Origin of the sequence: Janthinobacterium sp. BJB446 (genome assembly GCF_002735655.1) — a bacterium.
Taxonomy (GTDB): domain Bacteria; phylum Pseudomonadota; class Gammaproteobacteria; order Burkholderiales; family Burkholderiaceae_D; genus Janthinobacterium; species Janthinobacterium lividum.
Map to the genome: position 1 here is coordinate 1 of NZ_PDZK01000003.1, position 55,787 is coordinate 55,787.

The window sequence follows — 55,787 nt, forward strand, 5'->3', positions numbered from 1 at the left end:
CGATATATTACTCACCCGTTCGCCACTCGCCACCAGAGCAAGCTCCGTGCTGCCGTTCGACTTGCATGTGTAAGGCATGCCGCCAGCGTTCAATCTGAGCCAGGATCAAACTCTTCAGTTTAATCTCTGTTTAATGTCATTTCTGACAGGTCGGACAGTATCACTACCATCCAAATCTTTTGCATTGCAAAAGATTTGCTCACTCAAAAAACTGACAGGCCACTACTTTCGTAGCGCCTATTTCATTATTTCTTGTGAACATTTGATATATTTTAAGTTTGACGCCAATCCGAAGATTGACGCTGCACTTACATCAAATGCCCACACTTATCGACTGTTAATTGTTAAAGAACTGTATTCGGTTACTGCTTTCGCGCTATCGACAAAGCGTTGTGTTTGTCAGCTGCGAAGAAGGAAGAGTATGAAGCATTTCGCTACGTCCGTCAACTCCTTCTTTTTTCTCACTTTACGCTGCATTTGCATGCGTCGTTCAGCGAGGGGGCGAATTATAGCCTTGCCCCGCACACCCCGCAAGCGCTATTTTTCCACCCTCACCGCCCAGCAAGCATAGTCTTCACTTCAAGCGCCTTTTTGTGCAGCCTGTCGCAATCGGCTGGCGTAGTTCGTGGTCTTTAGGCACAGTGGCAACATCAGACTCTGACGCTACTCAACAAGGGGTTAAACTTGCCCGCTGCGTCGATTAACTCTTGTACTTGAAAGTGCCCTCATGCTTCCGATTTCCAGCCTGCCCCAATTGTTGAAAACCATCCTCGCTTGGTTGCAACGGGCATTCGACGCGACGACGACCTGGGTTACCCAACTGTCCTGGTGGAAATTCTTCCTGTTCGCTGCACTGGCACTGATCGCCGGCTCCATTTTGCAAGATGAGCTGTTCTCGTCCAGCCCGGACGAAGAAGTGGTCATCAAGTCGCATAAACGCAGCAGCAAGGGCTCGGGTGAAACCAATATCCTGATCGACGATACGGGCATTCACTTCAATCCCCGCAACAGCAAGAACCGCCGTAGCAGCTCGGCCGATCCAGCCGATGCCGCCGAGGCAGACGCACAAGCCGGTGCCGTGCCGCCCGAACCGCCTGAACCACCGGCTGCCCCTGCCAAACCCAGCTATCCAGTAACGACGAATGCCTCGGGCGAAGAAGTCCATATTGAATTGCCGCCGCAAATCGGCGAAGAGTTGTCGAATGCTATCGAAGAAGCGGTCGATGATGCGGCAGAACAAAAAGTGTCGCGCTATCACCAGCAGGCATCAACCTGGTTCAAGAGCTTTGTGTCCTTGCTGGTATTGGCCCTGTTTGCCATGAAAGCCCTGGTTGGCGGCAAGAAACGTGCGGAAGCGGAAACCGTCACGGCAAACGAAGCGGCCGAGCGCGAATCCATGCAGCGCCAGCTCAGCGAAGCGAAGATGCAGATGATGCAGGCGCAAGTCGAGCCGCACTTCCTGTTCAACACACTGGCCTCCGTCGAACACCTGATCCAGGTCGATCCGCCGCGCGCGGCGAAGATGCAGCGCAGCCTGATCCAGTATCTGCGCGCCGTGCTGCCGCAAATGCGCGACAACGCCCTGATTACCAACCTGGGCCGCGAAGCGGATATGGTGCAAGCGTACTTGAACCTGCTGAAAATGCGCATGGAAGAACGCCTGACCGTCGATTTCCAGATTCCAGACGGCCTGCGCAGCGCCGCCTTCCCGCCCATGATGCTGCAATCGATGGTAGAGAATGCCATCAAACACGGCCTGGAAGTCAAACCGGAAGGCGGCACCCTGCGCATCGTGGCAGAAGTGGCGCACAGCAAGCTGCGCGTCACGGTGACCGATGATGGCCTGGGCTTTGGCGTGGTACCCAGCGATGGCACGGGACTCGGTTTGCCCACCATCCGCGAGCGCCTGAAGCTGCTGCATGGCGACCAGGGCAGCCTGACCATTACGCCAAATCAACCGTCCGGCGTATGCGCCGTGATTGAAGTGCCATATCAATTGTCCAAATAAGACAGAGTAGTTGATAAAAACGCTAAATCATTGAATAATCAATCTTCGCCCGTTCACACTTGAGACCTATGCCTACCGCTATTATTGCCGACGACGAAAGACTGATGCGCGACCAGCTGCGCCTGCGCCTGGGCCAAGCCTGGCCTGAACTGGAAATCATCGGCGAAGCCAAGAATGGCGACGAAGCGATCGAACTGGTGGAGCAACTCAAGCCGGACTTTGCCTTCCTCGATATCCGCATGCCGGGCAAGACAGGCATGGAAGCAGCGCAAGTGATTGGCGGCAAGACGCACATCGTCTTCGTCACGGCCTATGATACCCACGCCGTCGAAGCCTTCGAGCGGGGCGCCGTCGACTACGTGCTCAAGCCGCCCGAGCATGAGCGCTTGCTGGTCACGGTGGAGCGCCTGAAAACCCACTTGAACAAGCCGGCCCTGGACGTCAACAGCAGCGTCACGGCCATGCTGTCGCAACTGGCGGAGAAAATCACGGCCAAGCCCACGTATCTGCAATGGATACAGGCCAGCATCGGCCAGGACTTGCGCATGATCCCCGTGGAAGAAATTCTGTTCTTCCGTTCTGACGAGAAATACACCTGTGTGCAGACAGCCAAGTATGAGGCGCTGATCCGCAAGCCCGTGCGCGACCTGGCCGAAGAGCTCGATCCTTCGCTGTTCTGGCAAATCCACCGCGCCACACTGGTCAACGTGAATGCCATCGAAGGCGTGACGCGCGACATCCGCGGCCGCCACCTGGTGCTCATCAAAGGCAAGTCCGACAAGCTCGAAGTGAGCCGAAGCTTCCTGCACCTGTTCAAGCAAATGTAAGTCTCTCGCCGCCGCCCGGCCCAGGCCGGCGCGGCGCATCACTCTCTTCTTTCCCCTTCCTGCGCCACATCAAGCCGCGCCGTGCCAACAAGCATAGGCTAAAGTCCTGTCTGCCATTCCTGTCTTGCCTTCGTTCACGTTCGCAAGGAGAACCCCATGCCTGACCGAGGCAGTTCCACACTGCTGCGCATCCTGCCGCTGGGCATGGCGGCAGCGCTTTTGCTGTGCTTGTTTCCTCCCCTGAAAGCCCTCCGGCAACGGCAGGCGCGTGGCCAGGCCATCATCGATAGCGCCAGCGACGCCATCATCAGCATCGACAGCGGGCAAATCATCCTGCATGCGAACGCGGCGGCAGCCAGGTTGTTCGATGACACGCCGGACGGCATGCGCGGCATGCGCCTGGGCCACTACATCCTGCGCGACTTGCGTACCCTTGACGGCCTGGGCAAGCACGATGGCGATCCGCCGTTTGGCGACATCAGCCAGGAGCTGCGCCTGACGGGCCGGCGCGCCACCGATTACACCTTGACGGGCCGGCGCAGCGATGGCGCCATGTTTCCCCTCGAAGGTTCGCTCTCGGCCATGCAGGAAGACGGCCATAGCGTGTTTACCATCATCGTGCGCGATATCAGTGCGCGCCAGCAAATGCATGAACAGCTGGCCCGCTCCTTTTCGCAACTGCGCGAATTGTCGAGCGCGCTGCAATCCATCCGCGAAGAGGAGCGCAAGCATATCGCACGCGAACTGCATGATGACCTGGGGCAGTTGCTGGCCACCTTGCGCGTCGACCTGACCCTGGTGCGCCAGCACACGGATACCACCGCATCTTTGCAAGCACTGCTGCACAGCATGGACGGCTTGCTGGTGACGGCCATCACCTCGCTGCGGCGCATCGCCAGCAACCTGCGTCCGCGCGCGCTCGATGAAGGGGGCTTATATTTTGCGCTACAAAAACTGCGGCACGACTTCCTGCTGCGCCGCGCCATCCATTTCGACTTGCTGGCCGACGAAGCCGACCTCGTGCTCGACGATGCGCGCAGCACGGCCATCTATCGCATCGTGCAGGAAGCGCTGACGAATATCGCACGCCATGCCGAGGCCAGCCATATCACCATCGCCCTGCACCGCATCGATTCCTCGCTCGCCATCACCATCCAGGATGACGGCCGCGGCATTGCCGAGCACGACCTGGAAAAAGCCACGGCCCTGGGCTTGCTGGGCATGCGCGAACGGGTGTGGGGCTTGAACGGCAGCATCCATATCGGCGCCGATAGCGAATTGGGCGGCACGCGCATCGACATCTCGCTGCCCATGCATGCGGAGGCGGCAGCAGCAGCGGCGATGCAATAAAAAAGGCGCCCGCAGGCGCCTTTCACTTCCTCACATCGAATGATGCTTAGAATTTGTGTGCCAGGCCGATCTGGTACGAAGTCAGCGATTTGACGCGCTCGCGGCCAGCGTAAGCGTACACGTCGGTGCGCTTCGACAGGTGGTAGTCGTAGCCGACGCCGAATTCCTTGATGGTGTCCTGATCCTTGAACTTGTTGTTGCTTTGCTCTTGCTTGCCGTACGACACTTTGGCATCGCCGCCGCCAACCGTGTAGTTCAGGCCGATCAGGTAGGACTTGAATTCGCCGGTCGTGGCAACTTTGGTGTCGCCTTTCGAGTAGGCGGCCGTGATCTTGGCTGGGCCGAATTTATAGCCGCCACCGATGGACCACAGGTCAGGCTTGGCGGCCGTTGCCGTTGCTTGCACGGCTTTTTCGTAGCCGGCGTGCAAGCTGATCGGGCCATTGTCGTAGGTTGCCAGGCCGATCACGCCTGCGTCAGCGCTGTTGACTTCGCTCAGCACGTATTGCAGGCTGCCCACGAAACCTTCAAAGCTTGGGCTGTTATAGGTCACGGCGTTGTTGACGCGCGATGTGCCGACGCCCGAACGCAGCAGGGTTTCATTGTTCTTGCCGACCACGCCGTAGGTGTTGAATGGATCGACGCGGGCGATGGTGCCATCGACCAGGTTCTTGGTGCGGCCCAGGATGGCGGTACCAAACGCGCCTTTCAAGCCCACGTAAGCTTGACGGTCGAACAACACGCCTTTTTGTGCGCCGGTATCGGCCAGAAATTCACTTTCCAGGTTGAAAATTGCGGACAGACCGCCACCCAGATCTTCCGTACCCTTGAAACCGAGGCGCGACGCATTGTTTTCGCGTTGTACCGTCGGCTGGCCAGTGGTCTTGGCAATACCGAGGTCAACCAGGCCGTACACGGTGACGTTCGATTGTGCTTGTGCCGTAGCTGCTGCGAAGGTGCCGATGATCAATGCTGCCAGAGTAATTTTTTTCACTTGAGATTCTCTACATTAGGTTGGACAAGAATGTTGCTGCTTAGCTGCTGAACCGAATCATGCCCACCAAATACTTCAACAATATGACATCGACAAGATGTTGTTTTTTAGCACAATGTCTTGTCAGATAAAAACAACAGGCGAAAAAAAACCGCCCGAGGGCGGCTTGTGGCGGCAGTCCGGCCTTACTTCAGGCGGCAGCTCAGCAGCCAGTAGTATTCCAGGCGCTTCATGCGGATTTCGCGGGCCGAGTGGGCAAACTTCTTGCGCAGGTGGCTATCCGACGGGAAATTCTTCAGCACTTCATAGCGCTCGCCCCCATCCGTCGTGCGGAACTGGTGGGTATTGCCTTCCAGGTCGGTGCGCGCGATAACGGTGCTGCTGCCATCGACATAGGAATTGTCGATCAGTACCAGCAGGATGTCCTTGCCCAGCTTGCTGCGCAATTGCTTCAGGTATTTGTCCTGGTCTTCACGCTTGACGTGCGACCACCAGAAACCGGCAAACACGGCCGTGAACTTGCCCAGCAAGTCGTCCGGCAAGTTGAACGCGTCGAGCTTGGCGAAGGTGACGTTGTCGGGCAAACCGCGCGCCTGGGCCAGCGCCAGCATTTCATCGTTGATATCGGTGGCCAGGACGGACTCGGCCGACTCGGCGACCACCTCCGTCCAGTAGCCGGTACCGCAAGCCAGTTCCAGCACGGTGTGGCCTTCCAGCACGTCGGCGACCTTGTCGCGCAACACTTCCAGGTCTTCCTGGCGTTCGGGCTTGTCATAGACGCGCTCGTACTGCTGCGCGATGGTGGCGTAATATTTGGCAAGCTGATCGGTAATCATTGTTTCTTCTCTTCTTAAATAATCTTGGCCAGGCACCTCGCCCGGCCGACTTCGTGCATTGTTATAGTTCGTAGTGCTCTTTATCACCGCTCATCGCCTGCTCGATGAGCTTGCGGTTCAGGGTCGGCGTCAGCAACTCGATAAAGGTATAAATATAGCTGCGCAAATACGCGCCTTGCTTGACAGCCACGCGCGACACATTCATGCCGAACAGGTGGCCGACAGGGATGGCGCGCAAGCCTTTGTCGCGCTCGGCATCGAAGGCCATACCCGCTATGATACCAATCCCCATGCCCAACTCGACATAAGTCTTGATCACATCCGCATCGATGGCTTCGAGCAAGATGTCAGGCTTCAGGCCGCGCAGCACGAAAGCGTGGTCGATCTTGTTACGTCCGGCAAACGCGCTGTCATAGGTAATCAGGGGGAAAGCGGCGATTTCTTCCAGGGTCACGGACTTCGACTTGAGCAGCGGATGGTCGACCGGCACCACCACCACGTGCTCCCACTGATAGCATGGCAAGGTGATCAAGCCATCGATGGCGGCGATCGATTCCGTGGCGATGGCCAGGTCGGCCTGGTCGCGCTGCACCATTTCGGCGATCTGGCGCGGGTTACCTTGCAGCAAAGACAATCTTACCTTCGGAAACTTCAACATGAAGGCTTGCACCACCTTCGGCAAGGTGTAGCGCGCCTGCGTATGCGTGGTGGCAATGGTAAAGCTGCCGCTGTCCTGCGCCGCGAATTCCTTGCCGATGCGCTTCATACTGTCGATTTCCTGCATGATCAGCTCGACGGACTCCAGCACCAGGCGGCCCGGCTCCGTCAAGCCGCGGATGCGCTTGCCGTGGCGCGTAAAAATATCCACGCCCAGCTCTTCCTCCAGCTCGATGATGGCTTTCGATACGCCCGGTTGCGACGTAAACAAGGCCTTGGCGGCGTCCGTCAGGTTGTAATTCTGCCGGACCGCTTCGCGCACGAAGCGCAATTGATGGAGATTCATTGCTGGTTTGCCCTAGATTGCCGTGATTTGCCGAGTTTCCGCCCCACCCATGATTTTACGTTCATGCATATACGCATATCGCATATAAGCAAATGCGTACTTAGTAGTTTGGAATAAACACTAAGTTTATTACTATTGCGGGTACTTTGGGGGTGCAAGCATGACTTTGTCTTATATAGTCTCAGGATTTGCCGTAGGATTACTCGTAGGAATGACCGGCGTGGGCGGCGGTTCGCTGATGACGCCGCTGTTAACCTTGCTGTTTGGCGTGCCGCCTTCCGTGGCGGTGGGCACCGACCTGGCGTTCGCCTCGATCACCAAGAGCGCCGGCACCCTGACGCACCGCCTGCGCGGCACCATCCGCTGGGATATCGTCAAGCGCCTGTGCATCGGCGCCCTGCCCGCCGCCGTCATCGCGACCCTGGCGCTGAAATCGTTCGGCACCCTGTCGCCGGAAATCGGCCAGATCATCCGTTACTCGATCGCCGGCTCCGTGCTGCTGACCGTCGTGGCGCTGATTTTCAAGGGCCGCATGCTGGCCTGGATCAATGCACACCCCGAGAAACAATTGCAAGGTAACAAGCTTGCCGCTGCGACCATTATTTCCGGCGCCGTGCTGGGCGTGCTGGTCACGGTGTCCTCGATCGGCGCCGGCGCCATCGGCGCGACCCTGCTGGTGATGCTGTATCCACGCATGAGCTCAGCCGAAGTGGCGGGCACCGATATCGCCTACGCCGTGCCCCTGACGGCCATCGCCGCCCTGGGCCACTGGTGGCTCGGCTCCATCCACTGGGAATTGCTGGCCTCCTTGCTGGTCGGCTCCCTGCCCGGCATCACGCTCGGTTCCTGGGTCGCCCGCTCCGTGCCGGAAAAGTTTTTACGAGTGCTGCTGGCGATGACCTTGACCGGCGTGGCAGTGAAGCTAATCTATTAATTACCGAACAAGTGACAAGAGCAGTATCAAGAACATAATCCCAGGCAATCTTCCAGCACCCCGGCTTTTTTAGGAATTGATATGTACCACTACGATCAGTACGACCACCTCATCATCAAAGAACGCATCGCCCAGTACCGAGACCAGGTTGCGCGCCGTATCGCCAATGAGCTGACGGAAGAGGAGTTCATTCCGCTGCGCCTGCAAAACGGCCTGTACATGCAACGCCACGCCTACATGCTGCGCATCGCCGTGCCGTACGGCTTGCTGTCGTCGAAGCAGATGCGCATGTTCGCGCACATCGCGCGCAAGTACGACCGCGGCTATGGCCACTTCACGACGCGCCAGAATATCCAGTTCAACTGGATCGAGCTGGAGCAAACCCCCGATATCCTGACGGACCTGGCATCGGTGGAAATGCACGCGATCCAGACTTCCGGAAACTGTATCCGCAATACAACATCGGACCCGTTCGCCGGCGTCGCCGCCGATGAAATCATCGATCCGCGCCCGTACGCGGAAGTGTTGCGCCAATGGAGCACCTTCCACCCCGAGTTCATCGCCCTGCCGCGTAAATTCAAGGTCGCCATCAATGGCGCCGAAGAAGACCGTGCCGCCATCGCCGTGCACGATATCGGCTTGACGGCCGTGCGCAACGAAGCTGGCGAAGTGGGCTTCAAGGTGATGGCCGGCGGCGGCATGGGCCGCACGCCGATCCTGGGCAGCGTCGTGCGCGAATTCTTGCCGTGGCAGCACTTGCTGACGTATATCCAGGCCATCATGCGCGTGTACAACCTGCACGGCCGCCGCGACAACAAATACAAGGCGCGCATCAAGATCCTGTTGAAAGCCATCGGCGTGGAGGAATTCACGCGCCAGGTGGAAGCAGAGTGGGTCGACTTGAAAGATGGTCCGGAAACCTTGACGGCCGAGGAAATGCAGCGCGTGGCGGACTTCTTCAATCCACCCGCCTACCTTGTCCTGCCGGAACTCGACTACAAGGCGGAGCACGCGGACAACAAGGCGTATGTGAACTGGCTGGCGCGCAACGTCAAGCCGCACCAGCGTCCCGGCTACGTGGCCGTGGTACTGTCGCTGAAGAAAACGGGTGTGCCGCCAGGCGATGCGACGGCCGAGCAGATCGACTTCGTGGCGGATCTCTCCGACCGCTACAGCTTTGGCGAACTGCGCGTGACCCACGAACAAAACCTGGTGCTGGCCGACGTGGAGCAGTCGAAACTGTTCAAACTGTGGCAGGAAGCCAAGGCGCATGGCCTGGCCACGCCGAACATCGGCTTGCTGACGGACATGATCTGCTGCCCCGGTGGCGATTTCTGCTCGCTGGCCAACGCCAAGTCGCTGCCGATCGCGGCCGCCATTGCCGAACGCTTCGACAGCATCGACTTCCAGCACGACATCGGCGAGATCGAACTGAATATTTCCGGCTGCATCAATGCCTGCGGCCATCATCACGTGGGCAGCATCGGCATCCTCGGCGTCGACAAGGATGGCAGCGAATGGTATCAAGTGTCGATTGGCGGCGCACAAGGCAACAACGCGGCCATCGGCAAGATCATCGGACCATCGTTCTCTTCCCTGCAGATGCCTGAAGTCATCGGCCGCCTGCTGCACGTCTATGTGCGCGACCGCCACGAAGGCGAGCGCTTCGTCGATACGGCCCAGCGCCTGGGCGTGGCGCCGTTCAAGGAACACGTATATGCAACGCCGATCACGGTCGGCAACCTGGTGGGAGAGGACGAATATGTTTGAAGTACGCGAAGAAATCATCAAGAATGCCGCCGTGGTGCCAAATACCTGGGGCTTGCTGCGCCTCGATGAAAACGACATGCCGGAAACGGTCGTCGTGCCTGCCGGCAAGGTCATCGTGCCCCTGCTCGTATGGCAAGCCCAGCGCGAGACCCTGGCCGCCCGCCTGCCCGATATCGGCGTATGGCTGGCCAGCGACGAGCGCCCGGAAGAACTGGCGGCCGACGTGGCGCAACTGCCCGTGATCGGCGTGGACTTCCCGAAATTCACGGATGGCCGAGGCTATTCGATCGCCTTCAACCTGCGCGCCCGTCTGGGTTTCCAGGGTGAGTTGCGCGCCATCGGCGACGTGCTGCGCGATCAGCTGTTTTCCATGCACAGGGTAGGCTTTGACGCTTATGCCACCCGGCCCGACCGCAGCATCCACGACGCCCTGAAAGGTTTGTCGGTCTTTTCGGAAACCTACCAGGCTTCGTGGGATCAAAAATCACCGCTGTTCCGTCGCCACCAGCGCGAAGGCCAGAATCCTGACCTCGACAACGCGGCCGGCATCTGAGGGCCCATCATGAGCAATTTGACTTCTTTGATTGACGCCACCGAGCAAACGCTGACACGCATCGCCGCGGATTTTTCGCCGGCCGTGTTCGCGTCCAGCCTGGCAGCCGAAGACATGGTGCTGACCGACATGATTCTCAAGGCGAAGCTGCCAATTGGCATCTTTTCCCTGGAAACGGGCCGGCTGCACCAGGAAACCCTGGCCGTGCTCGACAAGGTCAAGACCCGTTACGACCACGACATCACCTTGTACCGCCCGCAGCCGGAAGCGGTGGCTGCCTACGTGGAACAGAACGGCCTGAACGCCTTTTATAACAGCGTCGAGATGCGCCGCGAATGCTGCCGCATCCGCAAGGTCGAACCGCTGGGGCGCGCGCTGGCCGGCAACAAGGCCTGGGTGACGGGACAACGCCGTGCGCAGTCCACCACGCGCGCCGAATTGCACGTGCAGGAAGACGACGCGGCGCACGCGATGACGAAATTCAATCCGCTGGCCGACTGGTCGGAAGAAGACGTGTGGGCATACATCCGCGCCAACGACGTGCCCTACAATGCGCTGCACGACCAGGGCTACCCGTCGATCGGCTGCGAACCCTGTACGCGGGCCGTCCAGCCGGGCGAAGATGTGCGCGCCGGACGCTGGTGGTGGGAAAACCCGGACTCCAAGGAATGCGGCCTGCACATGGTGGACGGCAAATTGATACGCATCAAATCCGTGGCAGCCTGAACAGACACAACAGACTCAGCAGAATAAGAAAGCACCCATATGAGCAATATTTTGAACCAGCGTCACCTCGACAGCCTTGAATCGGAAGCCATCCACATCATGCGCGAAGTGGCGGCCGAATCGGCCAATCCTGCGCTGCTGTTTTCCGGTGGCAAGGATTCCGTCGTCCTCTTGCGTTTGGCCGAGAAAGCCTTCCGCCCGGGCAAGTTCCCATTTCCCCTCGTGCATATCGACACGGGCCACAACTTCCCGGAAGTCATTACTTTCCGTGATAAAAAGGTGGCGGAACTGGGCGAACGCCTGATCGTCGGCTCCGTGGAAGACTCGATCAAGCGCGGCACCGTGCGTCTGCGCAACCCGGCCACGGATTCGCGCAATGCGGCGCAAGCCGTCACCTTGCTGGAAACCATCGCCGAACACGGCTTTGACGCCTGCATCGGCGGCGCCCGCCGCGATGAAGAAAAGGCCCGCGCCAAGGAACGCATCTTCTCGTTCCGCGACGAATTCGGCGCCTGGGACCCGAAAGCCCAGCGTCCGGAACTGTGGGACCTGTATAACACCCGCGTGCATCCCGGTGAAAACATGCGCGTGTTTCCCATCTCGAACTGGACGGAGCTGGACGTGTGGCAATACATCGCCCGCGAGCAACTGGAATTGCCACCGATCTACTTCGCGCACGAGCGCCAGGTGATCCCGCGCAACGGCTTGCTGGTGCCGCTGACGGACCTGACGCCGCCACGCGAAGGCGAAACGGTGGAAACGCAAGTCGTGCGCTTCCGCACGGTGGGCGATATCTCGTGCACCTGCCCTGTCTCCTCGGATGCGGCGACGGTCGACGCCATCATCGCCGAAACGGCAATCACGCAAATCACGGAACGGGGGGCCACCCGTATGGATGACCAGACTTCCGAAGCCTCGATGGAAAAACGCAAGAAAGCAGGGTACTTCTAATGAACGCAGCAATCCAGAACACCAACCTCACCGACAGCCTGGAGCGCGGCATGTTGCGCTTCATCACGGCCGGTTCCGTCGATGACGGCAAGAGCACCCTGATCGGCCGTTTGCTGTTCGACAGCAAGGGCATCTTCGCCGACCAGCTCGACGCCATGTCGCGCTCCAAGCACAAGCGCACGGTGGGCGACACGGTCGACCTGTCCCTGCTGACGGACGGCCTGGAAGCGGAACGCGAGCAAGGCATCACCATCGACGTGGCCTACCGTTACTTTGCCACGCCGAAACGCAAATTCATCATCGCCGACACCCCGGGCCACGAACAATACACGCGCAACATGGTCACGGGCGCTTCCACCGCCGATGCCGTCATCATCCTGATCGACGTGTCGAAGGTAAAACTGGGCGACGATGGCAGCGTGGAATTGTTGATCCAGACCAAGCGCCATTCGACCATCGCGCACTTGCTGCAGATCGAGCACGTGGTCGTGGCCGTCAACAAGATGGACCTCGTCGACTACGATGAAACGGTGTACAAGCGCATCGTGGCCGCCTACCGCGAATTTGCCCAGTCGCTGGGTTTGAAGGACATCACGCCGATTCCCCTGTCGGCACTCACTGGCGACAACGTCGTCGAACGCGGCGACAAGCTGGGCTGGTACACGGGCCCGACCCTGATCGAGCTGCTCGAATCGCTGTCCGTCTACGATGAATCGCACGACACGCCATTCCGCTTCCCGGTGCAGTTGGTGGCGCGCCACAATGGCCACGAAGCGAACGACTTCCGCGGCTACATGGGCCGCATCGAAGCGGGCAAGGTCAGCGTCGGCGACACCCTGGTGGTGCAGCCATCGGGCCAGACGGCAACAGTCAAGGATATCGTCACCCTGGACGGTTCGCTGTCGACGGCCGTGGTGGGCCAGTCCGTGACCCTGCTGCTCAATGAATACCTCGATATCTCGCGCGGCGACTTGCTGGCAAGCAGCGAGCGTCCTGCCACCCTGCTGAAACAGGTGGTGGCCGACGTGTGCTGGCTGTCGGAGGACGCGCTGGACCTGCGCCGCAAGTACTGGATCAAGCACGGCACGAAACAGACGGCGGCAAAAGTGACGGCGATCGAATCGATCCTCGACATCAATACGCAGCAGCGCCATCCGGCCGAAGGCTTGAAGCTCAACGATATCGCCCGCATCAGCCTGAATGTGCAGCAGGCGCTGGCGGCCGACGCGTATGCCGATATCCGCGCCACCGGTGCCTTCATCCTGATCGATGAAGTCACCCACCAGACGGTCGCGGCCGGCATGGTTCGACTCTAACTCTGCATCGTCCAGGAAAGGCAGCCACATGAACAGCTCCCCATCTCTCCCCGGCAAGGTTTACCTGGTCGGCGCCGGCCCCGGCGCGCAAGATCTGATGACCTTGCGCGGCGCGCGCCTGCTGGCGCAAGCGGACGTCGTGCTGCACGACGCGCTGGTCACCGAAGAGATGCTGGAGTTGTGCCCGCAGGCGAAGAAAATCCTCGTAGGCAAGCGCTGCGGCCAGTTGTCGACGGCGCAGGCCTTCATCAACAAGCAACTGGTCGACCATGCACGCAAGCACGCCGTCGTCGTGCGCCTGAAAGGGGGCGACCCCATGCTGTTCGGGCGCGCCGACGAGGAATTGCGCGCGCTGGAAGAGGCGGGCATCGCGGTGGAAGTGGTGCCCGGCATTACCACGGCACTGGCGGCAGCGGCCGCCACACAGCAGCCGCTGACCAAGCGGGGCGTGTCGCGCAGCGTGGCCTTTTTCACGTCCAGCACGGCGCCGGGCGAACCGGACCAGACGCGCATTCCCGACTGCGACACCCTGGTGCAATACATGGGCGGCCGTGAAGCCATCGCCACGGCACAGCGCCTGCTGGCGCAGGGCCGCCGTGCCGACACCCCGGTGGTAGTGATTGAAAACTGCAGCCGCCCGGACCAGCGCATCGTACGCCTGCCGCTGAGCGCCCTGGCGCATGGCCTGGGCGACACCCACGGTCCCGTGCTGGTGATGCTGGGCGACGCCATGGCCGCGCGCGCGCACCAGAGCACCGAAGAAGCAGCCGCCATGCTGGCCCGCCATGCTTGAATAAACACACCGTATTTTACCGACTTTAAAGTCAGTAATCGACGTCTTCAGAGGAAACATGATACGATGCGGACGCATCTTTTCTCGAGAAGTTGTTGCGTGATAGCAATAAATTCACGCTTCGCCCCGCCATAGCGCTTGCCATGCGGTCTCCCGGCTGACGGAACCACTGGCAACCTCCCCGAAAAAAGCTGCGCCCGCAGGCTGCAATACCGCGCCGCGCAACTTTAGCCTTACGACCACACATGAATTTCACCTCCATGCGCGAAGCCCTGACTTCGCTCAGCCGCAGCAATGTCGGCGTCGCCAGTGCTGTGCTGTTAAGCATGCTCGCCTCTATCGCCCTGTGGACGGTGTTCCCGAATATCGACGACGAAAACCATTTGCTGGAATGGCTGCAAGCGCTGTTCCTGGCCCTGGCTTGCACCGTGCACGGCGTGCGCGCCTGGCAAGAGACTGACCGCCAGTCGCTGCGCTTTCTCATGCATGCAGGCTTGTGCGCCCTGCTGTTCGGCTTCCTGCTGCGCGAACTCGATATCGACCAGTTCGGCACGGCGCCCGTCTGGGCCCAGCTGGAAAAAGCCCTGCGCGTGCTGGAATTGCTGATCCTGATACGCATCCTGATCTTTTTCGCGCCGCGTGCCCGCAAGGTGTTTGCCCATGCCGGCCTGATTTTCAGCATGCGCATCACCATCCTGACGGCCATCGGCGGCTTGCTGATGGTCGCCGGCTGGCCCTTCGACAAGAAGGTCTTCCATGGCATGCCGGACGCCTACGCGCTGCTGGGCGAGGAAGTCTTCGAACTGGGCGCCTATCTGCTGCTGTTCCTCGCTTCGCTGTCCGACAGTTCGGCCGCCGCCCGCATCAGCCTGGCGCCAAAGAAGAAATCGGCTTAACCGCCCTCAAATGAAGATGGCAGCGGCAGCAGCCGCTGCAAGGTCGCGGCCACGCGCAGCAGGCGCGGGTCGTCATCCTCGGCCTCGTCGCAGGTATCGTTGATACAGAAAAACGGCAAGCTGCCAAAACGCGCCGCCAGCTCCTCAAGCTGCTGCGGCGCCGCCACATCGCCGCTGGCGATATGCAGCGGGTCGAGCATGCGCGACCGCGCAATCCCCTGATGCACCATCCAGCGCGGCACCAGGTCGGGCAGCAACGCCGGCACCTGCCACGAGCGAAACACCGTCGCGCGCACGCCGGCAAACATGGCCGGCGCCAGCCCTTCCAGTGCATGCAGCGCGCTTTTCAGCATGGGCCGCGGCGCGTGCGCATACAGGCGCGGTTCATGCTGGTAAGCTGCATACTGCGCCGACAGCCATTGCCGCGACAAGGTGGCGCAATTGACAGGCGCCGCCACGTCGGCGCGCAAGCCCTGCATGTCTTCGTGCAGCGCACTCTCCGTGAAAACACTCAAACGCCCGTCCCCTTCCTCCCCAAACCAGAATGCGGGCTCGAACGGCGCGCCAAAAAATACGTCGTCGTTCAGATACAGGAAGCGCTCGGACAGGCCCGGGATATGGTGCAGATACGATTCGATATGGCCGGAATCGAACACGGGCAAGGCGGCAGCGGGCATCAGGCTCGCATGGTCGATCACCGTCAGGCGCGGTGAGGCGCGCAGCCACTCCGGCACTTGCCGGTCCGTCAGCAGGTAGACATGGCCGTGGCCGGGGAAGAAGCGCTCGAGCGCGCGCAGGTTGTAGCGCAGCTCGCCGTTGTCACGGTAGCGCCCCGCCACGTTGCCGTGCAGGGCCAGCTGGCCGGGATGCGCCTGCGCCCAGGCGGCATACGCGTGCTGCCAGCGCGCGCGCCAGGCGGGATCGGTGCCGTCAACCCACAGGTAGACGATGTCGATGCCGCTCAAGGGAGAGTGCTGGAGCCTGGCGCCGCCACGCAGTAATCGGCGATGGCGGCGAGCACGCTGGCGTTCTCGCCGACCGCCTCGACCACCTTCAGGCGCAGTGCAGGATGCCGCTGGCGCAATTCTTCCAGCAATAGCGGCAAGTCGCGCAGCACATGCCCGCCCTGCCCCAGGAACACGGGCACCACGGTGACGTCCAGGGTGGCGCCGGCGGGCAGCTTGGCCAGCAGGGTCGCTACCAACTCGGGCAGGCGTGGCGTCATCAGTTCAAGGAAAGCCAGGTGCACGCCGGTGCCGGGCATGCGCGCCTGGGTCAGGTCGCGCAGGCGCTCGAAGGGCGCGGCCCACGATGCGGCGCGCGCGCCATGGGCAAACAGGATCAGCGCCTGTTCCGCGTTCGTCTCCATCAGTGCCGCTCCACCCACCACAGGGCGCCCAGCGCCAGCAGCAGATACAGCGCGCTCGGCGCCACCGCCGTCAGGAAGGCCGGCCAGGTGCTGAGCAGCCCCAGATGCGAGAACAGGGTGTTGACCAGCATGAAGCTCACGCCGATCATGATGCCGATGAAGATCTTCAGGCTGATGCCGCCGCTGCGCGTATGCATGTAGGCGAACGGCAGCGCCAGCGCCATCAACACGAAAATGGCCAGCGGATCGATCAGCTTTTTCCAGAAGGCGATGCGGAAACGCTCGGTTTCCTGCTTGTTCTCGGCCAGGTGGCGCGTGTACACGGCCAGTTCGCTGGCCGACATGCGCTCGGGATCGGAAGCCGACACCGTCAGGATCTTCGGCGTCACTTCCGACGTCATGTCCTTGCTGGCGCTTTGCACCGTGTGCACCAGGCTCGTTTCCTGCCCATAGTAGTTCGACAGCTTCGGCTCGAAGCCGGGCGACGTGGCCGCGCTGTTCGAGAACGAGGTTTCCGTCACATCGGTCAGGCGCCAGATATTGTTGCCCCGATACGTCGCGCCCTTGGCCACGGTCAGGGTGCGCAAACGCATATCGGTGTCGAATTCATACAGCTTGACGTTTTTCAGCTGGCCGTCCGGACGCGCTTCGCCGACATTGAAAAAGCGCGAACCGGTGACGGTGCCCGTCAGGCCATCGCTCTTGACCATGTCCTTGGTCCACAGGCCCGAGCGAAATTCGCTCGACACGGCCGCGCCGCGCGAGGTCAGCTTGAGGCGTTCGGCCAGCGGTTCCGTGCGCGGCGTGATCAACTCGCCGAAGATGAAGGTGATGACGACGAAGACGATACCGATGCGGAACAGGAAACCGGCCGCCATCGCCGTCGACATGCTCGATGCGCGCATGATGGTAAATTCGGAACTGGCGGCAAACTGCGCCATCGTATAGATCGTGCCGATCAGCGCCGCGATCGGCATCACCTCGTACACGTGCCCCGGCACCAGCACCAGCACGTACAGGAAGGCATACTGGATGGTGTAGCCGTTGCGGCCCACCTTGGGCAACTCGCCCGTCAGGTCGATGAAGGCTTGCAGTGCCAGGAAGGCCAGCAGCACGAACAGCACCGCCTGGAATATCGAGACCGCAAAATAGCGCTGTAAAATCTTCATTTCGATGCCGCTTTACTTGTATTGCCGGCGCGGCGCGCGCGCTTGAAAGCCGCCAGCAGGACCAGCGGATGATAGCGGTGGTTCACATTCAGGCGCCACGCAAACAGCGCCACCACGGCCAGCGCCGCCAGCAGGTGCAGCGGCCACCAGGCCAGGCCAAAGGTCAGGCGGCCCTGTTTCACGCTCGCTTCGATGACCTTGATCAGGTTGCTGTACGTAAAGAAAATCAGCAGGGCGATGATCAGGTTGGTCGAACTGCCTGCACGCGGATTGACAAAGCCCAGCGGAATGGCCAGCAGGATCAGCATCAGGCCGATCAGGGGCGCGCTGACACGCCACAGCAATTCGGCCATGGTATACGGATTCGGATCGGCGATGAGCGCCATGGTGCTCATGGCGCGCACGCCCAGTTCCGCGCCCAGTTCCTGCTGCTTGCTCTCGATGCGCATGATGTACTGTTCGAACTCCATGGTCTGGAAGTCCGCCTGCGTCGGCACGCCCTGATAGCGGCGGCCGCTCTTGAGCACCAGGAAGCGTTCACCCTTGGCGTCGGTATTGATCACGCCTTCCTTGGCGACGACGACGACGGCGCTGCCTTTTTCATCGACGGTATTGACGAAGACGTTTTGCACCACCGTCTTCTCGCCGCTGACGCCCTCGACGAAGAAGATGCGGTTGCTGCCGGCCGATTCGCGGAACTGGCCCGGCGTGACTTTCTGCAGGTCTTCGCGCTTTTCAAAGCGCGCCACATATTCATCGCTTTTCTTTTGCGCCCACGGCGTGGCGTACAGGCTCAGGATGCCGGTGGCCAGCACCAGCGGCAGGCCGAAGCTGAGCACGGGCCAGATCCAGCGCGACAGGCTCAGGCCGGAGGCGAACCACACCACCATCTCCGACTCCTTGTAGCTGCGGGTGACGACCATCAGCACCGAAATGAATCCGGTGAGGATGATGATGGTGGGCAGCTGCATCAGGGCGGAAAAAACCATCAGCGACATGACGTCGGACGACGCAATCTTGCCGCCCGCCGCCTTGCCGAGAATACCGATCAGCATCCAGGTGAGCAGGATGCTGAACAAAACTGTGAAGGTGGCCCCGGCGGCACTAGCCAATTCACGTCGAAGGGCGCGTTGAAAGATCATTCGGAGTTTATAATTCGGATCAGTTAGTTGAGTAACACGTTACTAGTAAATGAAAACGGAGAACCAAATGGACTTTAGCATAAAAGCATTCGATACCAAGAGCACCCTCGGCACGGCCAAAAGCGGATGCATCGCGGTTGCGGTATTCGAAAACAAAAAACTGTCGCCAGCGGCAAAATCGCTGGACAGCAAGGGTGCGATTTCGGCTGCGCTGAAGTCCGGCGACATCAGCGGCAAGCCTGGCAGCACCTTGCTGCTGCGCGCAGTCGATGGCGTCGCCGCCGAACGTGTTCTGCTGGTAGGCATGGGCAGCGATGACACTGTCAGCGAAAAAAGCTTCACGACCGGCGTACAAGCCGCACTGAAGGCCTTCGGCTCGCTGGGCGCTGCGGACGCCATTATCGCATTACCGCTGGCTGAAGTGAAAGAGCGCGACTTAAATTGGGCAATCCGTTGCGTGGTGCAAGCCGCACATGACAGCCAATACCGCTGCGACTCGCAAAAAAGCAAAAAAGATCCGGCGCCAGCAGGCGTGCGCAAGATCGTCCTGGCTGCTCCTGCAACGGCCGCCACGCGCGGCGCGCTGGCGCAAGCCATCGCCATCGCCAACGGTTCCGACCTGACGCGCAACCTGGGCGACCTGCCGGCAAACATCGCCAATCCGACCTACCTGGCCAACACGGCCAAGCAGCTGGCCAAGGATTACAAGTTCGAAGTCGAAGTGCTGGACCGCAAACAGCTCGAAGCGCTGAAAATGGGCAGCTTCCTGTCCGTCACCAACGGCAGCGAGCAGCCGCCGAAGTTCATCGTCCTGAAACACATGGGCGGCAAGGCCAAGGATGCGCCAGTCGTCCTGGTTGGCAAGGGTATCACCTTCGACACGGGCGGCATTTCGATCAAGGCCGGTCCTGGCATGGATGAAATGAAGTACGACATGTGCGGCGCCGCCTCCGTCCTGGGCACCTTCCGCGCCATCGGCGAAATGAACCTGAAGCTGAACGTCATCGGCATCATCGCCGCGTGCGAAAACATGCCGTCGGGCCGTGCCACCAAGCCGGGCGACATCGTCACTTCCATGAACGGCCTGACCATCGAAGTGCTGAACACGGACGCCGAAGGCCGTCTGGTGCTGTGCGACGCGCTGACCTACGCCGAACGCTTCAAGCCGGCAGCCGTGGTCGATATCGCCACCCTGACGGGCGCTTGCGTCGTGGCCCTGGGCCACCACAACAGCGGCCTGTTTACGCGCAGCGATGCGGCGCATGACCAGCTGGCCAATGAATTGCTGGCAGCGGGCAAACAGTCGAGCGACACGGCATGGCGCATGCCGATCGAAGAGGCGTACAACGAGCAGCTGAAGTCGAACTTCGCCGACCTGGCCAACATCGGCACGCCAGGCGGCGGTTCGGTGACGGCAGCGGCCTTCCTGGAAAACTTCACCAAGAAGTACACCTGGGCGCATCTGGACATCGCCGGCACGGCATGGAAATCGGGCGGCGCAAAAGGCGCGACCGGCCGTCCGGTGCCTTTGCTCACCACGTTCCTGATCAACCGCGTGTAAGAGAACGCCAGACCAAACCTACTGCGCGGGGCCATTGGCGGCCGGCGATGCTCGCTGTACATAAAGTACAGCTGCGCTTCTCGGCCACCACTAGCTCCCGCTCGCTACGGTTTTGTCAGGCGTCGTTACGCAAGAATACAGCCGCCACGGTCACTGACCCTGGCGGCTTTTTTTATGTGCAGTTGAATCAGTAGACGACGGGATTGGGCAAGGGCGACGGCGCCACCTTCGGCTGCACCACCGTTTCCGGCACGGCGGCCGGCTGCGGCTTCGCGGCGACGGGCGCGGGCGGCGGCGCCAGGCGCGCGGGGTCCTGCATGACGATGGTCAAAATGGATGGGTAGTCAAAGCCGGCGCCCGTGTTGCGGTCGACGAAATAGCCGACGCCCAGGGTCAGGATGACATTGCCCCAGACGCTGCCATTGAGCTTGGGGTCGATATGGTCGTCCGTCGCGATGGCGGGCGAACCGTGCTTGCGGCAGTCGACCTTCAACGGTTCCTGGCTCTTGCGGATGGTGATGCGCCCGGGCGTGGTGACGAACCACTTGCCCACGTCGTTGCTGAGGATGCAGCCGGCGCCAGTCAGTTCGCGGTTATCCTGGATGGTTTGCACCAGCACCATCTGCTCGGTGTTGCCAGTCAGGGTGGCGCAGCCGCCCAGGCCAAACAGCAGCAGCGTCCTGGCGGCAAGGGCGGCAGACGATGGCACGCGCATGGGAAGCTCGCTTAACGGACGGGAATCGGCTGGTCGCCGGGCACGGCGACGGCGGTGACGCTGTTTTTCGGACTGCCGTCGATCAGGCGGTCGGAATACACGAGGTAGACCAGCGCATTGCGCTTGCTGTCGACCATGCGCACGACGCGCACATGCTTGAAGAAGATCGAGGCACGCTCGGTAAACACTTCTTCCTGGCGTGGCAGCTTGCCCTTGAATTGCAGCGGCCCCACCTGGCGGCACGCCACGGCCGCATCGGCCTTGTCTTCGGCCAGGCCGACGGCGCCCTTGATGCCGCCCGTCTTGGCGCGCGACAGATAGCAGCTGACGCCGGCGACGTGCGGGTCGTCATACGCTTCGACGACGATCTTGTGGTCAGGGCCGATCAGTTTGAACACCGTGTCGACCGAGCCGATGGTTTCGGCGTGCGCCGCGGCGCAGGCAAAGCACAGCACCAGAGCGGCAGGCAGCAATTTACGCATGAAGAGTATCCCGGGCACGCACGCAGGCGGCCATCAGTTGATGGGAGCGAAACGCTGGACCATGACGCCTTCGACTTCGATCAGTTGAAAGAATACGTCCTTCGGCCGGGTCCAGATGGAACCGTCGGCGGCGCGATAGACGATCATCGGCGTCAGATCCGCTTCCAGCGTGGCTTCGCACACCAGTTCGTAAATGCCGCCCTTGTAGTGCCGATAACGCATCGCCGTCCCCTCAAGCCGTTGAATCTTCGCTCTTGTCGTCGGCCAGCGCCTTCTGCTTCTGCTTCAGGCCCTGGATCACTTTCAGTATGCCTTCCATGCCGGCCGCGCCATCGGCGCCGCTGAAGGCGTCGAGCACTTCATTGAGCACCTTGTTGCGCACGGTCGCTTCATCGGAAGACATTTCCAGCGCGCGCTGGGCTTTCGCCGCCTTTTCGGCAGCGCTCACGCGCGGCTTGGCAGCCGTCTTGCCATGCGTCAGAGCAGCCTGCCAGATAACCCAGCGGCGCTGGGTCTCGAAAATCAGGTACTCATCCGGTTTGTCTTCTCTTCGCCGCACAATGTGGCCGTCACGCTGCGCCCACGCTTCAAATGCAGTTCGCATTTTCTTCCTTTGCAAATGCTACGCGCAAGTCTCACTATTAAAACTGCAACATTTCAAAATAGTACCATCTATTGATGTCGCAAAACAGTCTCATAGATATAGTACTGCAATTTATATAACAAGTCTGGCGGCGCCAGGGACGGAATTGACACTCCGTCCCCGGCACAGTGGTCATGTAATCGGAATAGCAATTACAACTAATTACAACTGCTTCCTGTCTGGTTGCCAACTTGGCCGTAACAAAGCTGTGTGACACAGTTGTTACACGGTGCCATTTTAGTAGTTTTTATCGCGTTTTAGCGAGAAACTTTACACCTTTGTCGCGTTAATCAGCGAGACGCATCCTGCCACGCCAGCCACTTATGCCAAATCAAACATAGGGGTTGATCAATGATACACAAAAACATAATATTCATGCGCCACGATTGGTTAAGTATAAATACTTTATTTGTACTCTTTTTCCCTGCCAGCAAATAAAGCTCCTACCCGGCAAGCGGCGCAAGACGTCATCGACACGCATGCGGTAAGATTCGCGCCTAACGATACCCATTCAAGCAAGGATTTTTCCCATGAAACTCGCCACCTGGAACGTCAACTCGCTCAAAGTGCGCCTGCCGCAAGTGCTGCAGTGGCTGACAGACAACCCGGTCGACATACTCTGCCTGCAAGAGACCAAACTGACGGACGACAAGTTCCCCGTCGCCGAGATCGAGGCGGCCGGCTACCAGGTGGTCTTCAGCGGCCAGAAAACGTATAACGGCGTGGCCATCCTGTCGAAGCTGCCGATCACCGACGTGGTGAAGAACAACCCGCGCTATGAAGATGCGCAGCAGCGCATCCTGGCCGCCACCATCGGTGGCGTGCGCGTCGTCTGCGCCTACGTGCCGAACGGCCAGAGCGTCGACTCGGACAAGTACGAATACAAGCTGGGCTGGCTGGCCGCCCTGCACGACTGGCTGGCCGAAGAAGCGCAGCAGCACCCGCAACTGGCCGTCGTCGGCGACTACAATATCGCGCCCGACGACCGCGACGTGCACGACCCTGTCGCCTGGGAAGGCCAGGTACTGGTGTCGGACAAGGAACGCGCCGCCCTGCAGCGCCTGTTCGACATCGGCCTGACGGATGCCTTCCGCCTGTTCGAGCAGGCGGACAAATCGTTCAGCTGGTGGGATTACCGCCAGTTGGGCTTCCGCCTGAACAAGGGCCTGCGCATCGACCACATCCTGCTCTCGCCCGCCCTCGCCGCCCGCTGCACGGCGTGCGTCATCGACCGCGTGCCCCGCAAGTGGGAACAGCCGTCCGACCATGCACCCGTCGTGGCCACCATCGACTAGACAGGGCGCGCATCATCGACAGTGGAGCACTCGCCCCGCAAGTGGGAACAGCCGTCCGACCATGCGCCAGTCGTGGCGACGATTGACTAGCTAACGGCTATCCGCTCCAGCAAGGCCTGCGCGTTCACGGCAGGCACTGGCGCGGAAAACAGATAGCCCTGCGCATAGCGGCAGCCGTTCGCCTGCAGCAGGGCGAACTGCTCTTCCGTCTCCACGCCCTCGGCCACGGCCGACAATTGCAGGCTGTCGGCCAGCGCGATGATGGCCGCCACGATGGCGCGGTCTTCCCCGCTGTGCTCCAGATCCTTGATGAAGGCGCGATCGATCTTGACCTTCTTCACGGGGAAGCGCTTCAGGTAGGCCAGGCTGGAATAGCCGGTGCCGAAATCGTCGATCGACAGGCGCAAGCCCATGCCATTGATCTGGCGCAAAATCTCCAGCGTATGCTCGCCGTGCTGCATCAGCGCCGTCTCGGTGATCTCGAATTCCAGCAGCGCCGGGTCGATGCCCGTTTCCCGCACCACGGCGCCAATCGCCGCCACCAGGCCCTTGTGCATGAACTGGCGCGGCGACAGATTCACCGCCAAGGGCACGGGCTGCAAGCCCTGGCGCTGCCAGGCCATGCTTTGCTCGCAGGCCTGGCGCATCACCCATTCGCCCACCGGCACGATCAGGCCGTTTTCCTCCATGATGGGAATGAAGCGGTCCGGCAGCACCAGGCCGTGGCCCGGGCGGCGCCAGCGCAGCAGCACTTCCATGCCGTGCAGCCGGCGCGTGGCGATATCGATGACGGGCTGGTAAAACAGTTCGAACTGCTGCAGCGCCAACGCCGTGCGCAAGCTGCTTTCCAGGTCGAAGTGCAAGGCCGCCGCCTGGTTCATCGTCTGCGTGAAGAACTGGTAGTTATTGCGGCCATTGCCCTTGGCGTGGTACATGGCCGCATCCGCATGGCGCATCAGGGCGTCGACGTCGCCGCCATCGTCCGGATACAGGCAGATGCCAATCGACGGCGTCACGTGCAGCACATGGCCGTCGAGCGGAAAGGCGGGTGTCAGCGCTTCGATGATCTTCTCGGCCACGCGCGCCGCTTCGTCGCTGCCGCGGATGCCCGGCACCAGCACGACGAATTCGTCGCCGCCCAGGCGCGCCACCGTGTCGCTGGCGCGCACGGCGCCGCACAGCCGGGCGGCCACTTCCTTGAGCAGCAGGTCGCCCGTCATGTGGCCCAGCGAATCGTTGATGGTCTTGAAGCGGTCCAGGTCGATGAACATCACGGCCAGCTTGCGCCCGGAACGCTGCGAGGCCAGCATGGCCCGTTCCAGCCTGTCCGACAGCAACGCGCGGTTCGGCAAGCCTGTCAGGTTGTCGTGATAGGCCATGTGGTGCACCCGCGCCTCGGCCTGGCGCCGCTCGACGATCTCGCCCTGTAACAGCAGGTTGGCGCCGGCCAGTTCGGCCGTGCGTTCCTGCACGCGCAATTCCAGCTCGTCGCGCGCGCGGCGCACCGCCTCGGCCGCCTCGCGGCGCGCCGTCACGTCGTCGACCAGCCACACGGAACGGCCATGCGCATGCGCCAGGTCGAACGGCCGGCCGGACAGGCGCGCCCAGAAGCGGCTGCCATCCTTGCGCACCAGCTGGTATTCCGACATGTGCACGCGTCCCGCATCGAAATCGCGCGCCGTCTCGCCGCGCGCCACCTTCCACGCGGCCATGTCCGGATACAGGGCCTGCACCGACAGGCCGTTTATTTCACCCGGTCCATAGCCGAACAGCTCTTCCATCTTGCTGTTGGCACGCAAATTGTAGCCGCCCTCTATCACCGAGATGCCCAGCACGGCGCTGTCCAGGATGGCCTGATTTTCCAGCAGCGCGTTGCGCAGGGATTCTTCGGCGCGCTTGGCTTCCGTGCGGTCCTCGATGATCCAGATGGTGCCGGCGGCGGGATCGTCCGGATTGACGACATAGGCGATCAGCTGCGCCCACAAGGTGCTGCCGTCGCGGCGCATCATTTCCACTTCCGTCTGGAAGGGCTTGGCCACCGACAGGAAGGGGAAGGCCGCCGCGCCCAGCAGCTCGTACGATTGCTGCGACACGTACAGCGCGCGCCCGGGCAAGCCCAGCGCCTCGTCGCCGCTATAGCCGAACATCGCGGCAAAGCCCAGGTTATAGCGCGTGATCAGGCGGTTCTTGGTATACAGGATGCTCACCGAGGCATTCGTCATGATGGCCGCCACTTCCATCTGCGTCTGGCGGCTGGCCGTGATGTCTTCCAGTATCCAGATGGCGCCCTGCTCGCTGTGCGTCTGGTCGACGGCCTTGGCGCGGATGCGGCACCAGAACAGGCTGCCGTCGCGGCGGCGGAACAGCGATTCATCCTGCTCGTAAGGCAAGCCCTGTCCCAGCAGCGGCGTGGCCTGCACGCCAAACTCCTCGTAGGCGGCGGGCGACGGAAACAGTTCAGCGGCGGGCAGGCCCGTCATCTCCTCCTGCGCGTAGCCGAACATTTCGGCGAAACGGGGATTGCAGCGCAGGATCAGGCGCGAACGGGAAAACAGGATGCCGACGGAGGCATTGTCGAGGATAGCCTGCTGCTCGAGCATCAGCTGGCGCGTCGCCTCCTCGGCCGCCTTCTGCGCGCTGCGGTCGTCGAACAGCCAGATCGTGTCGCGCAGCGCGCGGTCGGACTGGCTCTCGGGATTCAGCACATAGCCATACGCCAGCGCCCAGAACGTGGAGCCGTCGCGGCGGCGCATCTCCATCTCGCCCTGGAACGGCAAGCCGCGCCGCAGCAGCGGTGCGGCCTGGCGCACGACATTGTCATACGCCGCGCGCGACGGATACAGGTCGGCGACGGCCAGGCCCACGCCGCTGTCGCCGTCAAAACCGAAGCATTCGGCGAAGCGCCGGTTATAGCGCAGCACGCCCTTGTCGCGCTGAAAACCGATGGCCAAGGGCGCGTTATCCATCACCGCCTGCATTTCCAGCATGGCGCGCCGCAGCTGGTCTTCATCGCGCCGGTGGTCGCTGATGTCTTCGATGATCCAGACCGTGCCGTCATGCGTATTGAGGGGATCGACGGCGCGCCCGTGCAGGCGACTCCAGAACAGGGTGCCATCCTGACGCCGCAATTCCAGTTCCGTGCGGTACGGCTTGCCCTTCGACAGCAGCGGCGCCGCTTCCAGCCCCAGGGCGCGGCAATGCTCGGCGGAGCGGTACAGCACTGCGCCCGGCATGCCCGTCAGCTGGTGACGCGCGTAGCCGAGCATCTCGGCGGCGCGGATATTGCACTCCTCGATGAAGCCGCCCTTGGAAAAGACGATGCCGACGGCCGCGCTTTCCAGGATCGCCTGCTGCTCAAGCAAGGTCTTGCGCAAGGCTTGCTGGTCGCGCTGCTGCACGCTGATGTCGGCAAACACGAGAGTCGCACCGGGCAAGCCATCGTCCACCAGCAAGGGCCGCGACCAGACCTGCACGGCGATGGCGCCCGCCTCCCCTTCCAGGCTGCTGTCCCAGTGCCGCTCGCGCCCGGCCGCGCCAAGCGTACCGCGCAGCATGCTGGTGCTCGACGCGCGGTAAGCGTCCGTAAAGCAGTCGGCCAGCAACCGGCCCGCCATATCCCGCCCCAGCAGGGCCTGCAAGGCGCCATTCGCGGCCACCACCATGCCGCAGGCATCGCAGGCGCAGGCCGGCAAGGCGATCAGTTGCAAGGCATCGGCGATGAAATCGGGACTGGTCGGTACGCGGTTCATGGACACCATGGGATGGTTAAGGACAAGATAAACATGCGCCTGGGCAAATATTCTTCCAAGCATCATGGTGCTGCTAGATCATAAACCAGTTTCCCGGGGTTTTTTCATATTCCTTATTGGCAATATCTGAAACACCACAGACCACTTGCAACACGCCCGTTGCAACGCCGTTGCATGGCTGAAAAATGAAACAAATCGTTTAGAATAAAGCATGCGCCGCCCTCCCCAACCTCCGCTCGACCACCGCGACAAACCCGTCATCTGGACCGTCTCCGTCTCGCGCCTGTTCGACCTGTTCCGCGACATCACGCTCGAATACGACGACCTGGCGACGATCGAACCGATCAACCTGGGCTTCGACGACGCCGTGCGCCACATCCGCGAACGCATGGCCACGGAGCGCTGCGACGCCGTCATCGCGGCCGGTTCGAACGGCGCCTACCTGAAAGGCAGGCTGTCGGTACCCGTCATCATCGCCAAGGCCAGCGGCTACGACGTGATGCAGGCGCTGGCGCGCGCGCGGCGCATCTCGCCGCACATCGGCGTCGTCACCTACCAGGACCCGATGCCGGAACTGGCGGAATTTGCCGCCACCTTCGGCTTCCAGATCTTTCAGCGTACCTATGCCACCGAGGAAGACGCGCGCGCGCAGATCAATGAACTGAAGGCGGCCGGCGTCAAAGCCGTCGTCGGCGCGGGCCTCGTCACCGACCTGGCCGAAGAGGCGGGACTGGCCGCCGTCTTCGTGTATTCGGCCACGGCCATCCGGCGCGCCTTCGACGATGCGCTGGAACTGGCGCGCCTGACCCAGATCGAATCGAACCGGGGACGCCGCACGGTAGTGGCCGACACCCTGCGCGCGCGGCACGGCCTGCACGATCTGCGCGGCGAGTCGGAAGCGATGGAAGCGCTGCGCCAGTCGGTGGTGCTGTATGCGCGCTCGCCGGCAACGGTGCTGATCCAGGGAGAAACGGGCAGCGGCAAGGAACTGGTGGCGCAGGCGATCCATCGCGAAAGCCCGCGCAGCCTGGGCGCGAACCGCCCCTTCATCGCCATCAACTGCGGCGCCATCGCCGAATCCCTGCTGGAATCGGAACTGTTCGGCCACGAGGATGGGGCCTTCACGGGTGCACGCAGGGGCGGCCATGCGGGCTTGTTCGAGGCGGCCAACCACGGCACCCTGTTCCTCGACGAAATCGGCGAAATGCCGCTGGCCCTGCAAACGCGATTGCTGCGCGTACTGGAAGAGCGCGAAGTGGTGCGCGTGGGCGGCACGCGGCCCATCGCCATCAATGTACGCATCATCAGCGCCACGCATTGCGACCTGGAACAGCGCATCCGCGAAGGACGCTTCCGCGCCGACCTGTTCTACCGCCTGGCCGTGCTGCGCCTGCATTTGCCCGCATTGCGCGAACGCGCCAGCGACATTCCCGGCCTGGCCGAGTGGTCGCTGAAAAACGCGCTGGCCGCGCTGGGCGCCCGTCCGCACCCCAACCTGCATGCGGAAATCCAGGCTTGCGCGCCGCTGCTGCGCCGCTACGACTGGCCCGGCAACGTGCGCGAACTGCGCAACCTGGCCGAGCGCCTGGCCCTGTTCCTGGCCGCCGAACCGCTGCAGGCGCTGACGCCCGCCTTCGTGCTGGGCGTGGCGCCGGAACTGGCCAATGCTGCCGGCACGCCGGTGCCGCTGCCGGCGCCGGCCGCCGCCATCGCGCCGCGCCCGGAAGACGAAAGCGCCAGCGCCGTGCTGGCGCGCTTTGGCGGACGCCGCGACGCCGCCGCCCACTACCTCGGCATCAGCCGCACCACCCTGTGGCGCCGCCTGCGCACCGGCTGATTTCTTCAACCAGACAAAAGACACCATGGACGACTGGCCTCACTTGCACGAATTATGGCAACGCTGCACGGGACACGGCGGCGCGGCCGGCAGCCAGGGACTGGCGCGCGACCACCGGGACATCAAGGCGCTGTATGCGCGCGGCATTTTTATGGAAGACGCCATGCAGTTCCTGTTCCAGCAACGCCCTACGCTGGAAGCCTTCCAGGCGTGGCTGGCCGGCCGCACGCGCGTCCGCCCGGCGCACGCCGCCAGCGCGCATCAGGACGTGCTGTCGGCCGCCGAACTGCGCCATTTCGATGAGCACGGCTACCTGGTGCTGCGCGGCGCCGTGCCGCGCGCGCAGTGCGTCGCCGCACAAACGGCGATATGGGAATACCTGGGCGCCAGCCCCGATGATATGGCATCGTGGTACCGGCCGCACCCGGGCAAGCGGGGCCTGATGCTGCAGTTTTCCGACCATCCGGCCCTCGAGGAAAACCGCCACTGCGCGCACATACGCCACGCCTGTCAGCAGCTATATGACACCGGCATCGGCGCCGGCACCGGCATCTACGCCAGCATCGACAAGGTGAGCTTCAATCCGCCGGAAACGCCGCAGCACCGTTTCCTTGGCAGCGCCCTGCACTGGGACGTCAGCCTGCAACAGCCGGTTCCCTTCAAGCTGCAAGGCATGCTGTACCTGAGCGACTGTCCGGCGCAGCACGGCGCCTTTCACTGCGTGCCCGGCTTCCAGCACCACATGGCCGGCTGGCTGCGGCAAGTACCGCCGGGCCGCCAGCCGCGCGAATGGGCCGTCGAGGACTTGCGGCCCGTGCCCGTCGAAGGCATGGCCGGCGATTTCATCATCTGGCACCAGGCCCTGCCCCATTGCGCCACGCCCAACCGCGGCCCGGCGCCGCGCATGGTGCAGTACCTGACCTACCTCCCGGAGCACTGCCAGGACCAGGATGCGTGGATCTGAACCACTCATCCCGCCCTGGCGCCGCTCATCCCGCAGCGCTGGCAGCCGCGCCCCTGCGCCGCTAGCATGGTCGTCAAGGAGGAACACCCCATGAAACGAACACTGCAAACATTGATCTTACTCAGTACCGCGCTGCTGGCAGGCGCCAGCCAGGCCGCCGCGCCCGCGGCATTCAAGGTCGAGGTCACAGGACAAGGCCGTCCCCTGGTCCTGATTCCCGGCCTGGCGTCTTCCGGCGAAGTCTGGCAAGGCACGGTGGCGCGCCTGTGCGGCCCGCAAGCCGCACGCCAATGCCACGTGCTGACACTGGCCGGCTTTGCCGGCGTGGCGCCCATCGAGGGCGACCTGCTGGCGCAGGCCGAGCAACAACTGGCCGACTACATCGGCACCCAAAAACTGGGCCAGCCGGCCATCATCGGGCATAGCCTGGGCGGCTTCCTGGCGTTGAAAATGGCCATCGACCATCCTGACCAAACGGGCAAGCTGGTGATCGTCGACTCGCTGCCGGCGCTGGGCGCGACGCAGCTGCCCTCCATCACGCCGCCGCAGCTGCAAGCCATGGCTGCGCAGATGCAATCGGCCATGCGCGCGCAGGATGGCGCCACCTACGCCGCCAGCCAGCGCCGCACGGTAAGCAGCATGGCCAGCGCGCCGGCCGACGTGGAGCGCATCATCGGCTGGGGCCAGCGCTCGGACCGCGAGACGGTGATCAAGGCCATGGGCACCCTGGTGGCCAGCGACCTGCGCCAGGACGTGGCGAAAATAAAATCGCCAACCCTGGTGCTGGGTACCTGGATCGCCTACAAGGACTATGCGCCGCGCGCCGCCATCGAAGCGACCTTCCAGCAGCAGTATGCCCAGCTGCCCGGCGTAAAAGTCGCGCTGGCCGACACGGCACGCCACTTCATCATGTACGACCAGCCGGACTGGATGCAGGCGCGCATCGAACAGTTCCTGGACTAGGCGATGAACGCACCCTTGCATCGGCCGCCGCCGCTGGCCAGGATCAACTGGTACTGGACCTTCCAGCTGGTCGGCTGGGGCGCGCTCACCCTGTTCAACAGCGTGTATGGCGGCTCCACGCAGCTGCGCATCGTCGTGACCATTGCCAGCTGGGGCTCGCTGGGCGGGCTGCTGCTGTCGCACCTGTGGCATGGCGTCCTGCGCCGGCGCGGCTGGGCGGTGAACGGCTTGCGCTGGCGACGCATCGTACCGTCGCTGATCGTGCTGGCCGCCATCCAGACGGCCAGCGTGACGGCCGCCTTCCACGTCATGTATCCACCGGATACCATCCGCGGCATCGCCTGGCTGCCCGGCGCGCTGCTGTTCTGGTTCGGGGTATTCCTGACCTGGACGGTGTTCTACTTCACCGCGCTGTCGCTGCGCCGCGCCAGCCGTTTCGAGGCCGAGGCGCTGCGCCTGGAAGTGCTGGCCAAGGATGCCCAGTTGCGTGCCCTGCAGGCGCAAGTCAATCCGCATTTTTTCTTCAACAGCCTCAATAGCGTGCGCGCGCTGATCTTCGAAGACCGCGAAGCGGCCGCGCACATGATCGACCAGCTGGCCAACCTGATGCGCCATGCGCTGCAGTCCAGCCAGCACGCCACCGTGCCGCTGGCGGCAGAACTGGAGGCCGTGCGCGCCTACCTGGCCATCGAACAGAGTCGCTTCGAGGAACGCCTGCGCGTCAGCTTCGACATCGCCCCCGGCTTGGAGCTCGTGCGCGTGCCGCCCATGGCCCTGCAAACGCTGGTGGAAAATGCCGTCAAATATGGCGTCGAAGCGAGTGCCGATGGCGGCGACATCCGCATCGCGGCGCGGCGCGGCGCTGGCATGGATACGCTGCAGATCGAGGTGGCCAACACGGGCAGGCTGCGCAGCGCGTCCGGCTCCACCGGCATCGGCCTGCGCAATGCGCGCCAGCGCCTGCAGCTGGCCTGCGGCGAGCGCGCCAGCCTGGAACTGTGCGAACAGGCGGGCTGGGTACACGCCACCATCCACTTGTCGGAACTGGCATGAACGGCCAGCCGCTCAAGATACTGCTGATCGATGACGAGCGCCTGGCGCGCGCCGAGCTGCGGCGCCTGCTGGCGCCGCATGTGCAGCAAGGTGCCGTGGAAATCGTGGGCGAGGCGGCCAGCGCGGCCGACGCCATCACGCAGATCGGTAAGCTGCGCCCCGACCTGCTGCTGCTCGACGTGCAGATGCCGGGCGGCTCCGGCTTCGACCTGCTGGCCGCGCTGGACGATGCGCCCGACGTCATCTTTTGCACGGCCTTCGACCAGTACGCGCTGCAGGCATTCGAGGTCAGCGCCCTCGACTACCTGCAAAAACCCGTGCAGGCGGCGCGCCTGGCCACGGCGCTGGCGCGTGCCGGAGCGCGGGCGCAAGCCGTGCCGCCGCCTGCGCCGCGCAAGGTCTTCATCAAGGATGGGGAACGCTGCTGGTTTGTGGCGTTTGACGATATCCGCCTGCTGGAATCGGAAGGCAACTACACGCGCGTGCATTTCGGCGTGCAGCGTCCGCTGATGCTGCGCACCCTGAACCAGCTGGAAGAAAAACTCGATCCCGCCCTGTTCCTGCGCGCCAACCGGCGCCAGATCGTCAACCTGGCGCAGGTGGCGCAGCTGTCACCGAACGGCGCCGATGGCCTCGACCTGCACCTGCTGGATGGCAGCGTGGTCGAGGTCTCGCGCCGCCGCGCGCAACAGTTCAAGGCCGCCTGCGGCCTGTAGCGGGGCTATTTCAGCGCGGGGATCGGCTGCGCCTGGAATGCGGGGCGCGGCTGCTCCTTGAGCTTTTTCGCCAGCATGTCGAGCGCCACTTCCAGCTGGCGGTCGGCGCCATTGAAGGTGGCGTGCGGCGGGTTTTCCACCTCCACGTCCGGCACCACGCCCACGCCTTCGATCAGCCACTGGCCATCGATGCCGAACTGGCCGTTTTCCGCCACGCGCGCCATGCCGTTATCCGCCAGGCGCGTATTGTCGCTGAGCCAGACGCCGGCGCCGGCCGTGCGCTTGCCCACCAGTGGCGCCAGGCCCAGGGCCTTGACGCCGGCGGCAAAGGTCTCGCCATCGGAATACGTGAGTTCATCGACCAGCACCACCAGGTGGCCGCGGAAGGTGTTCTGCATGTTCGACGATGGCTGCACGCCCGGCGGCGCCCAGTAGGCCCAGGCCTTGCGCAGCAGTTTTTCAATGATCCAGCTGTCGATATTGCCGCCGTTGTTGCGCCGCACGTCGATGATCAGACCTTCGCGGTTGATATTGGCGTAAAAATCGCGCGCGAACGAGGCGATGTCATTCGGGCCCATGGCGCGCAGGTGCAGGTAGCCGATGCGCCCCTGCGAAGCGGCCGCCACCTGCTCGGCGCGGCTCAATTCCCAGTCGCCATAGCGCAGCGCCGTCTGTTTCGCCATGTTGACGGGCGTGACGATGACGGCGCGCGGCGCGCCCTTGCCATTCCCCCGTTTGACCTGCAACAAGACCTGCTTGTCGGCCTGGTTCAGCAGCAGGTCGCTGATATCGCGCGCGGCCAGCACGTCCTTGCCGTTGACGGCCGTGATCACGTCGCCCGCCTTCACATCCACGTCGGGGCGCGACAGCGGCGCGCGCGCCGAGGGCAATTCCGCTTCGCTGCGGTAGACATGCTCGACCCGATAACCGTCGTTTGTCCGCGCCAGCACGGCGCCCAGGCCCGCAGGCGTGCCTTCCTGCTCCGTGCGGCGCAATTCGCCGGGACGGATCTGCGAATGCAGCGCGCCCACTTCGGCCACCATCATGCCGAGTAGATCATTGAGTTCGGCGCGGTCCGTGACCCGCTCGACCAGCGGCGCATATTTGTCGCGCGCCGCCTTCCAGTTCACGCCGCGCATCTTCGCGTCGTACAGGAAGTCGCGGTGCAAGCGCCAGGCATCGTTGAACATCTGCTTCCATTCCAGGCGCGGATTCGACACAAACGTCCAGTCGTCAACCTTGACCTTGGCTTTCGACAGGTCGGACGGCAGCTTGGCGCCCGCCTCGATCACCAGCATCTCGCCCGGTCCCGTAGCTGCCGCCGTGCGGTAGTACAAATGCTTTTTATCCTGCGCCAGGTCGAATTCACGCACGTTGGCCACCAGCAGTTCCGGCTTGGAACCGGTATTGCCAATCGCCAAAGTCTTCAGGCTGGACTTGTTCTCGCCGCTGTCCCGTTCGAGGAAATACAGGCGCTTGTCATCGGCGGCCAGCGCGCTGTAATTGCCCGCCGCCAGCGGCACTTCATACAGGCGCTCGGCCAGGCCCTGGCTGACGATGGCCGGCAAGGCGGCCGGCGCCTTTTTCACGGCCCCCTTGCCGCCAGCCTTTTCCAACGCCTTTTCCGCCGCCAGTTCGGCCGCCTTCTCATCGTCCGTCTCGGCCGGCTTGACGCCAGGGCGACTCAGTTCATCGTCGGGCTGGAACGGGAAACGGTTGCCCGGCTGCAGCGCCAGCGCATATACGCCGATACGCTTGTCGAACACGGGGCCCATGTTGCGGTCGCCCCACGGCGAACCATTGGCCAGCTGGAAATTGCGCGCCGACATGAAGTACAACCATCGCCCGTCGGGCGAGAACACGGGGGAACCGGAGGTATAGCGGTCGCTGGTGACGAACTGCAGCTGTTTCGACGCGAGGTTGTACAGGCCGATCTGCTCGCGCTGCTCATTGCTGGCCACGCGCACGATGGCCAGGTTGCGGCTGTCGGGCGACCATTGCACTTCGTCGTGCTTGTCCACGCCCGCCTTGCCCGCGTCGTCGATCAGCTGGTTGCCCCTGGTCGCCAGGTCCAGCAGCCAGAAACGACCCTTCTTGTCCGTGTGGGCCAGCCAGCGCCCGTCCGGCGACGGGTACAGTTTCCAGCGGTGGTTATCTCCCTGCGTCGTCAGCTGCTCGCCCTTGCCCGAGCCATCGGCGGCGTACTTCCAGATTTCATTCTCTCCGCTCGTGTCGACGATGGCGAAGACGGATTTTTCGTCGCTGGAAAAGACGGCGTCGCGCGCCCGCGCCCCTTCGGGAATGGCGATATCGACGCGGCGCATGCTGCCCGTACCGGCGATGCTGACGCGTCCGCGAGCCGTCAGGATGATGCGCTCATCCTTGCCGGACAGCTGCACATTGCTCAAGGTGTCCAGCGGCGAGCGGATCTGGCGCGCGCGCTGCTGGTCGAAGTCGGATACGAGGCTGATCGGCAATGGCGATGAGTCCGTCCCTGCCGCCAGGTCCAGCACCTGCAGGTCCGCGCCCAATTGATACACAATCTTGCCATCGCCCAAGGAAGCATTACGCACGTCCCATTGCTTGTGCGTCGTCAATGCGCGGCGGTCGGAACCGTCCGGCAGCATGCTCCACAGATTGTCGCTGCCGCCCGCGTCGCTAATATAGTAAACGCGGCCTTGCCACCACATGGGACGCTTGTTGTTGCCAGCCAATACAGCAGGTTCCGCATGCATGCGCACGGCCTCGCCCTTGCCGCCCAGCTCATAGCGCCACAGGGTGGCATGCGCGCCACCCCGGTAATTGCGCACATTGTCGTTGGTCATGGCCAGGCCGAAACGCGTGAAGAACAGCGTCTTGCCTGCATCGTCGAGCACGGCGTCGTTGGCATCGGCCACGGGAAACACGCGGCGCGTCTGTTTCACGGGGTCGATGGCGGCGACGATGCGGCGCGAAGCGGGACCATCCGTGTTTTGCGTGCTGACCAGCACCTCGCCCTGCGCCGTCCAGCCCAGGACCAGCACGCCGCCGTTGTCATACGAAATACGCCGCGGCAAGCCGCCTGCCAGCGGCATCACATACGCTTCCTGCGCCCCTTCATAGGCGGCGGAAAAGGCAATCCATTGGCCATCGTGCGAAATCGCCGCGTTCGTTTCATAGCCGGGATGCGTGGTCAGGCGCTGCGCGGCGCCACCGCGCACGCTGCTTTTCCACAAGTCGCCTTCGGCGGTAAACACCACGGTATCGCCGCGCACGGCAGGAAAGCGGAAATAGCTGCTGGCAGGAGAAGAGGCAGCGGTGGCGTTGCCCAGCAGGCCGGCGGACAACAGGAGCAAGCTAAGATTGCGGGAAATTTTCATATGAGCATCCAGATAGCGGTCAGGTGGCATGGACATCATGTCGATACCGGACAGCAATTCTGGCATAACTATGACCAAAGAAAACCTTCTTAAAACCTTCTTTATTGCCCACAAAAACGTAAAAAAACCCGCGCCACTTGCGTGGGCGGGTTTTTATTGACAGCAGGAAGCTTATTCCACTTCCACCGTTTCCGGTGCTGCCGTCGGCGCCGCGTCTGGCGGTTCCGGGAATTCCAGCAAGACCTGGTCCTTGTCGTCGAGGTCGACGGTGACCCGTCCGCCCGTCACCAGGCGGCCGAACAGCAGTTCGTCGGCCAGGGCCTTGCGGATCATGTCCTGGATCAAACGCGCCATCGGACGCGCGCCCATGAGCGGATCGAAACCTTTCTTGCCGAGGAAGGCACGCAGCTTCTCGGTAAACACGGCTTCGACCTTTTTCTCGTGCAACTGCTCTTCCAGCTGCATCAGGAACTTGTCGACCACGCGCAGGATGATTTCCTGATCCAGCGCGCGGAAGCTGATGGTCGCGTCGATACGGTTGCGGAACTCCGGCGTGAACATGCGCTTGATGTCGGCCATCTCGTCGCCAGCCTGCTTCGAATTCGTGAAGCCGATCGACGTCTTTTGCAAGCTTTCCGCGCCCGCATTCGTCGTCATGATGATGATCACGTTGCGGAAATCGGCTTTGCGGCCATTGTTGTCCGTCAAAGTACCGTGATCCATCACTTGCAGCAGGATATTGAAAATGTCCGGATGGGCTTTTTCAATTTCATCGAGCAGCAAGACCGCATGCGGCTTCTTGGTGATCGCTTCCGTCAGCAAGCCGCCCTGGTCGAAACCAACATAGCCCGGTGGCGCGCCGATCAAACGGCTGACGGCGTGGCGTTCCATGTATTCCGACATGTCGAAACGGATCAGCTCGATACCGAGGATGAAGGCCAGCTGTTTCGCCACCTCGGTCTTGCCCACGCCCGTCGGACCGGAGAACAGGAAGGAACCGATCGGCTTGTCTGTCTTGCCCAGGCCGGCACGAGCCATCTTGATGGCCGACGCCAGCGCGTCGATGGCGGGATCTTGCCCGAACACGACATTGCGCAGGTCGCGGTCGATCGTCTGCAGCTTGCTGCGGTCGTCCTGGTTGACCGTTTGCGGCGGAATGCGCGCGATCTTGGCGATGATGTCCTCGATCTCGGCCTTGCCGATGGTTTTCTTCTGTTTCGACTTCGGCAGGATGCGCTGTGCCGCGCCCGCTTCATCAATGACGTCGATCGCCTTGTCGGGCAGATGGCGGTCGTTGATGAAGCGCGCCGCCAGTTCGGCCGCCGTCGACAGGGCCGAGGCCGAGTATTTCACGCCATGGTGCTCTTCGAAGCGCGATTTCAAACCGCGCAGGATCTGCACGGTTTGCTCGACGGTCGGCTCGTTGACGTCCACTTTCTGGAAACGGCGGGAGAGCGCATGGTCTTTCTCGAACACGCCGCGGAATTCCGTGTACGTGGTCGCGCCGATGCACTTCAATTGACCGTTGGCCAGTGCCGGTTTCAGCAGGTTGGACGCGTCCAGCGTGCCGCCCGACGCCGAACCCGCACCGATGATGGTGTGGATTTCGTCGATGAACAGGATGCCGTTCGGATTGTCCTTCAATTGCTTGAGCACGGCTTTCAGGCGCTGTTCGAAGTCACCGCGGTATTTGGTACCAGCCAGCAAGGCGCCCATGTCCAGCGAATACACGACGGCATTCTGCAGGATTTCCGGCACATCGCTTTGCGTGATGCGGTAAGCGAGGCCTTCGGCGATGGCCGTCTTGCCCACGCCCGCCTCGCCGACCAGCAGCGGATTGTTCTTGCGGCGGCGGCACAGGATCTGGATCACGCGGTCGACCTCTTCCTCGCGCCCGATCAGCGGGTCGATCTTGCCTTCGGCAGCGGCCTTGTTCAGGTTTTGCGTGAACTGGTCGAGCGGGCTTTCCTTCGGCTGGCCATCGACAGGCGCTTCTTCCACCCCTTCGGAGGCTTTCGCGCTTTCCGTCGACTGGTCCTTGCGCACGCCGTGCGAAATGAAATTGACCACGTCCAGGCGCGTCACGCCCTGCTGGTGCAGGTAGTAGACCGCATGCGAATCCTTTTCGCCGAAGATGGCCACCAGCACATTGGCGCCCGTGACTTCCTTCTTGCCATTCGAGGCGGACTGGACATGCATGATGGCGCGCTGGATCACGCGCTGGAAACCAAGCGTCGGCTGTGTGTCGACTTCGCCCGTGCCAGGCACGGTCGGCGTGTTATCGCCGATGAAATTGGTGAGGGTCTTGCGCAGGTCTTCTATATTGACCGCGCAGGCACGCAACACCTCGGCAGCGGAGGGATTGTCCAGCAGTGCCAGCAGTAAATGCTCAACCGTGATGAATTCGTGCCGTGCCTGCCGAGCTTCGACAAACGCCATGTGCAAACTTACTTCTAATTCCTGCGCAATCATACTTCCTCCATCACGCACTGCAGGGGATGCCCCGCCTTGCGCGCATGCGTTAAAACGAACTCCACTTTGGTACACGCTATATCTTTAGAGAACACGCCGCACACTCCTTTGCCGTAGCGATGAACACTGAGCATGATTTGCGTCGCCGTTTCACGGTCCTTGTTGAAATACTCCTGAATGATGGCCACCACAAATTCCATCGGGGTGTAGTCGTCATTGAGCAAGGCTACCTGGTAGAGCGGTGGCGGCTTCAGCACTTGCCGCTCCAGCAGGGTTTCTGTGTCGTGCTTGGTTGCCATACGCTTATTCTAATGCTTTCACAGTGGTTGTCATGCGCAATATCTACGCCTTTCCAATTGTTTTCAATCTTACGCGTTTTCTTAATACTGCGCAGATGGCGACCTTGCCGTCAAAATCAAGAGTTGCTTTTTTGGTTGTCGTGAAGAATTTGGCAATATCGATGGAAAAGCGCTTGACTTCATTATTTATTCCGCCAACAATGCTGTATCGACTGTTGCAGTAATGTACAGCTTGATAAGAAGTGAGACGTCGAGGAGGGGGCAAGAAGCTTCTTGCTTTTATGGCTCGTGTGATTTGTTTTAATTTTGAAAGTTCTTTTTATGGCAACAGGTACAGTTAAGTGGTTCAATGATTCCAAAGGTTTTGGCTTCATCACTCCAGATGATGGCGGCGAAGATTTGTTTGCTCATTTCTCCGCAATCAACATGAACGGTTTCAAGACCCTCAAAGAAGGTCAAAAAGTTCAATTCGAAGTCACGCAAGGCCCTAAAGGCAAGCAAGCTTCCAACATCCAAGCAGCCTAAGCATCGCCGGCCCTCAGATGTGAAAAACCCCGTCTCCTGACGGGGTTTTTTTTCGTCCGCAGGGTGTGCTGCACCCTGCCCCTCCAGTTACATGTGCTCGATCATCACTTCGCCGAAGCCGGAGCACGACACTTGCGTGGCGCCTTCCATCAGGCGGGCAAAGTCATAGGTGACGCGTTTCGAAGCGATCGATTTTTGCATCGAAGAAATCACCAGGTCGGCCGCTTCCAGCCAGCCCATGTGGCGCAGCATCATTTCCGCCGACAAAATCAACGAACCGGGGTTCACGTAATCCTTGCCCGCATACTTGGGCGCCGTGCCGTGCGTCGCTTCGAACATGGCGACGGAATCGGACAGGTTGGCGCCCGGCGCGATGCCGATGCCGCCCACTTGCGCCGCCAGCGCGTCGGAAATGTAGTCGCCGTTCAAATTCAGGGTGGCGATGACGCTGTATTCGGCCGGACGCAGCAAGATCTGTTGCAGGAACGCGTCAGCGATGGAATCCTTGACGATGATGTCGCGACCCGTCTTCGGATTCTTGAACTTGCACCATGGGCCGCCATCGATCAGCTCGGCACCGAATTCCTTTTGCGCCAGCGCATACGCCCAGTCGCGGAAGCCGCCTTCCGTGTACTTCATGATGTTGCCTTTATGCACAATCGTCACGGATGGCTTGTCATTGTCGATCGCATACTGAATGGCCTTGCGCACCAGGCGCTGCGTGCCTTCGATGGACACGGGCTTGATGCCCAGGCCCGACGTGGCCGGGAAGCGGATTTTCGTCACGCCCATTTCATTGACGAGGAAATCCATCAATTTCTTGGCCTCGGGGGAGCCTTGCTGGTATTCGATGCCGGCGTAGATATCTTCCGAGTTTTCGCGGAAAATCACCATGTCCGTCTTTTCCGGCTCTTTCACGGGCGATGGCACGCCCGTGAAGTAGCGCACGGGGCGCAGGCAGACGTACAGATCGAGCTGCTGGCGCAGGGCCACGTTCAGCGAGCGGATGCCGCCGCCGACGGGCGTGGTCAGCGGGCCCTTGATGGAAACCACGTAATCTTTCAGCACGGCCAAAGTTTCTTCCGGCAGCCACACATCGGGGCCGTACACATTCGTCGATTTTTCGCCCGCATAGATTTCCATCCAGCTGATCTTGCGCGCGCCGCCATAGGCCTTGGCCACGGCGGCATCGATCACCTTGATCATGACCGGGCTGATATCGATGCCCGTGCCATCGCCTTCAATGAAGGGAACGATGGGATTATCTGGTACATTCAGCGAAAAATCGGCGTTGACGGTGATTTTTTGGCCGTCAGCAGGTACAGTGATATGTTGATACATCGTGATCTCCGAAGTGGGACACACCGCTGGCGGGCAATGCAGGCCGGCGACGCGCTCTGCGGTTGCAGAGTTTACAAAAACAAGTGCGAACATGGCGGCAACAACGCACTTTAGCAGGGAAAGAACACCCGGGCCATCTGCGGCGCCAAAGAATCTCATTGCCATACCGTCCATGTCTTCTATAAGACATAAGACTAACATCCACATTATGCACCAGTATCCTACAGGGCGCCACGCTTTTGCGGCGCCAACCAGCAGCCACCATCGCTTACATCAATTCTTCTACCAGCATGCCACTCATCCTCTTCAATAAACCATTCCAGGTCCTGTGCCAGTTCTCTCCGCAGGATGGCCGAGCCACCCTGGCCGACCATCTGAGCATCCCCGGCATCTACCCGGCCGGCCGGCTCGACGCCGACAGCGAAGGCTTGCTGCTACTGACGGACGACGGCCGCCTGCAGCACGAAATCAGCCACCCGGACCGCAAGGAAGCGAAAACCTACCTGGTGCAGGTCGATGGCGTGCCCGATGCGGCCAGCCTGGCGCGCCTGCAGGCACCGCTGGACCTGGGCGACTTCATCACCAAGCCATGCAAGGCCGTGCGCATCGCCGAGCCGGACTGGCTGTGGCCGCGCAATCCGCCCATCCGCGCACGCGCCGACAAGCCGACCTCATGGCTGGCAATCACCTTGAAAGAAGGAAAAAACCGGCAAGTGCGGCGCATGACGGCTGCCGTCGGCCTGCCCACCCTGCGCCTGGTGCGCAGCGCCATCGGCCCATTCTCGCTGGCCAGCCATCCCTTGCTGCCCGGAGAATGGTGCGAGGTGCCGGCCGAGAACATTGGGAAAACGTGAGCCGGACAAGAAAAAACGCCTTCCGTACCGAATTTTGCCAATAAGCACTATTTATTTTTAGATAATGCATTAAAATCATCTGACCTCAACATGACCGAAAAGGAAAGATGATGACAAAAGTAATACTGGCCCTGGCCGCTTCCCTGCTTGCCGGCGCCGCACTGGCGCAATCGGGCGCCCAGGTGCATGCTTCCGCCGCGACCGATGCCGTCAAGCCGCCGCCCGCATCGGCTGCCAGCCATGCCTCGGCCGCCACCGACGCCACCAAGCCGGTGCCGCCGGCATCGGCCACCGTCAACGCTTCGGCCGCGACGGATGCGGCGCGCTCAGGTGCATCGACCAAGGCCTCGGCCGCAACGGATGCGCCGCGCCTGATTCCCCAGGCGCGCAAGACCAAACAGCCGGCCGCTGAAGGCAAGCCCGTGAAATAAACGCGGTTCCCGGGGTTACGGCAGCATGTTGCTGTAACCCCACGCTTTCGGCGCGGCCCGGCAGCACGCTTGACCAGGCGGCCACCAGCATGGCTTAATCGCCGCTTCGCAGCCACCGTCCCGCCCCATGAAAAATTCCCTACGCCGTCTCCGCCTGTCGATCGCCCTGCTGGCGTGCGCCAGCATTGCTCAAGCGCAGACAAAGAGCTTGCAACTGTCGGCTGGCATGCATTTGATCCAGGCAGAAGTGGCCGCCACGGAAGAGCAGCGCGAACAGGGTTTGATGTACCGTGAAAAGATGCCGGCCAATGCGGGCATGCTGTTCGTCTTTGGCAACCCATCGACCCAATGCATGTGGATGAAGAACACGCCGCTGCCCCTGTCCGTGGCCTTTATCGATGCCGGCGGCAAGATCGTCAATATCGAAGACATGCAGCCGCACACGCTCGACAGCCATTGCTCCACCAGGACCGTGCCCGTGCGCTATGCGCTGGAAATGCACCTGGGCTGGTTCAAGCAAAAGAATATCAAGCCGGGCATGAACATCGGCAACTTGCCGGCGGCACGCTAGGCCGGCGCGGCCGCGGCCTGCCGCTGGCGGGCGCGGCCGCAAAAAAGGTGAAAAAAACGCGAAAAAACGCGAAAAAACGCGAAAAAACGCGAAAAAACGCGAAAAAACCCGCCAGAATGAATCTGCGGGTTTTTGCTTTTCAACCAGTGCCAGCGTACCGGCACAGACAAGGCCACCATGGTGGCTTGCCTGCTGGCGAATATTAAGCGGACAGTGCTTTCAAAGCAGCTGCCAGACGGCTCTTATGGCGAGCTGCCTTGTTTTTGTGGATGATCTTCTTGTCAGCGATACGGTCGATGGTCGACACGGATGCTTGGAAGATTGCAGCAGCAGCTGCCTTGTCGCCGCCCTGGATCGCTTTGCGAGCAGCTTTGATAGCCGTGCGCAAGGTCGAACGTTGGGACGAATTGTGTGCGTTTTGCTTAACTGCTTGACGAGCGCGTTTGCGCGCTTGTGCGGTATTTGCCATGGAATTTCCTAAAACAGGGTCAAAGTGCGTTTGCAAACATTAGTGTTTGCCAACCGGTGCGTTCTGTGCGTCTGCCGAACCATGTGTGCCAAACCAGTGCCTGTCAAACATTAGTGTCTGCGTAACAGAATTCTGTACAGCCTTCGATTATAGCGATATTTTCAAGCGGGGGCAAATCAAAAAACCGGGTATCGCGGTAAAAACACCTGAAAATGGGCCTGGCAAGGGCGAATCGGCGGCGCTTGTTACTCGCTTGTTACCATATTTTAACCGTTTGCCAGTACCGCGCCCGGCTATAATCTGGCCCCATGAACTTGCTTAAAACCCTCGCCGCCATTTCCAGCATGACCATGCTGTCCCGTGTAACCGGATTATTGCGCGAAAGCCTGTTCGCGCGCGCCTTTGGCGCCGGCGCCTACACGGACGCCTTCATTGTTGCCTTCCGCATCCCCAACCTGTTGCGCCGCCTGTTTGCCGAGGGCGCCTTCTCGCAAGCCTTCGTGCCGATCTTGTCTGAATATAAGAACCAACATGGCCAGGAAGCCAGCAAGCAACTGGCCGACCATGTGGCCACCACCCTCGTCTGGGCCACCCTGCTGGTGTCCGCCATCGGCATCGTCGGCGCGCCGTGGTTCGTCTACGCCATCGCCACCGGCCTGTCCAAGGACCCGGGCGCTTTTGACGCGGCCGTGTGGATGACGCGCTTGATGTTCCCTTATATTACTTGCATGTCCTTCGTGGCCCTGGCCGGCGGCATTCTGAATACCTGGCGCGAATTCAAGATTCCCGCGTTCACGCCGGTGCTGCTGAATCTGTCGTTCATCGCCGCCTCGCTGTTCCTCGCGCCCCATCTGGAGCAGCCGATCTACGCCATGGCCATTGCCGTGTTCGCCGGCGGCCTGCTGCAGGTGGCCATCCAGATCCCTGCGCTGATCAAGATCGGCATGCTGCCGCGCCTCTCGATCAACCCCGCCATCGGCCTGTCCGACGGCGGCGTGCGCCGCGTGCTGAAAAAGATGGGACCAGCCGTGTTTGCCGTCTCGGCAGCGCAGATCAGCCTGATGATCAACACCAGCATTGCATCGCGCCTGGCCGAGGGCAGCATTTCCTGGCTATCCTATGCGGACCGCCTGATGGAGTTTCCCACCGCCATGCTGGGCGTGGCCCTGGGCACCATCTTGCTGCCCAGCCTGTCGAAGGCGAATGTGGATGGCGACAAGACGGAATACTCGGCCCTGCTGGACTGGGGCTTGCGCCTGACTTTCCTGCTGGCCCTGCCCGCCGCCGTCGGCATGGCGACCCTGGCCACGCCGCTGATCGCCACCCTCTTCCACTACGGCAAGTTCACGGCCGAATCCGTGACCATGTCGACGCAGCCGCTGGTGGCCTACAGCCTGGGCCTGATCGGCATCATCCTCGTGAAAACCCTGGCGCCTGCCTTCTATGCGCGCCAGGACATCCGCACGCCCGTGAAAATCGCCATCGGCGTGCTGATCGCCACGCAACTGATGAATCTGCTGTTCGTGCCCTACATCGCCGTGGCCGGCCTGGCCCTGTCGATCGGCCTGGGTGCCTGCCTGAACGCCAGTTTCCTGTACTGGGGCTTGCGCAAGCGCGGCATCTACCAGCCGAAGCCGGGCTGGGCCAAGTTCTTCCTGCGCCTGCTGCCGGCACTCATCGTGATGGGCGGCGTGGCGTATGTTGGCGCCATGCGCATCGACTGGATCGCCATGCAAGCCCATCCGCTGCTGCGGGCCGGCGCGCTGGCCCTGGTGGTGGCCGTGTGCGGCGTGGCGTACTTTGCCACCCTCTTTTTAGTTGGCTTCCGCTTCCGCGACTTCAAGCGCCACGCGTGACAAGCTGTGCAGGACGTTGTTGCCGGCGTCTCGCCATACTAGCGTACTGTCTTCGACTTGGCGCCTGGTCCTGCGCAGCTTGTCCGGATTGTGCAGGACGTGGTTGCGGCGTCTCGCCATACTGACGAAAGACGAAAAAAAACCCGCCGAAGCGGGTTTTTTTTCATTGCAGCGAAAGCTTAGGCAGCTTTCTTGGCGCGGCGGCGTGCCACGGCGCCGACCAGTGCCAGGCCGCCCAGCAGCATGCCATAGGTTTCTGGTTCTGGTACTGGCAGGGCCGAAACCGTGCCTACGTACTGAACATTTTTCACCAGCGTCAGGCCTGTGACTTGCACCGTGTACGTGCCTGCAGCCAATTGACCGGCCCAGCTCAGATTCTGGATGCCGTTGGCCGTGCTCTTGTCCAGGCTGCCATAGCCGACCAGGCTGGCGGCGAAATCCTTGATCGCGCCGTTAGCAACGGAGAACGTTTGCAATGCACCGAACGAGGTCGACGATGGGGCCAGCAACTGGAAAGTCCACGAATCATTGATTTCCGAATTGATGGCGAACTTGGTCGTGAAAGCCGACAGGGTGTCCGAACCGGTTGGGTCCAGGATGCCCAAGTCGTAGGTTGCTGCCGACGCGCTGAACGATGCTGCTGCCAGAATGCCTGCAGCGATAAATTTCAATTTCATAGTTTATCCCTTAAAAAGTAATTTATGGCTGCAATGCGCAGGCCACCAATAGTTTTAGTACCGGAAGTACTAGACAGGATGGTAGCATAATCACATCAAATTACTTATAAATATTTTATCGAAGTTTCATCCAGGATAACTATTTTCGAAATGAACTATTTGCCACTATCTATGAATTTCTATGGAAAAATAGTTACCGGGGCATACATCTAATTTTTCCCATGTTTAACAGTGAAAACGCCTATTCGGCAGGGTTTTCAACGGGAGTTTGCGGTTCAGGCGGCTCAACTGGCTCTGGTGGCGCCTGTTCTTGCGATGGAGTAACAGGGCGGGAAAACAACGGTGGCGCCGGCAAGGCGGGCATGATGCCGGCCTCATCACCCGCCGGAACAGTTGCCGGTCCCGCAGGCGGCACGGATGACAGCCGTGCATCGACCATGAAGTGCCACTCCGAGAAATGCGCCCTGCCTTCGAAGCCCGCAAACCGGGCCTCGAAATTGCCAACCTTTAATGGCGCCGCCTGCGACAGGCTGTGTACGCCGATGATGCCCTGGCTGCCGGGCTGGTACAGCAAGCCCCACTCGGCGCGTCCCGTGATGGGGTCCACATACAGCTTGCGCAAATGGCGGCGTAGTTGCGGAAAGCGGGGGTCGCGCAGCAAGGCCGCCAAGGTCGGAGGTTGCTGCGGCTGGCCGGCCGGCGTGGCGGCCGCATAGCTGTAGAGGGCATCTGAAAACTGCGCGCCGATGTCGAGCAACTCCTGCTCGGTCGCTTGGCGCTGCAGCAAGGAACCCATCTTCAATCCGGCCGCCCCCACGAGGCCCAGGATAGCCACCAGGATGATCAGGCCCAGGTAGGTAAAACCACGCTGGCGGCGCGCAGGACGGTGCATGGCCGCTACCAGTCGGCAAACGGCGTGCCGCTGCGGTCCTTGCCGGGCGCGCCGCTTTTCACGTCATACACCTGGCCTGGCGTGTCGTCGGGCGGCGGCACGATGAGCCAGCTGCTGTCGCTATCGGTGATAGGATCGATGGGCATGGCCCGCAAATATTTCTTTTCCACTAGCTGCTCCAGCGTATCGGGATAGCGCCCCGTATCGCCGTGGAACTGGTCGATGGTCGCGCGCAGGTTGCGCAAGTTGTCCGCCAACACGGTTTCCTTCGCCTTGTCCAGGCTGGGAAAGTAGCGGGGCACGGCCAAGGTCAGCAGCAGCGCCACGATGCCGAGCACCACCAGCAATTCGATCAGGGTAAAGCCGCGCCTGCGGTGTGGGATATTTTCAGCAGCCATGGTTCACCATATACGGTAAGGCACGTTGTTCAAGCCCGTTTTGCCGGACGTACAATACACATCGTAGACATCGTCGCCCTCGCGTGGTTCGGCCGCTTCGCTGGCGTAGCTGCGCTTGCCCCACGTTTGCGCATCGCTCAGGCCAGCGTCCGCGTTGAACGGGTCGCGCGGCACGCGGCGCAGGAAAAACAGCTTGCTGCGCTTCGGGTTGCGCTGGTCAGGCACGCCCTCGACCAGCAGTTCCAAGCTTTTCGGATAGCCGCTGGCGTCTGGCGCGCGCAGGATACGGCCCTCGTCGCCGGCCCGTTTATAGGCATCGAGCCCCTGGCGGATCTCGCGCAGCGCGCGCCGCAATTCCTGCTCCTGGCGCCGCTGCACCGTTACCTGCGTGACGGGGATCACCAGGGTGGCCAGCACGCCCAGGATGGCCAGGGTCACCAGCAGCTCGATCAGGGTGAAGCCGCCCTGCCTACCCTGCGCATGCGCCAGTCTCATTTGACGGGCGGCGGCGGCACCACCGGCACCGGCTGGCTCGATGACAGCGGCAAGGGCGCCGCCTGCAACGGCACGGGCTGGCCCGACGATATCGGCAAGGGCGAGGCGGCCGGCTCGGGCGACGGCGCCACTTCCGGCGCCGGAACGCTCTGCGGCAAGGCCGATGGCACCTGGCCGGGCACCATCAGCGGCTGCGCCGGCGCCGGCTGCATGCCGACGGCCGACGGGCCGGAACGCACGATCACCGTGCCCGGCATCTGCGTGGGCGCCTTGGCCGCCATGTCGGGCCGGCGGCGGAAGCTGCCTTCCGTGCCGGCCGAGAATTCCGATTCCTTCGCTTCCGGACGCTGCACCGTGCGCACGAGGTGCGGCGTGATCGACAGCACGATTTCCGTCTTCTGGCTGTCGTCCTTGCTGCTACCGAACAGGCGCCCCAGCACGGGTATGTCGCCCAGGCCAGGCACCTTGTTGCCCGAACTGCGCTCTTCATTGTTGATCAGGCCCGCCAGCACCTGGTTTTCGCCATCCTTCAGTTGCAGCATGGTCGACGCCTGGCGCGTGCCGATCTGGTACAGGGTCGAGCCGCTGCGGGTGGTGGTGGCCGCGCCCAGGTTGCTCACTTCGAGCGAGATGCGGATACCCACTTCATTGTTCAAATAAATGGTCGGCTCGGCATTCACCGTCAAGCCCACGTCCAGGTAACTGATGGACTCGGAAGCGAAGCCGCCCGTGCCTGGCGAAATGGTGGTGGTCACCACGGGCACCCTGTCGCCGATGACGAACTTCGCCTTTTCCCGGTTGCGCACGCGGATGCGCGGATTGGCCAGGATATTCGCGTCGCCGTCCGTCTTCTTGGCGTTCGCCGTCACGGACAGGTCGCTCACGCCGATGGTGCGCTGGTTCAGGTTATTCAAGTCATTGATGGTCAGGCCCGCGCCGCCCGAAGTGGAGAGCGGCGTCAGGGTCAGGCTCGATGGCCAGACCACGCCCAGTTCCATCAGGCGGCTGCGCTTGACTTCGAGGATTTCCAGTTCCAGCACGACCTCGGCCTCCGGCACGTCCTGCAGCGCGATCAGGCGCTCGGCCAGGCGGATCGCCTCCGGCGTGTCGCGCACGATGACGAGGTTGAGTTTTTCATCGGCCACCACGTCGCGCGTCTTCAAGATGGTCTTGAGGGTGTTGGCCACCTGCTTGGCGTCCGCATTCGCCAGGAAGAAGGTTTTCACCAGCACTTCCTGGTACTCCTTCAATTTTGCCGCCACATTCGGGTAGATCAAGATCGTGTTTGCATCCATCACCTGCTGTTCCAGCTGGTTCGTCACCAGCAGGAAGTAGACGGCCGACTCCACCGTGCTGTTTTTCAGGAAGATCGAGGTTTTCGCATCCGCCTTGACGTCCTTGTCGAAGACGAAATTGAGGCCGGAACGGCGCGCGATCAGCTCGAACACCTGTTTTAATGGCGCTTCGCGAAACTCGATCGTGATCGGCTGCTTGTACGATTTGGCCAGGCCCGATTCGACGACGGGCGGCGCCGTTTTGTCATCGACCTCGCGCAGCAGCGCGCGCGCGCCGGCGTGATTCGGCTGCTCCGTGAGGATGGCATTCAGGCGCTGGCGCGCCGGGTCGTAGCGCTTGGCCTCGATATCCTTTTGCGCCTCGGCCAGCAGCTTGCCATGGCGCTGCTCGCGTTCGAGCGCGCGCAAGCCGCTGTTGGCACGCTCGTTCTGCGCATCGATTTCCAGCACGCCCATGAACGAGGCGCGCGCCAGCTCGCCCTGCCCTGCCTGCGCCTGGCGCTCGGCCTGCTGCAAGCGGCTGCCAGTCGCCCGTTCGCGCGCCTGCAGATAGGCGCTGCGGTATTGCGCATTGCCGGGGTCCTGCTGCAGCGCCTCCTGCAGTTTTTGCAGGCCGGCCGGGATTTGATCTTGCGCAATCAGCTCGCGCCCGTCGCGGTAGGCTTGCTGCCCTGCGCAGCCGGACAGCAGCAAGAGCAGCAGCGCCGATGAAAAGGAACGAGACATCACTCGGAAACTCCAATGTTGAGCTGCTGAACCTGGTTCAACGGCAGATAAGTGAGCGTCATGACGGGCGGCGCAATCGTCACGACCTTGTAGGCGCCATCGATGACGGTGTTGGCGCGCACGATATACGTCTTGTCGGCGCGCGACAAAAACACTTCCCAGGCGCCATCGGCGGCCGCCTTGCCCAGGTAGACGAAGGGCAGCGGCGGCGCCATCGGCGGTGGCGGCGGCGGTGGCGCGACGGCTACCATTTTCGGCGGCGGCGGATTCCAGTTCTGGCTCTGGAAGACAGCGCCGGCGCCGGCAAAGGTATCGCCATCCTCGCCCGCCACTTCGCTGCGCGGCAGCAGGGCCAGGATGGCCGGCTGCGCGGCTGGCGGCTTGGCGGCCGCATGGCGCGCGGGCGCGACGGCCCGCTCCACCGCTTCGGCCACCTCGGCCACGGGCTGGCGCTCGCCGAACAGCAGCAAGGCGCCCGCGCCCAGCACGCCGGCCAGCATGAGCCAATGGCGCGGGGTCATGGCGCCTCTCCCGCATCGCCAGGCGTATCGGTCAGATAAAAGGTCAGGCGCAAGCGCGCTTCGAGTTCCGTATCGGCGATCTGCTCGCGGCGAAAACTCAGTTCGTCGAGCGAGGCGAAGGGGACGGCGCGCAGCGCTTGCAGCGCGAACTGCCACACGGCCGCATAACTGCCCTTCAGCGGCAAGGTCACCTGATAGCTGGCAACCCTGCTGGCCTTGTCGTAGCCGCTCTTGTATTCGCCCTGCGCCAGCAGCAAGCCGTTTTTCGCGGCCAGGTCGAACAGCTGCTTGACTTGCTGCTCCGCGTGGCGCTGCTGTCCCAGGGCGGCATAAAAGCGCGCCAGGTTCTCGCTGGATGTCGCCGGCGGCGCCGCGATGACTGCGGCCAGCGATGGCTGCGGCAAGGGCCGCGCTTCCAGTTGCGCCGCCACGGCGCGCTGCTGCCAGGCCCACGCCCAGGCGGTCAAGCCCAGCGCGAGCAGGGCCACGGCCAGGCAGGCAGGCGCGCCCAGGCGGCGCAGCAGCAGTTGCACGCGCAGGCGCACGCTATTGATGTCGATGGCCATCATGGCGTGCCCCAGCGCGCTTCGAGCTGGAAGCGCAAGGGTTTGTTCGGATCGAGCGCGTTGATTTCATGGCGCAGCAGCTGCACGCGGGTGCCGAACAGCTCCTGCTGCTTCAGTTGCGCCACATACGCGACCATGGCGTCGCTACTGGTCGTCTCGGCCGTGATCTTCAGCACGCGCTTGCGCGCATCCGGTTCCAGCGCCAGCAGCGCGATGGCGGGTGGCGTGGCGCTGGCCAGCGCATCCTGCACGTCGCGCCACGGCAGATTCAGTTGCAGGATGGCCGCATTCACGGCCGCCGCCTGCGCCGGCGCGATGGGTGTTTGCGGTGCAGCCACCGGTCCCTGCGTGGCGGCCATGACGCGCTGCTGCGCCAGCCGCCAATGTGCCTCGCTTGCCTGCTGCCGCTGCAGCGCGGCGCTGCCGCTGTACGCCGCCGTGGCGATCAGCGCCGCACCCACGGCGCCGATGCACCACGCCCACGCGGGCACGCGGTGCAGGCTGCGGCGCCAGCTGGGCGGCGCGAAATCGATATCGAGGCGCGTCATGCCACGCCCCCGCTGCGGGCCAGCCGGGCGGCCGGCGACAAGGCGCCGTCGCCGTCCGGCGTGGAAAAAATCTGGCAGTGGAACGCTTTCGCCTGTGTCAGCCATGCGGGCGGCGGCGCGCCGCACAGCTGCAGCAGCGCCGGCGCGGGCACGCCTTGCAGCAGCGCCTCGCGCGCCAAGGTCTGCGCCAGCCAGCCATGGCCGGCGTCTGCGGGCACGGGCAGCGCGCGCACGGCGCGCAGGCGGCCATCGTGCCGCACGCCCAGGGTCAGGACGTTTTCCTGCAGCTGGCCAAACCAGGCGCCCGGCTTCAACGCGCCGTGCCAGCGGTTCCAGTGGCGCGCGAATTGCGGTGCGATAAAAATCAGGGCCAGCTTGCGTGCGTCGGCCACGCGCGTCAGCTGCGCCAGCAGCGCACGGGGCACGGCGCAAAAGAACGGCGCGCGCGCATCCCAGGCGCTGCTGCTGTGCCACAGGCCGGGCGCATCGCCATACAGCGACTGGAAGCGCAGCGCGGCGGCAGCCTCGATATCGGCCAGGCGCGCGGCGCCTTGCGGCATGTCCACTTGCCACAGGCGCGCCAATCCATCGTCGAGCACCACGGACAGGGGCCAGCCGGCGTATTGGCTGGCTGGCAGAATCTGTTCCAACGCCTGGCCCAGGGCGGCAAAGTCGCCATGCAGCGTGCCGTCCGGCACATATGCGGCTTCGCCCAGCAATATCCATGCAGGGGCGCGCCAGCGGCTGCTGCGCCACAGGCTCACCTTGCCCGCCGCCACGCCCAGGCGCAAACCTTGTCCAAAACCTCTACGCATGCAGGGTGACCCTCTTGATTTCCGTGATGGTGGTGGCGCCCCGCTTGACCAGTTCCAGCGCCGCCAGGCGCAGGCTGCGCGTGCCGTTCGCATACGCGGCCGCCTTGATCTGCCGGATCGGTTTCTTGTCGACGATCAGTTCGCGGATTTCATCGGTCAGCACGAGGATTTCGGCAATCGAGCGGCGCCCCTTGTAGCCCGTGCCGCGGCAGTCGCCGCAGCCCTTGCCCTGCTTGAATTGATACTGCGCCACGTCGGCTCGCGCCAGGCCCACGCTGGCCAGCTCACCATCGTCGGGCGTGTAGTCGGTGGCGCAATGGGGGCAGTTGGTGCGGATCAGCCGTTGCGCCCAGATGCCGTTCAGGGCCGAGACGAACGCATACGGATCGATGCCCATGTGGGTAAACCGGCCGAACACGTCGAAGACGTTATTCGCATGCACGGTGGTGAGCACCAGGTGGCCCGTGAGGGCCGACTGCACGGCGATTTCCGCCGTTTCGCGGTCGCGGATCTCGCCCACCATGATCTTGTCGGGGTCGTGGCGCAGGATGGAGCGCAAGCCCTTGGCAAACGTCAGCCCCTTCTTTTCATTCACGGGTATCTGCAGAATGCCGGGCAGCTGGTATTCGACGGGGTCTTCGATGGTGATGATCTTTTCGCGCCCGTTGTGGATTTCCGTCAGCGCCGCATACAGGGTCGTCGTCTTGCCGGAGCCGGTCGGTCCCGTCACGAGCAGCATGCCGTAGGCTTCCTGCGCCAGCGCGCGCAACGCTTCCAGCGATGACGCGTCAAAGCCCAGCGCTTCCAGGGTCAGGGCCCCATACGCCTCGATCATGGCGCGCTTGTCGAGGATACGGATGACCGCATCCTCGCCATGGATGCTGGGCATGATGGAGACGCGCAGATCGATTTCGCGTCCGCCCGATTCGACGCGGAAGCTGCCGTCCTGCGGCACGCGGCGCTCGGCGATATCGAGTTCGGCCAGCACTTTCAGGCGCGAGATGATGTGCTCGGCCACTTCGATGCCGTTGACGGACGTGGCGTGATCGAGCACGCCGTCGACGCGGTACTTGACGGCCAGGCCGCCGGCCGTGCTTTCCAGGTGGATGTCGGAAGCGCCCGCCTTCAGCGCGTCATATAAGGTCGAGTTGACCAGCTTGACGGCGGGACTGGCCGCTTCCGACACGCTGGCGAACGACAGCACGGCCGCCGTCTTGCCGTCGCGCCGCGCATCCGTGGCGGCGCCGGGCAGCAGGCTGTCGACGGCGCGCGCCGATTCTTCCTGCTTCGACAGATAGGCGCCGATGTCGGCCTGCAGCGCCAGACGCACGTGCAAGGCGCCCTGCCCGGCGCGCGCACTCAGCCAGGTTTGCAGGTCGAGATCGAACGGGTCGGCAATCACGCCCACCAGCTGGCCGTCGGCGGCGCGCAGCAGCACGCTGTGGCGCGCCAGCGCCTGCGACAGGGGCAGCACATCGAAGGCGGGAGAAAACGCCAGCATGTCGGCCGTTTCCAGCACGTCCAGGCCGAACGGGCGCGCCAGTTCGCGCACCACGGCGCGCGCCTCGATGCCGCTCAGTTCCTGCAATTCCTCGACCAGGCTGCGCTTCGATTGGCGGCTCAGGACGCGGGCGCGCTGCAGCAGGGCGGCGTCGATGGCGACGCTGGCCAGGGTGGATTCGGCAGCGGTCTGCATCATGAAATATCGCCGGCAAGGTCAAAGATGGGCATATACAGCAGGATCACGATGGCGCCCACGACCAGACCGATGCCAGCCATCAGCAAGGGTTCGAAAGTACGCGTAAAGCGGTCGATCCAGCGGCTGATTTCACCGTCGTAGAAGGCGGCCGACTGCGTCAGCATGGGCCCCATGTCGCCCGTGCGCTCGCCCACACGCAGCATGCGCAGGGAAATCGGCGTCGTCAATTGATGCTGCTCGAAGGCGGACGACAGGGGCTGGCCCGCCTCGATGGCGCCGCGCGCGCCCTGCAAGGATGCCTGCATGCCCGGCGAGACCATCGCTTGCACGGTGGAAATCGCCTGCACGATGGTGATACCGCCCTCGGCCAGCATGCCAAGGGTCAGGTACAGGCGCGACAGTTCATAGATGCGCACGCGCTCGCCGATGCCAGGCAGTTTCGCCAGCAGGCGCGCCACGCCGCCATGGCGCAGCACGCGCCGCACGGCCATGAACACCGCGCTGCCGGCGATCGCCAGCCCAAGCAGCAACAGCACGCCATGCTGCGTGACGAACTGGCCCCAGCTGAGCATGACTTGCGACATCCACGGCAGGTTGCGCCCTGCGCCCTGGTAGACCTCGGCGAAGCGGGGCACCACATAGCTGATCAGGAAGGCGCTGACGCCGCCGCCCACGGCCAGCAAGATGGTGGGATAGATGGCGGCGCTGACGATCTTGCCACGCACCGTATCGATGCGCTGCTGGTAGTCGATATAGCGCGACAGCGCGCGCGGCAAGTCGCTCGTGCCCTCGGCCGCCTTGACGATGCCGATATACAAAGGGGGGAACAGTTCCGCCTGCTCTGCCAGCACGGCGGAAAAGCGCTTGCCTTCGCGCAAGCCTTCCAGCAGGCGCGTGAGCACGCTGCGCGTGGCCGGCGACGCTTCCTTTTCCAGCAAGGCTTCCAGCGCCTCGACGATGCCCAGGCCCGCTTGCAGCAGCGCCAGCAATTCCTGGCTGAACAGCAGCAGTGGCAAGGCCCGCGCCCGCTGGCGCCCGGCCGCGCTGAACGGCGTGGCCCGCAACGGGCGGATGGCGCTGACAAACAGGCCGCGCGCTTCGGCCTGGCGGCGTGCGTCGGCTTCGTCGCGGCCGTCGATCACGCACGTATGCAAGGTTGCTACGGCCTGGTCCGTGGAAAGCGCGCGTACTTCGAACTGCATGATGGCTTGTCCGTAGGAAAAAGAATGGCGCTGGCGTTATTGCGAGCTGATGTCGGCGTTCTCGCCGCTGCCGCCCGGCTGGCCATCCTTGCCCATCGAGACGATGTCGTACTCGCCCTTGCTGCCGGGCGCGCGGTATTGGTAGGCATGGCCCCACGGGTCGAGCGGCACGGCCTTTTTCAGGTAGGGGCCATTCCAGCGCGTGCCGGCGGCGGGCGGTGCGACCAGCAGCGCGGCCAGGCCTTCTTCCGTGGTGGGATAGCGCCCCACGTCGAGGCGGTAGGTGTCGAGCGATTTTTCAAACGCCTCGATCTGCGCCTTGGCCACCGTCACTTCGGATTTGCCCAGCTGGGCGAAATACTTGGGGCCGACATACGCCGCCAGCAAGCCGATGATCACGATGACGACCAGCAATTCGAGCAAGGTAAAGCCGCGCGCATGGCGCGTTGCCGCAAGGTTCTGCCTGTGTACTGCATGCATCCGGTAACTCCTTATTGCCTACCTTCAATACATTGCGTCGCTGCGCGCGGCGGATGGCCACGCACAGGCGACACGCGCTTGCCTGATGCTTATCAGCCTACCATGCCGGTTATGGTTCATACAATCTTTTCTTTGCACTGTGAACAACAAATTCCGGCGGAAACCATCCAGTGTGCGCGAAACCGCCACGGCGACGCGCGCGCTTGACTGGCTGGTCAATCACTCAACTATTTTCAATGCGGAAACTATCTACTACTGGTTACCAATTCATAGTAAGTGATGAATTTTATTCATTCATTATTTGTAACTTTCAAATTAAATTTGCAAGAATATCAAACAATGGAATTGCCTCTTTTGCTATAGTAAAAATCAATTTTCTACGTATTGGTCTTATCCGTCCACGCAGGAAAGAGCATCCCAGACGCAAAACATATTGCATCCTACATAATCACCAAGGGAAAATTCATGACTCGTATTGTGCATTCGAAGGCAGCTTCCGCAGCAAGTCCTTTCTCGGCCAAGCAGTGGACCGGCGCCGCCATCCTGGCCCTGTCCGCCGCCTGGGCCCCCGCCGCCATCGCGGACGTGATCAACTTTGACAATCTGGATAGCCAGTTCGTCGGCCATGGCGACTCCCTGGAATTCGGCAAATTCCTGCTGACGGGTGCTTCGAATGCCGCC

54 protein-coding genes and 1 rRNA gene (1 of these 55 running past the window's edge) are annotated in these 55,787 nt (G+C 62.3%); 24 read left to right on the forward strand and 31 right to left on the reverse strand.

Annotation, left to right across the window (positions count from 1 at the left end; all coding sequences use genetic code 11):
- Window positions 1–121 (reverse strand): 16S ribosomal RNA (locus CSQ92_RS19355); the annotation flags it as partial.
- Between the two features lie 606 nt (window positions 122–727).
- Between CSQ92_RS19355 and CSQ92_RS19360 the strand changes: the two genes are divergently transcribed.
- The 3 genes from CSQ92_RS19360 (at window position 728) to CSQ92_RS19370 (ending at window position 4,185) form a co-directional block, all read left to right on the forward strand.
- Window positions 728–2,008, forward strand: a complete 1,281-nt coding sequence (locus tag CSQ92_RS19360) for a sensor histidine kinase (protein WP_070253895.1) — start codon at window positions 728–730, stop codon at window positions 2,006–2,008.
- 68 nt (window positions 2,009–2,076) lie between these two features.
- The gene (locus tag CSQ92_RS19365; protein ID WP_034782231.1) at window positions 2,077–2,835 is read left to right on the forward strand and encodes a LytR/AlgR family response regulator transcription factor; all 759 of its coding nucleotides are present in this window, start codon (window positions 2,077–2,079) and stop codon (window positions 2,833–2,835) included.
- Window positions 2,836–2,991: 156 nt separating this feature from the next.
- Window positions 2,992–4,185, forward strand: a complete 1,194-nt coding sequence (locus CSQ92_RS19370) for a PAS domain-containing sensor histidine kinase (protein ID WP_099389331.1) — start codon at window positions 2,992–2,994, stop codon at window positions 4,183–4,185.
- Between the two features lie 46 nt (window positions 4,186–4,231).
- Here the strand turns inward: CSQ92_RS19370 and CSQ92_RS19375 are convergent, their stop codons facing one another.
- The 3 genes from CSQ92_RS19375 to CSQ92_RS19385 form a co-directional block, all read right to left on the reverse strand.
- Window positions 4,232–5,179, reverse strand: coding sequence for a porin (locus CSQ92_RS19375; RefSeq protein WP_052140115.1), 948 nt, complete (start codon window positions 5,177–5,179; stop codon window positions 4,232–4,234).
- 185 nt (window positions 5,180–5,364) lie between these two features.
- Window positions 5,365–6,015, reverse strand: coding sequence for a class I SAM-dependent methyltransferase (locus CSQ92_RS19380; RefSeq protein WP_034782226.1), 651 nt, complete (start codon window positions 6,013–6,015; stop codon window positions 5,365–5,367).
- Between the two features lie 61 nt (window positions 6,016–6,076).
- A complete protein-coding gene (locus CSQ92_RS19385) occupies window positions 6,077–7,018 on the reverse strand; it encodes a CysB family HTH-type transcriptional regulator (protein ID WP_034751505.1) in 942 nt (313 codons plus the stop codon).
- 160 nt (window positions 7,019–7,178) lie between these two features.
- On the opposite strand from CSQ92_RS19385, the gene CSQ92_RS19390 reads away from it, so the two are divergent.
- The 8 genes from CSQ92_RS19390 to CSQ92_RS19425 all read left to right on the forward strand — a co-directional run bounded on the left by CSQ92_RS19390 (window position 7,179) and on the right by CSQ92_RS19425 (window position 14,957).
- Window positions 7,179–7,952: a sulfite exporter TauE/SafE family protein gene (locus CSQ92_RS19390; protein WP_034782225.1), complete on the forward strand. Its 774-nt coding sequence runs from the start codon at window positions 7,179–7,181 to the stop codon at window positions 7,950–7,952.
- A gap of 81 nt (window positions 7,953–8,033) precedes the next feature.
- Window positions 8,034–9,722, forward strand: a complete 1,689-nt coding sequence (locus tag CSQ92_RS19395; RefSeq protein WP_099395123.1) for a nitrite/sulfite reductase — start codon at window positions 8,034–8,036, stop codon at window positions 9,720–9,722.
- Window positions 9,715–10,275 (forward strand): DUF934 domain-containing protein, encoded by a 561-nt coding sequence (locus CSQ92_RS19400; RefSeq protein WP_099395124.1) that lies wholly within the window; start codon window positions 9,715–9,717, stop codon window positions 10,273–10,275. Before CSQ92_RS19395 ends, CSQ92_RS19400 begins: the two co-directional genes overlap by 8 nt.
- A 9-nt stretch (window positions 10,276–10,284) precedes the next feature.
- On the forward strand, window positions 10,285–11,001 hold the full coding sequence (locus CSQ92_RS19405; RefSeq protein ID WP_070282804.1) for a phosphoadenylyl-sulfate reductase: 717 nt from the start codon (window positions 10,285–10,287) through the stop codon (window positions 10,999–11,001).
- A 39-nt stretch (window positions 11,002–11,040) separates the two neighbouring features.
- Window positions 11,041–11,952: a sulfate adenylyltransferase subunit CysD gene (gene cysD, locus CSQ92_RS19410; RefSeq protein ID WP_034782216.1), complete on the forward strand. Its 912-nt coding sequence runs from the start codon at window positions 11,041–11,043 to the stop codon at window positions 11,950–11,952.
- Complete coding sequence (locus CSQ92_RS19415) at window positions 11,952–13,268, forward strand: sulfate adenylyltransferase subunit 1 (RefSeq protein WP_099395125.1); 1,317 nt, start codon at window positions 11,952–11,954, stop codon at window positions 13,266–13,268. Before cysD ends, CSQ92_RS19415 begins: the two co-directional genes overlap by 1 nt.
- A gap of 28 nt (window positions 13,269–13,296) precedes the next feature.
- Window positions 13,297–14,061, forward strand: a complete 765-nt coding sequence (gene cobA / locus CSQ92_RS19420) for a uroporphyrinogen-III C-methyltransferase (RefSeq protein ID WP_099389335.1) — start codon at window positions 13,297–13,299, stop codon at window positions 14,059–14,061.
- A gap of 245 nt (window positions 14,062–14,306) precedes the next feature.
- A complete protein-coding gene (locus tag CSQ92_RS19425) occupies window positions 14,307–14,957 on the forward strand; it encodes a hypothetical protein (RefSeq protein WP_139144061.1) in 651 nt (216 codons plus the stop codon).
- Here the strand turns inward: CSQ92_RS19425 and CSQ92_RS19430 are convergent.
- From CSQ92_RS19430 to lptF, 4 genes are read right to left on the reverse strand one after another with little or no spacing between them, the layout of a single operon-like run.
- Entirely contained in the window at window positions 14,954–15,922 is a 969-nt protein-coding gene (locus tag CSQ92_RS19430) for a Stealth CR1 domain-containing protein (protein ID WP_099395126.1), read from the reverse strand. The genes CSQ92_RS19425 and CSQ92_RS19430 overlap by 4 nt on opposite strands.
- Window positions 15,919–16,326 carry a sirohydrochlorin chelatase gene (locus tag CSQ92_RS19435; protein ID WP_099395127.1) on the reverse strand — a complete coding sequence of 136 codons (408 nt, stop codon included), beginning with the start codon at window positions 16,324–16,326 and terminating at the stop codon, window positions 15,919–15,921. The genes CSQ92_RS19430 and CSQ92_RS19435 overlap by 4 nt, the downstream gene beginning before the upstream one ends.
- Window positions 16,326–17,495, reverse strand: a complete 1,170-nt coding sequence (gene lptG, locus CSQ92_RS19440) for an LPS export ABC transporter permease LptG (protein WP_034782207.1) — start codon at window positions 17,493–17,495, stop codon at window positions 16,326–16,328. Before lptG ends, CSQ92_RS19435 begins: the two co-directional genes overlap by 1 nt.
- Complete coding sequence (lptF, locus tag CSQ92_RS19445) at window positions 17,492–18,637, reverse strand: LPS export ABC transporter permease LptF (protein ID WP_034782206.1); 1,146 nt, start codon at window positions 18,635–18,637, stop codon at window positions 17,492–17,494. The genes lptG and lptF overlap by 4 nt, the downstream gene beginning before the upstream one ends.
- A gap of 67 nt (window positions 18,638–18,704) precedes the next feature.
- Between lptF and CSQ92_RS19450 the strand changes: the two genes are divergently transcribed.
- Window positions 18,705–20,198 (forward strand): leucyl aminopeptidase, encoded by a 1,494-nt coding sequence (locus CSQ92_RS19450; protein ID WP_099395128.1) that lies wholly within the window; start codon window positions 18,705–18,707, stop codon window positions 20,196–20,198.
- Window positions 20,199–20,385: 187 nt separating this feature from the next.
- Here the strand turns inward: CSQ92_RS19450 and CSQ92_RS19455 are convergent, their stop codons facing one another.
- The 4 genes from CSQ92_RS19455 to CSQ92_RS19470 are packed head-to-tail and all read right to left on the reverse strand — an operon-like array spanning window position 20,386 to window position 21,999.
- Window positions 20,386–20,913, reverse strand: coding sequence for a hypothetical protein (locus tag CSQ92_RS19455; protein ID WP_070282795.1), 528 nt, complete (start codon window positions 20,911–20,913; stop codon window positions 20,386–20,388).
- A gap of 11 nt (window positions 20,914–20,924) precedes the next feature.
- Complete coding sequence (locus tag CSQ92_RS19460) at window positions 20,925–21,395, reverse strand: CreA family protein (RefSeq protein WP_099395129.1); 471 nt, start codon at window positions 21,393–21,395, stop codon at window positions 20,925–20,927.
- 33 nt (window positions 21,396–21,428) lie between these two features.
- A complete protein-coding gene (locus tag CSQ92_RS19465; protein WP_034782199.1) occupies window positions 21,429–21,617 on the reverse strand; it encodes a DUF1653 domain-containing protein in 189 nt (62 codons plus the stop codon).
- Between the two features lie 10 nt (window positions 21,618–21,627).
- Window positions 21,628–21,999, reverse strand: a complete 372-nt coding sequence (locus CSQ92_RS19470) for a hypothetical protein (protein ID WP_034751548.1) — start codon at window positions 21,997–21,999, stop codon at window positions 21,628–21,630.
- Between the two features lie 569 nt (window positions 22,000–22,568).
- Between CSQ92_RS19470 and xth the strand changes: the two genes are divergently transcribed.
- Complete coding sequence (gene xth / locus CSQ92_RS19475; RefSeq protein ID WP_034782197.1) at window positions 22,569–23,333, forward strand: exodeoxyribonuclease III; 765 nt, start codon at window positions 22,569–22,571, stop codon at window positions 23,331–23,333.
- 86 nt (window positions 23,334–23,419) lie between these two features.
- On the opposite strand, the gene CSQ92_RS19480 is transcribed toward xth, so the two are convergent.
- Window positions 23,420–27,082 (reverse strand): sensor domain-containing protein, encoded by a 3,663-nt coding sequence (locus CSQ92_RS19480; RefSeq protein ID WP_099395380.1) that lies wholly within the window; start codon window positions 27,080–27,082, stop codon window positions 23,420–23,422.
- Window positions 27,083–27,293: 211 nt separating this feature from the next.
- Here CSQ92_RS19480 and prpR point away from each other — a divergent pair, with 211 nt between their 5' ends.
- The 5 genes from prpR to CSQ92_RS19505 all read left to right on the forward strand — a co-directional run bounded on the left by prpR (window position 27,294) and on the right by CSQ92_RS19505 (window position 32,615).
- Window positions 27,294–28,919 carry a propionate catabolism operon regulatory protein PrpR gene (gene prpR, locus CSQ92_RS19485; RefSeq protein ID WP_099395130.1) on the forward strand — a complete coding sequence of 542 codons (1,626 nt, stop codon included), beginning with the start codon at window positions 27,294–27,296 and terminating at the stop codon, window positions 28,917–28,919.
- Between the two features lie 25 nt (window positions 28,920–28,944).
- Entirely contained in the window at window positions 28,945–29,883 is a 939-nt protein-coding gene (locus CSQ92_RS19490) for a phytanoyl-CoA dioxygenase family protein (protein ID WP_099395131.1), read from the forward strand.
- Window positions 29,884–29,973: 90 nt separating this feature from the next.
- Window positions 29,974–30,846 (forward strand): alpha/beta fold hydrolase, encoded by an 873-nt coding sequence (locus CSQ92_RS19495; protein ID WP_070282846.1) that lies wholly within the window; start codon window positions 29,974–29,976, stop codon window positions 30,844–30,846.
- Between the two features lie 3 nt (window positions 30,847–30,849).
- Entirely contained in the window at window positions 30,850–31,899 is a 1,050-nt protein-coding gene (locus tag CSQ92_RS19500) for a sensor histidine kinase (protein ID WP_070282789.1), read from the forward strand.
- Complete coding sequence (locus tag CSQ92_RS19505; protein WP_099395132.1) at window positions 31,896–32,615, forward strand: LytR/AlgR family response regulator transcription factor; 720 nt, start codon at window positions 31,896–31,898, stop codon at window positions 32,613–32,615. The genes CSQ92_RS19500 and CSQ92_RS19505 overlap by 4 nt, the downstream gene beginning before the upstream one ends.
- Window positions 32,616–32,620: 5 nt before the next feature.
- Here the strand turns inward: CSQ92_RS19505 and CSQ92_RS19510 are convergent, their stop codons facing one another.
- From CSQ92_RS19510 to clpS, 3 genes are all read right to left on the reverse strand, one after another.
- Window positions 32,621–35,974, reverse strand: a complete 3,354-nt coding sequence (locus CSQ92_RS19510; protein ID WP_257219287.1) for a S41 family peptidase — start codon at window positions 35,972–35,974, stop codon at window positions 32,621–32,623.
- Window positions 35,975–36,145: 171 nt separating this feature from the next.
- Window positions 36,146–38,446: an ATP-dependent Clp protease ATP-binding subunit ClpA gene (clpA, locus tag CSQ92_RS19515; RefSeq protein WP_034751575.1), complete on the reverse strand. Its 2,301-nt coding sequence runs from the start codon at window positions 38,444–38,446 to the stop codon at window positions 36,146–36,148.
- Entirely contained in the window at window positions 38,443–38,745 is a 303-nt protein-coding gene (gene clpS, locus CSQ92_RS19520) for an ATP-dependent Clp protease adapter ClpS (RefSeq protein WP_034751577.1), read from the reverse strand. Before clpS ends, clpA begins: the two co-directional genes overlap by 4 nt.
- Before the next feature lie 321 nt (window positions 38,746–39,066).
- Here clpS and cspE point away from each other — a divergent pair, with 321 nt between their 5' ends.
- Window positions 39,067–39,270 (forward strand): transcription antiterminator/RNA stability regulator CspE, encoded by a 204-nt coding sequence (gene cspE, locus CSQ92_RS19525; protein ID WP_010395943.1) that lies wholly within the window; start codon window positions 39,067–39,069, stop codon window positions 39,268–39,270.
- An 87-nt stretch (window positions 39,271–39,357) separates the two neighbouring features.
- Here cspE and icd read toward each other — a convergent pair whose 3' ends face one another.
- Window positions 39,358–40,611, reverse strand: a complete 1,254-nt coding sequence (gene icd / locus CSQ92_RS19530) for an NADP-dependent isocitrate dehydrogenase (protein ID WP_070282785.1) — start codon at window positions 40,609–40,611, stop codon at window positions 39,358–39,360.
- Window positions 40,612–40,901: 290 nt separating this feature from the next.
- On the opposite strand from icd, the gene CSQ92_RS19535 reads away from it, so the two are divergent.
- From CSQ92_RS19535 to CSQ92_RS19545, 3 genes are all read left to right on the forward strand, one after another.
- Window positions 40,902–41,465 carry a pseudouridine synthase gene (locus tag CSQ92_RS19535; protein WP_034782188.1) on the forward strand — a complete coding sequence of 188 codons (564 nt, stop codon included), beginning with the start codon at window positions 40,902–40,904 and terminating at the stop codon, window positions 41,463–41,465.
- A 110-nt stretch (window positions 41,466–41,575) separates the two neighbouring features.
- The gene (locus tag CSQ92_RS19540) at window positions 41,576–41,896 is read left to right on the forward strand and encodes a hypothetical protein (protein ID WP_180277064.1); all 321 of its coding nucleotides are present in this window, start codon (window positions 41,576–41,578) and stop codon (window positions 41,894–41,896) included.
- A gap of 127 nt (window positions 41,897–42,023) precedes the next feature.
- A complete protein-coding gene (locus tag CSQ92_RS19545; RefSeq protein ID WP_099395134.1) occupies window positions 42,024–42,467 on the forward strand; it encodes a DUF192 domain-containing protein in 444 nt (147 codons plus the stop codon).
- On the opposite strand, the gene CSQ92_RS19550 is transcribed toward CSQ92_RS19545, so the two are convergent.
- Window positions 42,464–42,646 carry a hypothetical protein gene (locus CSQ92_RS19550; protein ID WP_099395135.1) on the reverse strand — a complete coding sequence of 61 codons (183 nt, stop codon included), beginning with the start codon at window positions 42,644–42,646 and terminating at the stop codon, window positions 42,464–42,466. The genes CSQ92_RS19545 and CSQ92_RS19550 overlap by 4 nt on opposite strands.
- 23 nt (window positions 42,647–42,669) lie before the next feature.
- A complete protein-coding gene (rpsT, locus tag CSQ92_RS19555) occupies window positions 42,670–42,936 on the reverse strand; it encodes a 30S ribosomal protein S20 (RefSeq protein WP_010395935.1) in 267 nt (88 codons plus the stop codon).
- Window positions 42,937–43,244: 308 nt separating this feature from the next.
- Here rpsT and murJ point away from each other — a divergent pair, with 308 nt between their 5' ends.
- Window positions 43,245–44,792 (forward strand): murein biosynthesis integral membrane protein MurJ, encoded by a 1,548-nt coding sequence (gene murJ, locus CSQ92_RS19560; RefSeq protein WP_034782184.1) that lies wholly within the window; start codon window positions 43,245–43,247, stop codon window positions 44,790–44,792.
- Window positions 44,793–44,971: 179 nt separating this feature from the next.
- Here murJ and CSQ92_RS29105 read toward each other — a convergent pair whose 3' ends face one another.
- The 12 genes from CSQ92_RS29105 to gspG all read right to left on the reverse strand — a co-directional run bounded on the left by CSQ92_RS29105 (window position 44,972) and on the right by gspG (window position 55,106).
- On the reverse strand, window positions 44,972–45,469 hold the full coding sequence (locus CSQ92_RS29105; RefSeq protein WP_092611222.1) for an FxDxF family PEP-CTERM protein: 498 nt from the start codon (window positions 45,467–45,469) through the stop codon (window positions 44,972–44,974).
- Window positions 45,470–45,710: 241 nt separating this feature from the next.
- Window positions 45,711–46,361, reverse strand: a complete 651-nt coding sequence (locus CSQ92_RS19570) for a type II secretion system protein (protein ID WP_099395136.1) — start codon at window positions 46,359–46,361, stop codon at window positions 45,711–45,713.
- A 5-nt stretch (window positions 46,362–46,366) separates the two neighbouring features.
- Entirely contained in the window at window positions 46,367–46,759 is a 393-nt protein-coding gene (locus tag CSQ92_RS19575; RefSeq protein ID WP_034782179.1) for a type II secretion system protein, read from the reverse strand.
- A gap of 3 nt (window positions 46,760–46,762) precedes the next feature.
- Entirely contained in the window at window positions 46,763–47,254 is a 492-nt protein-coding gene (locus CSQ92_RS19580) for a type II secretion system protein (RefSeq protein ID WP_099395137.1), read from the reverse strand.
- On the reverse strand, window positions 47,251–49,275 hold the full coding sequence (locus tag CSQ92_RS19585) for a secretin N-terminal domain-containing protein (protein ID WP_099395138.1): 2,025 nt from the start codon (window positions 49,273–49,275) through the stop codon (window positions 47,251–47,253). The genes CSQ92_RS19580 and CSQ92_RS19585 overlap by 4 nt, the downstream gene beginning before the upstream one ends.
- Window positions 49,275–49,796, reverse strand: a complete 522-nt coding sequence (locus CSQ92_RS19590) for a hypothetical protein (RefSeq protein WP_070253562.1) — start codon at window positions 49,794–49,796, stop codon at window positions 49,275–49,277. The genes CSQ92_RS19585 and CSQ92_RS19590 overlap by 1 nt, the downstream gene beginning before the upstream one ends.
- The gene (locus CSQ92_RS19595) at window positions 49,793–50,365 is read right to left on the reverse strand and encodes a hypothetical protein (RefSeq protein ID WP_070282773.1); all 573 of its coding nucleotides are present in this window, start codon (window positions 50,363–50,365) and stop codon (window positions 49,793–49,795) included. Before CSQ92_RS19595 ends, CSQ92_RS19590 begins: the two co-directional genes overlap by 4 nt.
- A complete protein-coding gene (locus tag CSQ92_RS19600; RefSeq protein ID WP_099395139.1) occupies window positions 50,362–50,910 on the reverse strand; it encodes a hypothetical protein in 549 nt (182 codons plus the stop codon). The genes CSQ92_RS19595 and CSQ92_RS19600 overlap by 4 nt, the downstream gene beginning before the upstream one ends.
- Complete coding sequence (locus tag CSQ92_RS19605) at window positions 50,907–51,725, reverse strand: hypothetical protein (protein WP_143450404.1); 819 nt, start codon at window positions 51,723–51,725, stop codon at window positions 50,907–50,909. Before CSQ92_RS19605 ends, CSQ92_RS19600 begins: the two co-directional genes overlap by 4 nt.
- On the reverse strand, window positions 51,718–53,424 hold the full coding sequence (locus tag CSQ92_RS19610) for a GspE/PulE family protein (RefSeq protein ID WP_180277065.1): 1,707 nt from the start codon (window positions 53,422–53,424) through the stop codon (window positions 51,718–51,720). The genes CSQ92_RS19605 and CSQ92_RS19610 overlap by 8 nt, the downstream gene beginning before the upstream one ends.
- On the reverse strand, window positions 53,421–54,626 hold the full coding sequence (locus CSQ92_RS19615) for a type II secretion system F family protein (RefSeq protein WP_099395141.1): 1,206 nt from the start codon (window positions 54,624–54,626) through the stop codon (window positions 53,421–53,423). The genes CSQ92_RS19610 and CSQ92_RS19615 overlap by 4 nt, the downstream gene beginning before the upstream one ends.
- Before the next feature lie 36 nt (window positions 54,627–54,662).
- The gene (gene gspG, locus CSQ92_RS19620) at window positions 54,663–55,106 is read right to left on the reverse strand and encodes a type II secretion system major pseudopilin GspG (protein WP_099395142.1); all 444 of its coding nucleotides are present in this window, start codon (window positions 55,104–55,106) and stop codon (window positions 54,663–54,665) included.
- 465 nt (window positions 55,107–55,571) lie between these two features.
- On the opposite strand from gspG, the gene CSQ92_RS19625 reads away from it, so the two are divergent.
- Window positions 55,572–55,787, forward strand: the 5' portion of a protein-coding gene (locus tag CSQ92_RS19625; RefSeq protein ID WP_092611243.1) for an NF038120 family PEP-CTERM protein. 543 nt of this gene lie beyond the right edge of the window; the window shows 216 of its 759 coding nt (coding positions 1–216); the start codon lies at window positions 55,572–55,574; its stop codon lies beyond the right edge, outside the window.

Excerpts from the sequence above, each read along its gene's own strand:
- CSQ92_RS19360 (WP_070253895.1), top strand. The coding sequence starts at position 728 with ATGCTTCCGATTTCCAGCCTGCCCCAATTGTTGAAAACCATCCTCGCT.
- CSQ92_RS19365 (WP_034782231.1), top strand. The coding sequence starts at position 2,077 with ATGCCTACCGCTATTATTGCCGACGACGAAAGACTGATGCGCGACCAG.
- CSQ92_RS19370 (WP_099389331.1), top strand. The coding sequence starts at position 2,992 with ATGCCTGACCGAGGCAGTTCCACACTGCTGCGCATCCTGCCGCTGGGC.
- CSQ92_RS19380 (WP_034782226.1), bottom strand. The coding sequence starts at position 6,015 with ATGATTACCGATCAGCTTGCCAAATATTACGCCACCATCGCGCAGCAG.
- CSQ92_RS19385 (WP_034751505.1), bottom strand. The coding sequence starts at position 7,018 with ATGAATCTCCATCAATTGCGCTTCGTGCGCGAAGCGGTCCGGCAGAAT.
- CSQ92_RS19390 (WP_034782225.1), top strand. The coding sequence starts at position 7,179 with ATGACTTTGTCTTATATAGTCTCAGGATTTGCCGTAGGATTACTCGTA.
- CSQ92_RS19395 (WP_099395123.1), top strand. The coding sequence starts at position 8,034 with ATGTACCACTACGATCAGTACGACCACCTCATCATCAAAGAACGCATC.
- CSQ92_RS19400 (WP_099395124.1), top strand. The coding sequence starts at position 9,715 with ATGTTTGAAGTACGCGAAGAAATCATCAAGAATGCCGCCGTGGTGCCA.
- CSQ92_RS19405 (WP_070282804.1), top strand. The coding sequence starts at position 10,285 with ATGAGCAATTTGACTTCTTTGATTGACGCCACCGAGCAAACGCTGACA.
- cysD (WP_034782216.1), top strand. The coding sequence starts at position 11,041 with ATGAGCAATATTTTGAACCAGCGTCACCTCGACAGCCTTGAATCGGAA.
- CSQ92_RS19415 (WP_099395125.1), top strand. The coding sequence starts at position 11,952 with ATGAACGCAGCAATCCAGAACACCAACCTCACCGACAGCCTGGAGCGC.
- cobA (WP_099389335.1), top strand. The coding sequence starts at position 13,297 with ATGAACAGCTCCCCATCTCTCCCCGGCAAGGTTTACCTGGTCGGCGCC.
- CSQ92_RS19425 (WP_139144061.1), top strand. The coding sequence starts at position 14,307 with ATGAATTTCACCTCCATGCGCGAAGCCCTGACTTCGCTCAGCCGCAGC.
- CSQ92_RS19435 (WP_099395127.1), bottom strand. The coding sequence starts at position 16,326 with ATGGAGACGAACGCGGAACAGGCGCTGATCCTGTTTGCCCATGGCGCG.
- lptG (WP_034782207.1), bottom strand. The coding sequence starts at position 17,495 with ATGAAGATTTTACAGCGCTATTTTGCGGTCTCGATATTCCAGGCGGTG.
- lptF (WP_034782206.1), bottom strand. The coding sequence starts at position 18,637 with ATGATCTTTCAACGCGCCCTTCGACGTGAATTGGCTAGTGCCGCCGGG.
- CSQ92_RS19450 (WP_099395128.1), top strand. The coding sequence starts at position 18,705 with ATGGACTTTAGCATAAAAGCATTCGATACCAAGAGCACCCTCGGCACG.
- CSQ92_RS19455 (WP_070282795.1), bottom strand. The coding sequence starts at position 20,913 with ATGCGCGTGCCATCGTCTGCCGCCCTTGCCGCCAGGACGCTGCTGCTG.
- CSQ92_RS19460 (WP_099395129.1), bottom strand. The coding sequence starts at position 21,395 with ATGCGTAAATTGCTGCCTGCCGCTCTGGTGCTGTGCTTTGCCTGCGCC.
- CSQ92_RS19465 (WP_034782199.1), bottom strand. The coding sequence starts at position 21,617 with ATGCGTTATCGGCACTACAAGGGCGGCATTTACGAACTGGTGTGCGAA.
- CSQ92_RS19470 (WP_034751548.1), bottom strand. The coding sequence starts at position 21,999 with ATGCGAACTGCATTTGAAGCGTGGGCGCAGCGTGACGGCCACATTGTG.
- xth (WP_034782197.1), top strand. The coding sequence starts at position 22,569 with ATGAAACTCGCCACCTGGAACGTCAACTCGCTCAAAGTGCGCCTGCCG.
- CSQ92_RS19480 (WP_099395380.1), bottom strand. The coding sequence starts at position 27,082 with ATGAACCGCGTACCGACCAGTCCCGATTTCATCGCCGATGCCTTGCAA.
- prpR (WP_099395130.1), top strand. The coding sequence starts at position 27,294 with ATGCGCCGCCCTCCCCAACCTCCGCTCGACCACCGCGACAAACCCGTC.
- CSQ92_RS19490 (WP_099395131.1), top strand. The coding sequence starts at position 28,945 with ATGGACGACTGGCCTCACTTGCACGAATTATGGCAACGCTGCACGGGA.
- CSQ92_RS19495 (WP_070282846.1), top strand. The coding sequence starts at position 29,974 with ATGAAACGAACACTGCAAACATTGATCTTACTCAGTACCGCGCTGCTG.
- CSQ92_RS19500 (WP_070282789.1), top strand. The coding sequence starts at position 30,850 with ATGAACGCACCCTTGCATCGGCCGCCGCCGCTGGCCAGGATCAACTGG.
- CSQ92_RS19505 (WP_099395132.1), top strand. The coding sequence starts at position 31,896 with ATGAACGGCCAGCCGCTCAAGATACTGCTGATCGATGACGAGCGCCTG.
- CSQ92_RS19510 (WP_257219287.1), bottom strand. The coding sequence starts at position 35,974 with ATGAAAATTTCCCGCAATCTTAGCTTGCTCCTGTTGTCCGCCGGCCTG.
- clpA (WP_034751575.1), bottom strand. The coding sequence starts at position 38,446 with ATGATTGCGCAGGAATTAGAAGTAAGTTTGCACATGGCGTTTGTCGAA.
- clpS (WP_034751577.1), bottom strand. The coding sequence starts at position 38,745 with ATGGCAACCAAGCACGACACAGAAACCCTGCTGGAGCGGCAAGTGCTG.
- cspE (WP_010395943.1), top strand. The coding sequence starts at position 39,067 with ATGGCAACAGGTACAGTTAAGTGGTTCAATGATTCCAAAGGTTTTGGC.
- icd (WP_070282785.1), bottom strand. The coding sequence starts at position 40,611 with ATGTATCAACATATCACTGTACCTGCTGACGGCCAAAAAATCACCGTC.
- CSQ92_RS19535 (WP_034782188.1), top strand. The coding sequence starts at position 40,902 with ATGCCACTCATCCTCTTCAATAAACCATTCCAGGTCCTGTGCCAGTTC.
- CSQ92_RS19540 (WP_180277064.1), top strand. The coding sequence starts at position 41,576 with ATGACAAAAGTAATACTGGCCCTGGCCGCTTCCCTGCTTGCCGGCGCC.
- CSQ92_RS19545 (WP_099395134.1), top strand. The coding sequence starts at position 42,024 with ATGAAAAATTCCCTACGCCGTCTCCGCCTGTCGATCGCCCTGCTGGCG.
- CSQ92_RS19550 (WP_099395135.1), bottom strand. The coding sequence starts at position 42,646 with ATGGTGGCCTTGTCTGTGCCGGTACGCTGGCACTGGTTGAAAAGCAAA.
- rpsT (WP_010395935.1), bottom strand. The coding sequence starts at position 42,936 with ATGGCAAATACCGCACAAGCGCGCAAACGCGCTCGTCAAGCAGTTAAG.
- murJ (WP_034782184.1), top strand. The coding sequence starts at position 43,245 with ATGAACTTGCTTAAAACCCTCGCCGCCATTTCCAGCATGACCATGCTG.
- CSQ92_RS29105 (WP_092611222.1), bottom strand. The coding sequence starts at position 45,469 with ATGAAATTGAAATTTATCGCTGCAGGCATTCTGGCAGCAGCATCGTTC.
- CSQ92_RS19570 (WP_099395136.1), bottom strand. The coding sequence starts at position 46,361 with ATGCACCGTCCTGCGCGCCGCCAGCGTGGTTTTACCTACCTGGGCCTG.
- CSQ92_RS19575 (WP_034782179.1), bottom strand. The coding sequence starts at position 46,759 with ATGGCTGCTGAAAATATCCCACACCGCAGGCGCGGCTTTACCCTGATC.
- CSQ92_RS19580 (WP_099395137.1), bottom strand. The coding sequence starts at position 47,254 with ATGAGACTGGCGCATGCGCAGGGTAGGCAGGGCGGCTTCACCCTGATC.
- CSQ92_RS19585 (WP_099395138.1), bottom strand. The coding sequence starts at position 49,275 with ATGTCTCGTTCCTTTTCATCGGCGCTGCTGCTCTTGCTGCTGTCCGGC.
- CSQ92_RS19590 (WP_070253562.1), bottom strand. The coding sequence starts at position 49,796 with ATGACCCCGCGCCATTGGCTCATGCTGGCCGGCGTGCTGGGCGCGGGC.
- CSQ92_RS19595 (WP_070282773.1), bottom strand. The coding sequence starts at position 50,365 with ATGATGGCCATCGACATCAATAGCGTGCGCCTGCGCGTGCAACTGCTG.
- CSQ92_RS19600 (WP_099395139.1), bottom strand. The coding sequence starts at position 50,910 with ATGACGCGCCTCGATATCGATTTCGCGCCGCCCAGCTGGCGCCGCAGC.
- CSQ92_RS19605 (WP_143450404.1), bottom strand. The coding sequence starts at position 51,725 with ATGCGTAGAGGTTTTGGACAAGGTTTGCGCCTGGGCGTGGCGGCGGGC.
- CSQ92_RS19610 (WP_180277065.1), bottom strand. The coding sequence starts at position 53,424 with ATGATGCAGACCGCTGCCGAATCCACCCTGGCCAGCGTCGCCATCGAC.
- CSQ92_RS19615 (WP_099395141.1), bottom strand. The coding sequence starts at position 54,626 with ATGCAGTTCGAAGTACGCGCGCTTTCCACGGACCAGGCCGTAGCAACC.
- gspG (WP_099395142.1), bottom strand. The coding sequence starts at position 55,106 with ATGCATGCAGTACACAGGCAGAACCTTGCGGCAACGCGCCATGCGCGC.